Source organism: Phaeobacter sp. BS52 (assembly GCF_045040595.1).
Lineage (GTDB): Bacteria > Pseudomonadota > Alphaproteobacteria > Rhodobacterales > Rhodobacteraceae > Phaeobacter > Phaeobacter piscinae.
Map to the genome: position 1 here is coordinate 2,797,672 of NZ_CP090662.1, position 57,671 is coordinate 2,855,342.

Genomic DNA, 57,671 nt, shown 5'->3' on the forward strand with positions numbered 1-57,671 from the left:
GACCTGTGTACTGACCCGTCCAGATGCAGCGCTCAGACAAGCTGCTGATTGCACAGTTACTTTGCGCCCTGAAATACCCAAGAGCCGCTAGCTCAGCTCCGAACCGGACATCCCGCAGCTTCATCCAGATACAGCTAGGTGTATTCATGAATACGTCGAACACATTACCTGACTTTTGGTCGGCAGAGCCCGTCTTTGATGCCCAAGCGGGCATAGCAGAGGATTTGCAAAAGGCCTCTATACCGACACCTCAATCAGATGCGGCTCAAGCAGAGGCACTCCTGGGTCTTTTGCTGGACCATTCAGATTGGGATGCTGACCCCGCACGCATTCGCGCGGCACTGCCGCATGCCCGTCAGACTTTTGACGGATGGGATCTATGCGACGCCCTGGTCGCACTCAAAGTACCGTTTTCAAGAACCGAGAAGGACGCTCCGGCAGCGCCCAGTCCGTCCGACCTTGGTCTGTTTATTGCGCGTAGCGGCAGTTTCCGCCTAGCAGGCGGCCCATTTGACCCAAGCGGAATAAAACCAGGTGAATCCAAGATTTCGGTTATATCTTCTGGAGTTGCGGGGCGGCGGCCTGCTGCGGGGAGTGTTACAATTCTCTTGCAAGGACTTCGATCCCATATTTGGTCGCTGCTGTTTGCATCCTTGGCAATAAACCTCGCGGGATTGCTGACCCCAGTGTTCGTTATCCTGGTCTATAACCGTGCGATACCAGCTAAGCACGTCGAGTGTGATTTTCGTTCTGGCAAGTGGTCTATTACTCGCTTTCGCCACAGAGATTGCAATCCGCCGCATCCGAAGTCAGACCCTCGTCCGATTGGCGGCTCAACTGGAGCACCGACTGAGCCTTGCTTTGCTGAATAAACTCATGGTGTTTCCGCTGGACTCACTCACCAGCGCACCTGTGGAGCAGCAAAGGGCACGTCTGAAGCAATTCGAGGCCGTAAGAGAAGCACTGGTCGGACCTTTAGTGCAAGTCGGGTTAGACATTCCATTCGTTGTAGTTTTCGGAGCTGCCCTGTTTTTTATCGCCCCACCGGTTGGATTGGTCGCCCTGACGGCTGCGCTGGTAAAAGTGGGTCTTCTTATTGGCCTAGCTCCACAATTGCGCCGACTTGAGAAGCTATCGAATGACTCCGCCAGGGATTTACGAAAAGTCAGCGAAACCGTTGTCAATGAACGATTGCATTTGAGCCGCCTGCACAGCCAAACGCCTTGGCGGCAACGTTTTCGTCAGCGCATTTCCTTGGCTCTGGATGACGTGATGCGTCAGCAGTTCATGATAGAGCTATCCGCACATGTGTCGCAATCAATCGTCTTGATTGCCGGCATTTCCGGCGGGTTGCTTGCGACAAGAATGGCCATCCAAGGCGACCTCACCGTCGGAGGCTTTGTCGCTATCCTGGTCGTGATTTGGAGGTTCTTGGCTCCGGTTCAATCTTTGGGCCGAGCCCTGGGCCAAGCAGTTGCTGCCCGCCATAGCCTGCGGGATATCGACAGCGTGCTCACTTTGCGAGAGGAAATCCGGCGCGGGGTGGCGCCGCATCATGGTGCGAGTGTGAAACCGCCCATCGTGGTAGAGCAGGCGTCACTGCGCTTACCCGGCTCCAGAGACCTGTCTCTGTCTGGCGCAGGCTTAAAGATCAATATGGGCGAGATCACCGTACTTTCCGGGCCCAATCTGTCCGGCAAAACGATCTTGGCGGAAACTATCGCCGGATTACACGAACTGAGCGCAGGGCGCGTATTATTCGACAGTGCTGACTTGCGCCAGATCCCGGCCGACGATTTGCGCAGGGCTATTGCTTTTGCACCGCAAACCCCAGCGTTTTTCTACGGAACCATCTGGCAGAACTTTGAGCTGGCCGTGTCGGGTGTGGATCCTGCGCGGGTATTGAAAGTCCTTGATGAGGCTGGAGTTAGGGAGGAAATCCAAGCCCTGCCGGACGGAATGGACACGCGGCTGACCATCGAAGCCAGCAGCAAATTACCCTACGAGCTGAAGCAGGGCCTGTCGGTAGCAAGGGCTCTGCTGCAGCCTGGTCCTCTTCGTATATTCGATCAGCCAGCCGAAGGGCTCGATGACCGTCACGCCATGCGAATCAGGGCCGCAATCGCACGAAGACGCGCAACCTGCGCAACGCTTTTGATCTCCAATCATCCGGACGATCTTGCACTTGGCGATCACTACGTCGCATTGCACCGGGGCCGCGTGGTACTGAGTGGCAGTGGAAACAAGGGCCGCGAGAAAGTTTCCGCATATCTTCATGGCGTTCCAGGTCAACCATAACGAAGGACAGAAATGATGCAGCAAGAACCCGCTTCCGTCTGGATGCCCGCCTTGGATGACGGCCAAAAAAGGGGGCTGAACGCCGTGCAGAGACCCGTTATCAGCACCTCTCGCCTCACCGCGCGAGTGCTGATTGCAGCGCTCGCCGCCGGGCTGGTCTGGGCCGCGAATGCCGAACTTCCTGAACTTACCTACGCAAAGGGCACGATTGTGCCCACATCCTATCCGCGCCCGGTTGAACATCTGGACGGCGGGGTTCTGGCAGAAATTCTTGTGCAGGAAGGGCAGCAAGTCGTGGCTGGCGCTCCGCTCGCTCGATTATCTGAAGCCCTCATCGAAGCAGAATTTCAGAGTCTGACAGTGAGAGAAGCCGCGCTTGAGCGAAACACAGTGCGACTACAGACGGTCGTGGACGTGATTAACGGTATTCTCCCCGTGGAGGATGCGCATGCGGAGCTTGAGCATGGTCATCGCCTACTCGCACAATTGAATGCGTTCGAGGCCACACGCGGGCGCATTCAACAACGGATTTCGGAACTGGAGCGCTCGCTGGAAATCAAACGTGCACTTCACCTCAACGCGCTTCAGCAGGAAGAGACCTTTGCGATTGAGAGCGCGGCGGCGCAGACCTTGAATCAAAAAGGATTGCTCAGCCGAACGGAGATGAGCCGCTTCGACGCAAGAACTCTGGAGATTGAGGGCAATCGCTTACGAGCTCTGTCGGCGCTTGCCGACGGTGAACGCAGTCTGACAGAAGCGCGCAGGGAGGAAGAAGAGTTCGTCGCCGGTACCAGCGACCGACTGTTGGCAGAGCTTGAGACGGAGCTAGAAGATTTGGCACTGGTTCAAAGGGCACTTGCAGATAACGCTGCGCAGCGGAACCGTCTGACTGTTGTGTCGCCAGTGCCTGGGGTGGTGCAAAAAATCTACGTCAAAGGGCCAGGCGAAGTGGTCGGACCAGGCGAATTGATCGCCGAGGCCCTGCCCACTCAGGACCGGTTGATCGCCGAGGTTCAGATCCGCCCCGCCGACATCGGTCACGTCACCACCGGCGACCCTGTTGAATTAAAGTCCACAACTTTCAATGCCAAAAGATATGGCGTGCAAATTGGAGAGGTGATTGAGGTATCGCCAAATTCGCACCTAAACGACCGTGGCGAAGCTTTCTTTCGCGCCCGGATTTCTCTTGCAGAAAGAGGCGGAGCGCAGCAGCCGCTCGACGGGCGTCTCACAGCGGGGATGGAAGTCGACGCATCCATACGCACGGATGTGCGGACGGTGCTAGACTACATCGTGTCACCACTGGCTGATCCGATCCAGCGTGCGTTTCACGAGCGCTGAGCTGTGGCTGATTGCCGGACCTAAATATGGCACGGGCACTCCTGAAATCTCGCAAAGCGTCGGTGTATAATAAACCGCCTGGCCGTTTTGAGCGTTCGATCACATCCTTGCATTGTCTCGGGCGAGGGCGTGACAAAGTTATTCCACATCCTCGGGGGTGGATTGTGGCCTATTGGCCCCATGAGGGCGCAGGTAACCCCCGATCCCCGTATATCAAAAATCCGAACATCAAAAATCCAAGTCGGCGTAATGCGCAGGTGGGCTGAAGCCTGGGATCTGGTCGGCGAGGATTGAGCGGAAGGCCGGGCGCGATTTGATCTTGGCGTACCAGTCCTTGACCACGGCCGAGCGGTTCCAATCGACGTCCGAAATATAATCCAGCGACGACAGATGTGCAGCGGCCGCGAAGTCTGCCAATGTCATCTGATCTCCGGCCAGCCAGCGGCGGTGATCGAGCAACCATGCCAGATAATCCAGATGGTATTTGATTGCGCGGGCGCCCGCTTTTACGTTGCCGCTGTCGGGATAGCCCTGCCCTGTCACCTTTTTGTTGACCCGCTCATAGAGCAGTTTGGAGGTGACCTCATGGTGGAATTTATCGTCGAACCAACTGACCAAGCGGCGCACCTCATAACGGCCTTCGGGATCGCTGGGCATCAGTGACGGGTCCGGGCGTGTCTCTTCCAGATATTCGCAGATTGCCGCGCTTTCGGCCATCAGCTTACCATCGAGACGGATGACCGGCACTTTAGCGGCAGGGTTACGGCGCAGGAAATCCGCCTCTTGTTCCCAGTAACGCTCCTCGACCAGCTCAACCTCGATCCGCTTTTCGGCCAGCGACAGGCGCACTTTGCGGCAAAAGGGGGAGAGGGGCACATGATAGAGGCGGGCCATGGGACAGCGGATCTCCTGTTGCGGGTGGCTGGGGTCAGACAGCAATGCCCAAAAGCGGCAGAAGTTTCAATCCTCGAAACAGGCGGCGCGGCCATCTGCGCGAATGGTGGCCGCACCATCCATGATCTGCGCGGCGCGTTTGCGCATGAACGCGGTGGGCTTTGCAGCCGAGCGCTCCTTCGGGTTGGGCAAAACGGTGGCCAGAAGGGCGGCCTGCCTGCGGCTCAGCTCATCCGGACCAACACCGAAGTAATGCCGCGCCGCAGCCTCGGCGCCAAACACCCCCTCGCCCATTTCCGCGACATTCAGATAAACCTCAAGGATACGCCGCTTGGTCCAGACCGCCTCAACCATCGGGGTCATCAGCGTTTCCAGCGCCTTGCGGAACCAGCTGCGGCCCTGCCAGAGAAAGACATTTTTCACCACCTGCTGGGAAATGGTCGAGCCACCGCGCTGGCCGCCCTCGGCAATCGCGGCGCGGATAGCCTGCGCATCCAAGCCCCAATGTTGGCAGAAACGGGCATCCTCTGCCGCGACAACCGACCGCCCCAGCGCCGGTGCGATATGTTCGATCGGCACCCACTCACGATCAATGTCCCCAAGGCGGCGATATTCGGACCAGATCGTATGGGTGGTTGGCGGGTTGATTACCGAAAACAGAAGGATCGGCAGCAGCGTCACAACCAGAAAACCCAAAGCAGCCCGCCCCAACCAGCGCCGCAACAGGCGACGGGGAGAGAGCTTTGCGCGGACCTTGCCCTTGGCAGTTGCCTTGCTGCGGGGTTTGCCCTTGGTCGAGGATTTGCTTGCCCCGGATGATTTTGCTGCCTTCGCCATAAGGTCTCTATACGGCAGAGATCAGGCTTGCTCCAACCGGGAAATCCCTTCGCCCGCAAGAGATTGCCCAACCACAGCCTCCAGATGTGAAAAGGCCCCGGCCGCAGCAGCGGTCGGAGCCCATCCAAGGCACATGCAGAGGAGGTGGCGGGGCCTATTCCGCCGGAACGGCTGTCGCCTCAAGCGTCAGAGGCTGCGGCAGTTTGTTCAGCATTTCCTTCGGGCAGATTTGCAGGAAATTGCCCTTCTCATTGTCCCAATGCTGCAGGATTTCAGCGGCCTTGCGGCTGCCGGTTTCCTCCAGATGGCGTTCGACCAGACCTTTCAGCTGATTTTCCCAATGGGCGACAGTCACCGGACAGGTCACCAGCGACTCCATGTTCATCAGCGTCTCGGACTTGCCCTCTGGATCATAGATATAGGCCATGCCACCGGTCATACCCGCACCGAAGTTGGCACCGATAGAGCCGAGGATCACCGCGATACCGCCGGTCATGTATTCACAGCCACAGGCGCCACAGCCCTCAACCACCACGCTCGCACCGGAATTACGGACGGCAAAGCGTTCACCGGCTCGGCCTGCAGCAAACAGATAGCCATCCGTCGCACCATAAAGCACGGTGTTGCCAACGATGGTGTTTTCGCTCGCATTGAGCGGCGACGCCATCGGCGGGCGCACGACGATGGTACCGCCGGACAGACCCTTACCAACATAGTCATTGGCATCACCGGACACTTCCAGCTTCAGACCCGGTGCGGCAAAGGCACCGAGCGACTGACCAGCGGAGCCCTGCAGCTTCACCGTCAGGTGATCGGACTGCAGCGTATTGCGCATGCCGAAGTTGCGAACAATATGGCTGGAAGTGCGGGTGCCAACGGTCCGATGCGTGTTCTGCACCGCATAGGACAGCTGCATCTTCTCACCATCCTGAAGGAAGCGGGCGGCATCGCGCACAATTTCCTTGTCCAGCGTATCGGGCACCGCATTGCGGTCCTTGTCACGGTTGTAGACGATATTGGCAGAGCCATCGACGGTGATCAGCAGCGGATTCAGGTCCAGATCATCCAGATGCGCAGAGCCACGGGACACCTGGGCCAGAAGATCCGCCCGACCGATCACCTCGTCCAGAGAACGGGCACCGATGGAGGCAAGGATCTCGCGGACTTCCTGCGCATAGAAAGTGATGAGGTTCACGACCTTATCGGCATTGCCGGTGAACTTGCCACGCAGGGCTTCATCCTGGGTACAGACGCCCACCGGGCAAGTGTTGGACTGGCACTGGCGGACCATGATGCAGCCCATGGCGATCAGCGCTGCGGTGCCGATCCCGTATTCCTCGGCGCCCAGCATCGCAGCCATCACAATATCGCGCCCGGTGCGAAGGCCACCGTCGGTGCGCAACGTTACCCGCTCCCGCAAGTTGTTCATCGCCAGCACCTGATGCGCCTCTGTTAGGCCCATTTCCCACGGCAGGCCGGCGTATTTGATCGAGGTCGCAGGCGAGGCGCCAGTGCCGCCGTTGTGACCCGAGATCAGGATGATGTCGGCCTTGGCCTTGGCAACACCGGCGGCAATCGTGCCAACGCCGGAAGACGCCACCAGCTTCACCGTCACCTTGCAGCGCGGGTTGATCTGCTTCAGGTCATAGATCAGCTGCGCCAGATCCTCGATCGAGTAGATATCGTGGTGCGGCGGCGGCGAGATCAGCGTCACACCTTTGGTGGAGTGGCGCAGGCGGGCAATCAGGTCGGTGACCTTCATCCCCGGCAGCTGGCCGCCCTCACCGGGCTTGGCGCCCTGGGCCACCTTGATCTCCAGCTCTTCACACTGGTTCAGATATTCCGCAGTCACACCAAAGCGACCCGACGCCACCTGTTTGATCTTGGCAGAGGGGTTGTCGCCGTTCGGCTCCGGCACGAAATGCGCCGGATCTTCCCCACCCTCGCCCGAGTCGGATTTGGCACCGATACGGTTCATCGCCACGTTCAGGGTCTTGTGCGCCTCAGGCGACAGCGCGCCGAGGGACATGCCGGGTGTTACGAACCGCTTGCGGATCGAAGTGATTGATTCAACTTCCTCAATCGGAACGGCCTCACCCATGGGTTTGATCTGCAGCAGATCGCGCAGATGGATCGGTGGGTTCGACTGCATCTTGGCCGAATACTGCTTCCACAGCTCAAACGAAGCGCGGTTGCAGGCCATCTGCATCATATGCATGGAGGTCGCTTCCCACGCATGGGTCTCACCGGATTTGCGGGCTTTGTAGAAGCCACCGATGGGCAGAACATCCTGACCGCTCTGCCAAGCGGTGGCGTGGATCTCTTCCAGCTTGGTCTGGATGCCGGTTACGCCAATGCCCGAAATCCGGCTGGTCATGCCAGGGAAGAATTCGGCGCACATGGCGCGGCTGAGGCCCACCGCCTCAAAGTTCAGGCCGCCGCGATAGGAGGAAATCACTGAGATCCCCATCTTCGCCATGATCTTCAGAAGGCCTTGGTCGATGGCCTCGCGGTAGCGCGCGACGTTCTCGGTCAGGCTGCCGTCCAGCAGGCCACGCTCAATGCGATCGGCCAGCGAATCCTCGGCCAGATAGGCGTTGACCACAGTGGCGCCGCAGCCGATCAGCACCGCAAAGTAATGCGGGTCGATGCATTCCGCAGAGCGCACATTGAGCGAGCAGAAGGTGCGCAGCCCCTTGCGGGTCAGATGCGAATGCACGGCAGACGTTGCCAAAATCATCGGCATCGCCACCCTGCCCTCACCCGAATGCTGATCGGTCAGAACAATATGGCCGAGCACCGGAACTGACAGCCTCTTCCGCCTCGGCGCGGATCCGGGCAAGGGCCGCGTTGAGCGATCCCTGACCAGGCGCAAAGCTACAGTCGATTTCAGCCAGCGGCGCGTTGAGGTTCTGGACCAGCTCATCCCATTGGGAATTGCCGACAAAGGGGCTTTCCAGAACGATAATTTCGGTCTGAGAGCTGTCTTCGTCCAGCACGTTTTTGAGGTTCCCAAAGCGGGTTTTCAGCGACATCACGCGGTATTCGCGCAAGGAGTCGATGGGCGGGTTGGTCACCTGAGAGAAGTTTTGCCGGAAAAAGTGGCTCAGCGGGCGGTACATTTTCGACAGCACCGCAGAAGGCGTATCATCGCCCATGGAGGCCAGCGTTTCCTTGCCATCCTCAGCCATCGGCGCGAGGATCTGCTCCAGCTCTTCGATGGTGTAGCCAGCGGCAATCTGACGGCGGCGCAGCTCATCACCGGTGAACAGCGGCTTTTCGGTGGCGGTGGCCAGCGTGCTGTCCAGATCGTTGATCTTCTTCACCCAATCACCAAATGGGAGCGCGGCGGCCAGTTTGTTCTTGATTGCAGTGTCGTGGAACAGTTTGCCCTTTTTCATGTCAACGGCCAGCATCTGACCGGGACCAAGCGCGCCTTTCTCAACCACGGTGGCCTCGTCAATCGGCACCATGCCTGCCTCGGACCCAGCAATCACCAGCCCGTCCCCGGTGACCACATAGCGCATCGGGCGCAGGCCATTGCGGTCCAGCCCCGCGCAGACCCAGCGGCCATCGGTCATCGCCAGCGCGGCGGGGCCATCCCAGGGTTCCATCACGGAATTGCAGTAGGAATACATGTCACGCCAGGCCTGCGGCAGCTCAACCGCCTGCTTGGACCAGCTTTCAGGCACCATCATGGTCTTCGCCATCGGCGCAGAGCGCCCGGCACGCACCAGCACCTCAAACACCGAGTCCAGCGCCGCCGAATCCGACGAACCGCTTGCAACGATCGGTTTGATGTCCTCGGCGTAGTCCCCAAAGGTCGAAGAGGCCATGCGGATCTCGTGGCTCCTCATCCAGTTCATATTGCCCTTCAGTGTGTTGATTTCGCCGTTGTGGGCCAACATGCGGAATGGCTGGGCCAGCCACCACTGCGGGAAGGTATTAGTGGAGTAACGCTGGTGGTAGATCGCAAATGCGCTCTCGAACCGCTCATCCATCAGGTCGGGATAGAAAACGGCAACCTGTTCAGCCAGCATCATGCCCTTGTAGATGATCGACCGGCAGGACAGCGAGGCCACATAGAGCTGCCCGACCTGCGCGGCGGCGGCGGCTTTCTCGATCCGGCGACGGATCACATATAGCTCGCGCTCAAAGGTTTCCTCATCCACGCCTTTGGAATTGGAGATCAGGATCTGCTCAATTTCCGGGCGGGTCGCGTTGGCTTTTTCGCCCAGACAGGTCACATCCACCGGCACATGGCGCCAGCCATAAATGTAATAGCCCATCCGCAGGACTTCGCTTTCGACGATGGTCCGGCAGCGTTCTTGTGCTCCAAAATCAGTGCGCGGCAGAAAGACTTGGCCCACTGCCATCAACTGATCTTCGCGCGGCTCATGACCGGTGCGACGCACTTGGTCATAGAAGAACGGTGCTGGAATCTGCACGTGAATGCCGGCACCATCACCGGTCATCCCGTCCGCATCCACCGCGCCACGGTGCCAGATCGCTTTCAGCGCATCGATGCCAGCCTCAACCACCTTGCGACTGCGCTTGCCGTTGACCGAAACAACGAGGCCAACACCGCAGGAAGAATGCTCTTCTTCTTCCGCATAGAGACCATTTTCGGCCATCCACTGACGCTTTGCCTCTTCGGCGCGCACCCATTCTGCATCATATTTTGTCATGTCTTACTCCCGTTCCGGTGGGCGGCCCCAAGGGGGCGGCACCTGCCCGGTAGAATATCTGTCTTACTCGGCGGCCATGCTGCTGGCGGCAGTGTTGAAACGGCTCAGGATTGCCTCGGCGCAGTCGCGCCCATCCTTGATGGCCCAGACGACCAAGGAGGCACCACGAACGATATCACCGACCGCATAAACGCCATCCAGTTCGGTCGCGCCGGACTGGAACGCCGCCTTGACGGTGCCCCAACGGGTCACTGGCAATTCCGGCTGATCCCAGAGCGTCGGCAGAGCTTCCGGTTCAAACCCGAGCGCCTTGATCACCAGATCGGCGGGTTCGATATAGTCGGCACCTTCGATCACTTCCGGGGCCTGACGGCCAGAAGCATCAGGCTGACCCAGGCGCATTTTCTGCACCATCACGCCTGCGACCTTGCCGCCGTCATCTGTGAAGCCTTTGGGCGCCGACAGCCATTCAAACACCACGCCTTCTTCCTCGGCGTTCTGGGTTTCGCGCTGCGAACCCGGCATATTGGCACGGTCACGGCGATAGAGACATTTCACCGAGGTTGCGCCCTGGCGGATGGAAGTCCGCACGCAGTCCATCGCAGTGTCACCACCGCCAATGACGACAACGCGTTTGCCCTCGGCATTCAGTGTGCCGTTGTCGAACTCTTCGATGCTGTCGCCGAAGTTCGACGCCTTGTTGGACACGGTCAGGAAGTCGATCGCCTTCACGATGCCAGTGGCACCGGAACCGGGCATTTCCAGATCGCGGGATTTGTAGACACCGGTGGCGATGATCACCGCATCATGTTTGGCGCGGATATCATCGAACGAAATATCCTGACCGACATTGCAGTTCATCACAAACTCAACACCGCCATCCGCAAGCAGCTGATTGCGGCGCATCACCACGTCTTTTTCCAGCTTGAAACCGGGGATGCCGTAAGTCAGCAGACCACCGGCGCGGTCGTAGCGATCATAGATCGTGACCTTCACACCAGCGCTACGCAGCATGTCCGCTGCGGCCAGACCACCCGGGCCTGCGCCAATGATACCGACAGATTCGCCACGCTCATGCGCCGGTTTGATTGGCTGCACCCAACCTTTGTCCCAGGCCGTATCGGTGATATATTTCTCAACCGCACCAATGGTGACCGTGCCATGACCCGACTGCTCAATCACGCAATTGCCTTCGCATAGACGGTCCTGCGGACAAATCCGACCACAGATTTCCGGGAAAGTATTGGTGGCCTGGCTGGTCTCATACGCCTCTTGCAGGCGACCCGTGGCGGTCAGGCGCAGCCAATCCGGGATATTGTTGTGCAAGGGGCAATGCGACTGGCAGTAGGGTACACCACATTGGCTGCAGCGGCTGGCCTGTTCTTCAGCCTTGGCGGCCGCGAATTCGGCATAGATTTCATCGAAATCTTCCCTGCGATCTTCTGCGGCCCGTTTGCTGGGCATGTCGCGGTCGATCTGCACGAATTTGAGCATCGGTTGCTTGGCCACGGGGCGGACTCCATGTTGGGCTGGCTGCGATAAATGAGTGATCGGAGCGGAGCGAATTAAAAGTCAACTATACTGACCTAATATGGCAGCAGTTATGTTCTGATACTCTCTTGAGCGGAAATGTACAGTAATTTTAGGTCCACTTCGGACCAATTTGTACCAACGGTCAATAAAATCAACGGATTTACACGCCTGCTGTTCTTTGCCATCCCTGCGGGATCCCCAATCGGACGAGCATAATGCCCCTCTTTCAGCTGATCCTTATCGCCCTGATTCAGGGCATCACCGAATTCCTGCCGGTGTCTTCCTCCGGCCATCTGATCCTGCTTCCCGGACTGACAGGGCTGGACGATCAGGGGCAGGTGATCGACGTCGCCGTCCATCTGGGCACGCTGGCGGCGGTGGTGCTGTTTTTCTGGCAGGATGTGCGTGCGGGGCTGATTGGCCTGCCGCGCGCCCTGACCGGACGGATGGACACACCCGGCGCCCGGCTGGCCATGGGGTTGATCGTTGCGACCATTCCAACCGTGCTGTTCGGCGCGTTTCTGCATTTCAGCGGACTGAGTGATGCCCTGCGCTCGATGAAGGTGATTGGTTGGACGATGCTTGGCTTTGGCCTCGTCCTCTATGTGGCGGATCGCTACGGGCCAACACATAAGCAAAGCAGCGACTGGAACCTGCGCGACGCGCTGACAATGGGGTTGTGGCAGATGCTGGCCCTGATCCCCGGCACCTCTAGATCTGGTATCACCATCACTGGCGCCCGCCAGCTGGGGTACACCCGGATGGATGCAGCGCGCCTCTCCATGTTGATGTCGATCCCGACAATCATCGCTTCAGGCGTATTGCTGGGCGCTGAAGTGGCCATAGATGCAAACGCGGCGGTGATGCGGGATGCGGCCATAGCGGCGCTACTGTCGATGATTGCCGCGCTTGCGGCCCTGACCCTGATGATGCGGCTGCTGCGCTCGGTCAGCTTCACACCCTATGTCATCTATCGCGTAATTTTGGGCCTTGTATTGCTGACCATCGCTTACCAGAGCTGATCAGCCTGCGCCAAACGACGCCCAACAAAAAAGGCGCGGACCAGTGCCGCGCCCTTGCTATTTTGAACCGAACTAGGAGATCAAAGATCGTTGCGCAGGTTGCGCGCTGAATCCATCAATTCACGGTATTGACCGGAGGGGCGGAACTTCCACAGGTAATCCGGCAGAACCGACGCCAGAGAAACCGGGTGGATCCCCAGCTCATCAAAACCCTTGGCGTCCTCAGAGACCACATTATCAGCCTCAAGGTTTTTCAGCTGGTCGCGGGTCAGCATCTTGTTCTCGATCAGCTGGAAGCTCACGAACTGCATCACGTCAAAACCAAGCGCCACCAGCTTTGCGATCGGACCGGGCAGCGACAGCACCAGGCGACGACGATCAATCACCTCAAGCATCTGCTGCATCAGCGCGCCAAAGCTTTTCACCTCAGGACCGCCCAACTCATAGACGCCCGGATCCGCCTGACCAAGCACCGCCGCAACGGCAGCCTTGGCGATATCGTCGACATAGACCGGCTGGAACTTAGTATCGGCATGGGCGATCGGCAGCACCGGCGACAGACGTGTCATCGCAGCAAACCGATTGAAGAACTGATCCTCTGCACCAAAAATGATCGACGGGCGCAGAATCACCGCCTTTGGCATATGTTCCAGTACAGCCGCTTCGCCTGCGGCCTTCGACTGGGCATATGCGCTGTCGCTATCCTGATCCGCACCAATGGCAGACACATGCACCATGGCGCTGACGCCCTGGCCGACAGCGATTCGCGCGATGCGCTCAGCGCCGTCCGCCTGAACGGCATCAAATGTATTCTTGCCCAGCTCATTCAGGATGCCAACGCAGTTCACCACCGCATCCGCCCCCTGCATCACCGCGGCAACCGACGCATCATCGCGGACATTGCACAGAACAGGCTCCACCTGGCCGGGTACGCCATAGGGTTTGACATACATCGCCTCATTCGGGCGGCGTACGGCGACGCGCACACGCCAGCCCTCCTTGGCCATGCGGCGCGCGATGTAACGGCCGACAAAACCGGACCCACCATAGATCGTGACCAGTTTGGACATCTTTTGGCTCCTACATTAGCTGTTGATCCGATTTACCGCCCTGCGCCCTTTGGAACAAGGCGCAAATCGACCCATCACGGCACAACTCTCTCTGTGCCTTATCCCACGGGGCCATTAACGACTGATTTAGCTCCCTGATATAGGGTGTGTGCCAATCCCGAATACCAGTTCGTCGACTATCCACGGCAGATCGGAGGCCCGGCATCATGGTGTCAGAGGACGGCAAAAACCTGATTCACAGAAGTGTTGAAAGCGAACGTATGGAGCTGGATCACTTTGTGCGCCTGTTCTACGCGAAATTTTTTGAAATCTGCCCGGACGTGCGCGCGGTGTTCCCCGACGATATGGCGGGTCAGCACGAAAAACTGCTGACGTCGCTCACCCATATTATCGAAGCCTTGGACCATCCGGAAAAACTGTCGGCGATCCTGAAACATCAGGGAGAGCGCCATCGTGCGATCCAGATCACCGATGCACATTTTGATGGGTTCATTCACAGCTTCACCGGTGCGCTGGCAGACATCCTTGGCCCGGAATGGAGCGACGACACACATAGCGCCTGGCGCAGCTTTCTGACTGATATCGCGCTCAACATGAACTTTCTAAGAACCGCGTGACGGCCAGCGCCAGTTCGACAAACAACATACGCAGTCGCGGACAGCTGCCGCTCGCCCTGAGCGATGTGACGAGCCCCAGAAACCATGAATTTTCCGTTTGACGCCCCCGCTGCTTCTGCTTATACGCCCCTCACGACACCTGCCCAGGTGGCGGAATTGGTAGACGCGCTAGCTTCAGGTGCTAGTGTCCGTATGGACGTGGAGGTTCGAGTCCTCTCCTGGGCACCATATCCCCCGATATCACGAAATATATGATGCTGCTCTAATAGAGCACTGGGTTGGTTCACGCCCGTGATGCGTCGCCCAAGATTTCCCCGCTATTCCCGCTGATCTGGCATCGAATTCCCAGATCCGCTGCGCGGTGAATTTTCCGTTTGACGCCCATGCCGCTTCTGCTTATACGCCCCTCACGACACCTGCCCAGGTGGCGGAATTGGTAGACGCGCTAGCTTCAGGTGCTAGTGTCCGTATGGACGTGGAGGTTCGAGTCCTCTCCTGGGCACCATATCCCCGACAGTCTCATTTGCACGAACAGCATCCCATGGTGCTGGGTATTGTGTATCTCCCTATCCATTGCCCACCCTGCTCCGCCTTGACCTGACATGAGGTTCAGCCTGAGTGCAGACGCGTCGACGGATCCTACGCCCTGCAAGAGTTGAGTTTGCCCGCCGAAACCCCTATCTCGGTGCCAAACATGCCGCATCGGCAAGACAAAGGATCCTGTCACTTGGCCAATCACCTCTATCAAAACGACCTGCCCGACGGGCTCGATCTGGGGCCGGTGGTCGCGATCGACTGCGAGACGATGGGCCTCAACCCGCATCGGGATCGGCTCTGTGTTGTCCAGCTGTCGGGCGGTGACGGCAATGCCCATATGGTGCAGATCGCCAAAGGGCAGACCGCCGCACCGAATCTTTGCGCGATGCTGGAGGACCTCAAGGTTCTGAAATTGTTTCATTTTGGCCGGTTCGATATTGCCGCGATGTATCATGCCTTTGGCGCATTGGCTGCCCCGGTGTATTGTACCAAGATCGCCAGCCGCCTGGTACGCACCTATACGGATCGCCATGGGCTGAGAAACCTGACGCAGGAGCTGATCGGCGTGGATATCTCCAAACAACAGCAGATGAGCGACTGGGGTGCCGCGCAGCTGAGCGACGCACAGCTTGACTATGCCGCCTCCGACGTGCTGCACCTACATCGTTTGCGCGCCGCTCTGGACAAGCGTCTGGATCGCGAAGGCCGCAGTGAAATGGCCCAGGCCTGCTTCGATTTCCTGCCAATGCGCGCCAAGTTGGACCTCGCAGGTTGGCCCGACACAGACATCTTTGCACACTCATGAGCAGCGCAGAGACATTCCTCGCCACCGCGCGACAGGTGATCACCGACGAATCTCGCGCCCTTGATGCGCTGGCAGACGGGCTGGATGCACGCTTTGCAGAAGCGGTTGATCTGGTCTTGCAGGCCGAAGGCCGCGTTATCGTCAGCGGGATCGGCAAATCCGGCCATATCGGGCACAAGATCGCCGCCACCCTCGCATCAACCGGGACACCCGCCTATTTCGTGCATCCGGCAGAAGCCAGCCATGGCGACCTCGGCATGTTGTCAAAGGGAGATGTGGTTCTGGCGATCTCCAATTCCGGCGAAGCGCCTGAGCTGGCCAACCTTCTGTCGTTCACCCGTCGCTTCGGTATCCCGCTGATCGGGCTGTCCAGCCGTATGGACAGCACCCTGATGAAAGAGGCGGATGTGCATCTGCAAATTCCCGCCTTGGGGGAGGCCTGCGGCTTTGGCATGGTGCCGTCGATTTCAACAACGCTAACGCTGGCGATGGGCGACGCGTTGGCCATCGCCCTGATGAAGCATCGCGATTTCCGGCCTGAGAACTTCCGCGCCTTTCATCCCGGTGGCAAATTGGGCGCGCGGCTGTCAAAGGTTGACGATCTCATGCACGACGGGGCCGCGCTGCCGCTGGTCGGTGCCGACACCCCGATGTCCGATGCGCTGATCGAAATCAGCCAAAAGGGATTTGGCGTCGCAGGCGTCACAGGTGCCGATGGCACCCTGCAAGGCATTATCACCGATGGTGACCTTCGACGGCATATGGATGGGTTGCTGGACAAAACAGCGGCTGATGTGATGACCAGCGATCCGACAACGATTGCCCCCGGTTCACTGGCCGAAGAAGCCGTCGCGATCATGAATGACCGTAAGATTACCTGCCTGTTTGTTGTCGATCCGGAGGGTAACACCGCGCAGGCGGTGGGGCTGCTGCATATCCACGACTGCCTGCGCGTCGGGCTGGGCTAACGGAGACTAAGGGACGATGGACGGCTATTCCCGCCTTGTGGCCTACCTGAAGGTCCTTCTGCCGCTGATGGCGCTGGCGTTGATGTCGACCATGTTTCTGATTTCGCGCGGCGTGAACACCGATGCGGTGATCCCTTTCGCGGAGCAGGATCTGGAAGACCGCACCCGTGGTCAGCAGATCACCGCGCCATTTTTCTCAGGCACCACGGCGCAGGGTGATGAAATCATGGTAACCGCTGCCCTCGCCCGCCCAGGCGGCGCAGATGCGCTTAGCGACGGCTGTGAACCTTGAGGCGGAGATCAAGATGACTGGCGGTGGCCGTTTCCTGCTAAGTTCCGACACCGGCGCCTTGCGTCCGGATAAGGATATGGCAAACTTTCGCGGCGATGTTGAAATTCTGTCCAGCGATGGTTTGCGTGTCACCACTCAGGAATTGAATGCAGCCCTCAATGGTGTGCGCGCGGACAGCCCCGGCCCGGTTCAGGCCAGCGGTGCCATGGGGGATCTGACCGCTTAGCGCCATGCAGATCGATACAAAAACCGATAGCGGGGCGGTACATATGGTTTTCAACAAAGGGGTCAAGCTGCTATATGACCCGCAACAATCGGAAAGATAACCTGTGTTGTATCTGCGTGTTTTGATGTTCTGCCTGCCGGTCACCCTGTTTTCCACAGGGCTTTCGGCGCAATCTGCGTCCATTGCATTTGGCGCGGTCAAGGCAGACCCCTCCCAACCGGTTGAGGTCACCGCAGAAACACTGGATGTAAATCAGGCTGATGGCTCGGCGCGGTTCATCGGTGATGTGGTGATTATTCAGGGTGTAATGCGCCTGTCGGCCAATGATGTGCTGGTGATTTACAAGCAGGACGAAACCGGAAAGACCGGCGTCGAGCGGCTGGAAGCCACCGGAGATGTGATCCTGGTCAATGGCCCCGACGCTGCTGAGGCTGACAAGGCCGAATATACCATCGATTCCGGCACTGTGGTGATGACGGGCAATGTCCTGCTGAGCCAGTCAACGGGTACGTTGACCTCCAACCGTCTTGTGGTGGATCTGACCACTGGCACCGCAAGCCTGTCCGGCCGCGTCAAGACCATCCTCAACGGTGGCAGCGACTGATGGCAAAACCGGAACTGACAGTCACCAATGGCAGCTCGGGCCTGCGCATCGAGAAGCTGCGCAAATCCTACAGCAAAAAGGTGGTGATCCGCGACGTCTCCATGTCGCTGGACCGGGGCGAAGTCGTGGCCCTGCTCGGCCCCAATGGCTCGGGTAAGACCACCAGCTTCTACGCCATTGCTGGCCTCGTATTTCCAGAGGCAGGCTCGGTCACGATTGACGGGCAGAATGCCACCACCCTGCCGATGTATCGGCGCGCCCGCATGGGGATCGGTTACCTGCCGCAGGAGATGTCGATTTTTCGTGGTCTCTCGGTGGAGGACAATATCTCCTCTGTGCTGGATATCGCGGTGAAGCACGCTCACAAACGGCGCGAACGGCTTGAGGAATTGTTGTCAGATTTCTCGATTGAGCATCTGCGCCGCGCGCCGGCCCTGGCCCTGTCGGGTGGTGAGCGTCGCCGCGTTGAAATCGCCCGCTGCCTGGCTGCAGACCCAAAGTATCTGCTGCTGGATGAGCCCTTCGCCGGGGTGGATCCGATCTCTGTCGGCGACATTCGCCATCTGGTCGGCGATCTGAAAAAACGCGGTATCGGTGTGCTGATCACTGACCACAATGTCCGCGAGACTCTGGAGATCGTGGACCGGGCGTATATCCTGCACGACGGCAAGGTGCTGATGTCCGGAACCCCGGCCGAGGTGGTCGACAATGAGAACGTCCGCCGCGTCTATCTCGGTGACAATTTCCGAATTTCCTAATCGTACCAGCCGCAATCCCGGATGGGTCGCCGCTGCGTCCTATCGCCGTTTTTGCCGGGTGCCATTCTTCAACTATCTGACAACAGGTGGAAACCCGCTGCCTCCTCATATTTGGGTAACCGATTGACGCCGATTTGCATTGACTCTCCCGCCTCGTTGGCATCGAATTGAGACATGGCAAACCCGCAGTCCGATGCTGTCCTCGCTCCAGCCTTGTTACCAAGGCCCAGACGAATGCAATCGACTGTCTTGCCTAAATCCCACTTTCAAAACTGAAGCGAGAGCAGCCGGGCTTGGCCTGGACTGGGTTTTGAAGGTCTATTTGTGAAGGAGATCACATGCGTTACCAAATCAGCGGAAAACAGATCGACATTGGCGAAGCGTTGCAGTCCCATGTGCAATCGGAGCTTGGAGCGGCGGTCGCGAAATATGCTGAACGTCCGACTGACGCCAATGTCGTCTTTTCGCGGTCTGCGCATGAATATGTTTGTGAAACGACCGTGCATCTGTCCACTGGTCTGACCGCACAAGCAAAAGCGCATGCCACTGAAATTTATGCCGCATTTGAGGCCTGCTGTGAAAAAATGGAAAAACAGCTGCGCCGTTACAAGCGCCGTTTGAAGGACCATCACCGCGACCGGAGCGAGCCGGTTGAACTCTCCGGCGCTAGCTCTTATATCCTCGCCTCTGAAGACAGCCAGCACCGAGTCTGAACCAGAATCATTGCAGCCAATCATCGTCGCCGAGATGGAAACGCAAATTCCATCCCTCTCGGTTGGTGAGGCCGTGATGCAAATGGAACTGGCAGGCGCCCCGGTTCTGGTGTTTCGCAAGGAAGGCAAGGACGGCCTGAACGTCGTCTATCGTCGGGAAGACGGGAATATCGGGTGGATCGATCCGTAACCTGTCACGGCGTCTTACGTGAGTTGAGCGGAGCAATCGAAGTATGCAGATTTCTAACATCCTGAAGCCAGAGGCCGTTCGTGTCTTTGGTGCTGCATCCAGCAAAAAGCGTCTGTTTCAAGAGATTGCAGATGTTGCTCAACTCGCTTACGGGCTGCCCGCGCAACCAACGGTCGAGGCTTTGCTGGATCGCGAAAGCCTTGGCCCCACCGGGGTCGGACACGGGGTTGCCCTGCCTCATGCACGTCTGGATGGACTGGACAAGGTGGTTGGCGTGTTTCTAGTGCTGGACACTCCGCTGGAGTTTGGCGCCGTGGACCGCCAGCCAATCGACATCGCATTCGCGCTGTTTGCACCTGAAGATGCCGGTGTTGAGCATCTGAAAGCCCTGGCGCTGGTGTCGCGCACCCTGCGCGAGCAGAGTTTCTGCACGAAACTGCGGGCCAATCCGGATCCGGCAACCCTCCACACCATCCTGACCGAAGATCAGTCCGTTCAGGCAGCCTGATCCGATCTGGTCATCTGGTGGTCACGCGCCCCAGTCTCCAAATCCAAACAACAGATAATCGCGCTGATACACCGACGCGATCTGTGCCTCCAGCTCGGCATCATAAATATCTGCCAGACTGTAGGGATGATCCATCTCCGGCGCAGCAGGCAGAACACTCTCTGACCCTCCAAGCCAACGGGCCAGATCCGGCAGCGTGCTTGGCAAATCTGCTTCCCGCAGGATCAGGTCCGGCGACTGGATCGTTGCGAACCCTGCAATCGTCTGCGCCTGCGTCGCCCAAGACGCATCGGTGCGAAACCCGGTCTGGCCCGCAAGATTGGCGCCAATCACGTCAACAAACCTCGCAAAGGCCGCGCGATGCTGGTCCTGCGTGTATGACCCACCTGCGGCATCTTTCGGCAGAGGCACCTTGAACTGATTGCGCATCAGATTGCGAATCTGGCGCAGCGATCCCGGCCCGGTGTCCAGAATACGGGTGCAGAAAACATGATGCAGGCGAGCCACGGGATGGCGCAGCACGGTCAGGCTGCGAAATCCGGGATGGCCCCGCTTCCACTGGCGCAGCTGTTTCTGGTTCATCCCCGAGATCAGCGCCTCTCTGCCATCGGGTTCCTGCCCGGCCATCCAGCCGCAGACAATATCAGTTGGTCCGCCACTGACCGGCAGAAACAGCAACGGCAGCTGTTGCCCGGCGACATATTCAGGGACCGCTCAGCCCGCGCCGCGGTTCGAAATTCGGGGTACGCGACAGGTTGAACCGATCCAACCCTGCCATCGCGCGGTCCAACTCCTGCGGGTTGGCGACTTTCTCCTCAAGCGAGGCGGGGTTCTGCGGCTTGAGACTGTCATCAAGTCGATCCAACCGGGCCTCAACCCCCAGCCATTTGGCCAGACCATTGAGAACCTCCAGATCCTGCAGATCCTCATAGGCGACATAAAACGCCGTCTGCCCAGATTTCTGCAACCGGTTCAAAAGAGTAACCTGAAAGCTCTGCAGCTCTGTCACATGTCGCGCGAACTCTTCCGCATTGATCGTCGCCAACCCCGTCTTACGCCGTTTCACGTTTGTCAATTTCCACTGGCCGGTGTTCTGAGCGATCTGGTGGGAGACATAGCTGTCAGCCGGATTTCGGGTCAGGATAATCTTGGCGCAACGCGGATCATCCAGGATCTGGTCCAGCACGCGCGGATCATGGTCATGAAAATAACGAAACCCGTTCAGCCCCCCTCTGCACTGCGAAAACGGTTCAGAAACCCCAGTGCATCACCGTCACGCCGCTGCTGCGTCCACCCCAGCGTCGTCTCGCGGTTTGGGTAGCTGATAAAATGCGGGTTAAACGCCTCACCGTGGCAGGTGACTCCATCCAGCGCGTTCAGATTGGCTTCAAGAAAATTCGAGCCGGTGCGCATCTCGGCAAACACAACGAAGTAATCAAAGTTCTGTGGCATGGTTCGTTACTGTACCAGATAAGGTTTGCGCGGCGTTTTGGGCATGTTCAACGGCCCTTGTTCCGCCGGAAAATCGCCCATCAGATAGGGGTGCATCCCCTGGTTCTTGAGGTTTTGCAGAAACTGGCCAAAGCCCGCCAGATCCACCATTGTTGGCGCGGTATTCAAATGACGCTGCGCCTGCGCCCCAAATTCATCCAGAACGGTCTGTATCGGCTCCATCGGTGACTCAACAAATTCCGCCATTGACCAGATCCGCACCCGCGCCTTCACGTATTTGGAGCGGAGGATCTCAATATGTTTGGCCTCAATCTGCTGCAATCGCGCCGCCTCGCGTCGCAGGTCAGCGAAATTTCTGTTGGACCGGAACAGCGGAACCGCCCAGGCGCCGGAAATCACCGAGACCTGCGCATTGGGATCACGCGCCACCAGCCAGTTGATGGCCTGATTGTCCTGTGGCCCAAACTGAAAACACTGTCGCTCTCCACGTGTGTTCCAGATCAGATTGGTCAGAAACCCCTTCGGATGGTAGTCACGCAGCTTTGCACTGTCGCTGAGACCGCCGTTGATCAGCGTCTGGCGATCGGCAAATTCAACGCTATTGGGTGCAAACAGATGCCCGTGTACCTTGGCGCCGGTGACCTGGCTCAGCCAGTCCTCAAAATTCTCAAACAGCTCAGCAAAGCCCTGAAACATCGAATAGGGATTGCAGGTAATGCCATTTTCCAACCCGTTGGCGGGAAGACGGCTCTGCATGTAGAGCCCCGGACGCCCCCGGGTCCGACGCTCAACCGCTTTGGCAAAAATTCGGTCAATTTTGCCCGGATTGGGTTCTCTGCTCTTCATCACATCCGGCCGATCCCCCAGAAACGTCGCATAAAGCCGATCCGCATGCGGCCAGATCTTGCGTGCAACAAAACAATCGGAGCGGCGCAGCAGCTGTAGATGATCATCGTAGAAATTATGCGGTTTGCCCTGAAAATCGAACTTGGACAGGGTCAGGGACCGGCTTTCGATATTCCCGGAATAGAGCCGCGCAAGCGTCTGGTAGTAGCTCTCATCCGGGATCCAGACCTTGCGGAAATACCGGTCATATCGTGGCCGGTCCGGGTCCTCCAAAATGGCCGACAGGGTCTGCCGCGTCAGGCACCACCACTGGCTGCCCATATGCGGGACCAACCCGTCGGGGATCTTGCGCCGGATGCCCAACTTGCGTTGCAGAGAGACATATCTGTCAAAGAGATAGCGATGTTTTTTCCAGGAGAAGGGGAAGCGCAGTGTAAAACGTTCGACATCCAATCCCCCGACAATCCAAGGGACATCAGCGGTGGTGGCACTTTCGATAAAATCGGTGCGCGGTCGCGCGGCGAGGTAATCCACCAAATCGGAAACAGGCCGCAGCGGCAGACAGGAACCGGAGGCCAGAAACACATGCCGCACCGATGGGTATTTCGCGAGCAACAACTCAGAAGCAGACTGCGACGCCGCGACAATCCCCCAGGTGCCCCATTCACAGCGATGTCGCCGCGAAAACCGCACCATTGGGTCACCGGAAAACGCAGCCTTGAACGCCGCATATGTTGCCTGAGGAACCTTTTTGTCGACATGCAGAACAACGGGGCATCCCCCTGCCACCCAATGCCGGGCCACCTGTTCCGCGCGATCCAGCGCCGTGTGGACCAGCATGACGATGCCGACAGCGCTCATGCCCAATTCCCCTTGGACATCAGGCCGAGAATCTCCAATTGGCGCCAGTTGATATATTTCTCACTCCACTTGCACCACAGCTCGGGCTGATCTCCCGCAGCCTCGGCATAGGCTTTGTATTCGGCGGACCCGGCATAATGCTGCCCACGCAGCATCTCTTCCTCAGCTTTGGAGACAAACGTATGCAGAAACTTGGTGTGCAAGAGCGCGCCACTGGCCTTCTCACCGCCATCGGTCTCATAGACCTGATTTAAGCCGCGCGGCAGCAGGGCATGGGTCGAGCTGACGTAGGTATAGCGCCGATCCCATTTTACCAACGGGATCTTGTTCAAGGCTTAGCGCCTTCTTCGGCTGATCGGCAAAAAACACCCGCGCCCGTGGCCCCCCTTGTATCCAGAGGTTGCCATAGGTCGGATTGCGCTTGATCGAGTAGTTGCCGCTATCGAACCAATTGGCGATCTCAAGCGGATCCTGCCCGGCATGGTAGGGCACAGCGTCCAGCTTGCCCTTGGGGTAAACATCAATCAGCATCGCGGAGAAGCTGCGGATGGCCGAACTGTCCAGCCAGTCCGTCAGCGCGCGCAGGGGGCGGCTGTCGCAGAAAGGATAGATGAACAGCTCATCCGGATCGACCACCAGAACCCAATGGCCATGGGCATAGCGTCGTTTTAGATGGTTCATCCAGTCGATGCCGAATCCGGCGCGTTTGTAGCTCGCCATGGTATGCCAGACAGAGACATCCGGCATGCCGCGCAGATATTCACGCGCGCCGTCCACCGATCCGTTGTCGACAATAAGGAAGTGATTGACGCCCAGTTTACGGTAGTAGTCGAGGAAATAGGGCAACCGGATCTGCTCATTGCGCAGGGTGGTTACCAGCAGGATATCGCCCGGCCGGATATTATCCGTCTGGTCCTGAACCGCTGACAGCTCGCGGGACTTGCGCATGGCACGCAGGATGCGACGTTTCCGCCGCAGCCGCATGCGATAAGACTCCCAAAGGCTCAAGACTGCTTCCATCCCCGGTTGCAAAGGTGCCATCTCGGACTGTCGTCAACCCGACTGCATCACCGCCAGCGACATTCCGCACAATATGCCATGTAAGCTATTTGGAAACAATGAATTTGGGATTGACGCTGTTGTTGCGAGATCACGTCCCTGAGTGGGTCACGCATGCTCTAGGCAGGCCTCTAGGGCGGCCCGTTCCAGGCGATAGGCAACGCTGTTTTGCTCACCATCCCGTTCGCCGCGCCATTGGCAGTAGGCGGCCATGCGCCAGTGGTACCAAGGTTTCAGCGACAGGTAGCGCGCAGTGATCTCCGGATCCGGATAGGCCGCAAGGAAGGTTGCCTCCTCTGCCCCTGTCAGGGGCGCACCGCGATAAACCTGCTGCATTGCGGGCGACAGGAAAAGCGCAAGATCCTCAGCCGGGTCTCCGATCTGCGGGCATTGCCAATCGATGAGCGTCAGACACCCGCCTGAGGTCACGATATTTCCGGGTACAGGATCGCCGTGGATCAACACCCTGCGCCCTGCTGCCGGTATCTGCCTGCCGGGCTCAAGCCGGTTCAGATCACCGGCATCGCCGCAATAGGCCAGAATGGACTGGGTCTGGTCTTTGATCGCCGCACTGCCGGACACACCTGCTTAAGCAAACCCGGTATCACGGGCTGTGCATGCAACCGGCCAAGTAGTGCCGCCACCTCTGCGCTGCCCGACGACCAGGTTACGCCCGGCGAGTGCCGGTATGCCAGCCAATCATGCCCCTCAAACTGACCGGATGTCAGCAGTTCTGGCACCAAAGCTGTGCCATTCAGGGCCTGAAGCGCTGCGTATTCGCGTGCAGCATCATTGGCAAAGAGCGGGTTGGCATGACTGTCGCCATAGAGTTTCACCACAATCCCGCCCAAACGCCAGACACGGTTGGAGCGCCCCCCCAAAAGAGGCGACGGTCTGGCATCGCTCACGCCGCAGTCCGACAGATATGCCAGAAAGCGGGCGATAAAATATGGCGACAGGTTTGGCAGGTCAGGCTCCGTGGTTTTGGCTCGTGCTATCCGCGAGCCAGGTCTCCGGTGCCCTTGTGCGTCAGACTGCGGGTGCCACAGGTTCGCGCAGCGCTGTCACCGATGATGCCAAGATCGCCGAGCCGCCTTCCAGGATCAAGGCCACTTCGTTGCCACGCATCTGAGTTTCTTTCACCCGGGTGTAGGTCTCCGCAGTATCGGAGAGGACAACTTCACCGTTTTTCTGGCTCTCTAGCGTGAAGCTGTAGCTGCCTGGATCAAACGCATATCCGTCGTCATCAATACCCTGCCACTGATAAGGTTCAGCCGAAACAGGAAGGCTGAGTCTCTGCACCTCCTTGCCGGTGTCATCCTTGACCACCAGATGCACAGTATCGGCGATTTGGGCCGGGTTCGGCGAGACGGTTACCGGGTTGGCCCCGTCAAAGTAGGCGGGTGCTGCCGACCGGGTTTCCATACCGACCCAGCCGGACATGGCAGCCATGTTTGCCAAACCCAACTGCGCTTGGATCCCCTCCAGAACCTCATTGCCCTGAACCTGTTGTTCGACCATTGAGAATTGCGCCAACTGCGCCGAGTATTCTGTTGAATCAATCGGTTCCAAAGGATCCTGATACCGCGCCTGTGCGGTAAGCATCTTCAGGAAGGTCTCGAAATCAGAGGCGATCCCTGTGGTTTTCTTTGGCTCAGCCGAGGCGGCCGACGCCGCTTGCTGTTGTTGCGATGCAGACGCACCCGTTACGCTCGTCGTCATAATCTCAAATCCTCATATCAAGCCCAACCTCACCGAGGTTGAGTGATTGCGTCATCGGTTCTGCAGGAAGATCGGCCAGATCCTCATCACCAAGCCCGGCGGACCGGCCGGCTTGGGTATTGGCCTCGCCGCGGCCACCGCTTTGATTCGAGGCTTCATCTCCCGAGAACTGGAACGAAATATCCTCAAACCCCATCCGCTTAAATTCATCCGCCAGCTCATTGATATGACGCCGCATCAGGTCACCAGTTTCAGCGCGCTCAGTCTGAATCATGACACTGACGCCCGTCTCAGTGACAGAGACGCGCATATTCACATGCCCCAGCTCCTTGGGATTGAGCGCAACATCGACGTTACGCTCTCCCTTCGTTGCCAGTGCTTCGGCCATCTGATTCGCGATCAGGCGGGGCGTTTCAGGTTTATGCACAGTCCCTGGGCTTACCGTTGCTTCTGTCAGCAGCTGTGACAGGCCAGGCAACTCAAACCCGCTGCTGGCACCGGACACCGCGCTGCTGCCCACCTCCGCTGAGAGCGCCGGATCAATAGCAAGCGCAGAGGTAGATGTCGGCATAGCAGCCGTAAGAGCCCCTGCACCGAGGCCAAAACTGGCAACCGAATACGTACCCTGAGGCAGCATCGCAGCGGTCTGCGTGGGCGTGGGTGCACGCATCTGTTCAACAGCTGTGCGCCGCGCCTCTAGGTTTTCCCGCACCGGCGAAGGCGTCCCCTCCAGCGGTGTCGGAGTGGCCGTCGTGTTCGCCTGTTGCACCGGTTGAGTTTGCCCCACCACCGACGGTTTCGCAGCATCCTTCACCATCTCGGAGTGCGCTGCCGCCGTTGCTGAAGCCGCGGCGGGTTTCACCTCTGGCTGAGTGCTTGTTGCAGGATTGGAGACGGCATCGGTTTGCACGATCCGACCTCTTGGCCCGACTGGTGTAATGTTTGCCTCGGCCCCAGTTCTACGCCCATCCACAGCGACATCACGCGCCGCCGTGGCCTCAGCGGCTGCCGAATCGCTGCGCAGCCCCGGTGTTGATTGGCCTTCCGCATCTGCGACCAACTGCTGCGGGCCGCTGCCCGTTTCCGACGGCGCCTTAGCTGCGGTGCCAGGGCTTCCCATAGATCCATCGCTTTTTACCTCAGACGGCAAACCGACCTTTGCAGAGATCTCAGCAGCGGCCGCTGCATCAGTACCTGTACCCGGCGCCACAGCAGCACGATCCGGCGAACCCTCGGCAGATGAATTGACTTCACCCGCTGCCCCCGCGCCTTCAACATCTGGCTGAGGCAAAGCGGCGGACTGGCGTTCAGCTTTCTCTGCAGATGCGCCATCGCGACGACCGTTTTCAGTCGACTTTTCCGCGGTGACATCGACGTTCAGCTGCGTGGGAATCACTGGAACCTCAGGTTCTGCTGCGGCCTCCTTGGCCGCCGCCTGATCCACTGTCTCTTGCGGATCCTCGCCCATGGCCGCCTCGGCATCACCATTCTGTGTTGTCTGATTTGTCTTTTCCGACGCATCCGCAGTGGTGGCCTGCTGCTCAGCAACCTCCTCCACCTGCGCTACGTCGGTTCCTGCGTCTTCGGACGAATTTGCAGTCTCTGTCATAACCGCGTCAAAGCTTGCGCCTTTACGCGATTTTGCCGATTCGCCTTGCTGGATCTTGTCCGATCCCTGAGCGCCACCAGAGGTGGGGCTTGTAAGTGCGTTGATAAACATTGGCTTCCAGACATTCTATCTCGATGCCAGCACCATAACGCCAATCGGTTACGGCAATTTTAACCGATCATCCGCCAAAATAGAAAAAATCGAAGCAATTTCGACATCTCAGAACGAGGTATATAATGGAACCGATTGCTCAACTTCCGGCGATGCAGCGTCCCGCTGCCATCACCTCGCCACCACAAGATCCGCTGCGCAAGGCCGCACAGGAGCTTGAGGCGACCTTCCTTACAGAAATGTTGAAATCCGCCGGTCTTGGCGAAAGTCGCGAGACAATGGGCGGCGGTGCAGGCGAGGACCAGTTTTCCAGTTTCCTGGTGCGCGCGCAGGCGGAACAAATCACCAAAGCGGGCGGCGTCGGCTTGGCAGAATCACTTTATCACGCATTGAAAGAGGCACAGGACAATGACTGAACACACTCCGCAACAGCTGATCGAAGACCTGGATACCCTACTGGATGCTGAGCGCGCAGCGCTGGTGAGTGGCAATCTGCAGGAGCTGGAACCGCTGCTTGCCAAGAAGGAAGCGATCATAACAACGCTGAATATGACCGCTGACCTGGAGCGTGAAGCTCTGGAACATGTCCAGGGCAAAGTGTCTCGCAATCAGGTCCTGCTGGACAGTGCCATGGAAGGTATCCGCGCTGTCGCTGCCCGGATGGCGGAGCTGCGGCGTGTGCGCAAAGGGTTGGACGTCTACGACCAGTCTGGGCGCAAGACCCGTTTTGCGACTGGCGGCACCCCCAACCTGGAGAAACGCGCGTAACCGGCCCAATTTAGAGAAAATTCTAGCAATGGAATTTCCGGCATTAGCACTCCCTTAGCACATAGTAGGCCAATGTCACTTTGCACCTTCAAGAGAGGGTGGCGCGGAAGCCGGACGGCGGAACGCATAGTCAGAAAGACGTCAGAGAGCGCCCTTCGGGGCAGGGAAACCAGAGGTCAAAACGCCTCTAACTAAAGGAATACATGCTATGTCCAGCATTCTGACTAACAATGGCGCAATGGTTGCACTGCAGACCCTGCAGTCCGTGAACAACAGCCTTGACGACACCCAGAGCCAGATTTCGACCGGTAAGCGGATCGGTTCGGCCAAGGATAACGCTGCGGTTTGGGCGATCTCCAAAACCATGGACTCCGATATTGCCGGTTACAAATCGGTTCAGGAGTCGCTGGGCGTTGGTGAAGCAACCGTCGCCGTGGCCCTGTCCGGTGCCGAACAGATCGTTGAAACTCTGACCGAGATGAAGCAACTGGCGATTTCCGCGAACTCGGAAAACGTTGACCACGGTAAGATCCAGGACAGTATCGCCAAGAAGGCGGCGCAGATCGCGTCCATCATTGATTCTGCTGAATTCAACGGTGCGAACCTGCTTGACGACACTACCACCACAGAATTGACCGTTCTGGGCGGATTGGATCCGACGGCGGATACCATCACTGTAACTGCAATCGATTCCAGCACCCGATTGGATGCAACTGGCCTCACCGCAATCACTGATGTTGCCACAGGCTCCACCGCGTTGACCGAGATTGAGACAATGCTTGGTATTGCGATCGACGCAGCCGCTCAGCTGGGTGCAGATTCCAACCGTTTGGGCGACCAGGGCATGTTCGTATCGAAACTCTCCGACTCCCTGACAATGGGTGTCAGCACGATGACCGATACGAATATGGAAGAGTCTTCTGCGAGGCTGAAGGCGCTTCAGACTCAGCAGCAGCTGGCAGTGCAATCGCTGTCGATTGCAAACCAGGCGCCACAGACCCTGATGCAGCTGTTCCGTTAATAGCAGCTTGATCTGGGGCGCCACCGCGCGCCCCAGATCCCCTATCGCAGAGAATCTGTAGATTACATGTTAGGATAACACGTGAATGCCCTTCTAAAGGCGAAGAGCGCCTATTCGGCGGCAAAGGCCCCGACTCGAACTGCAAAGAACCTCGAATACGAAGTCATCGCCCGCGTAACCCGTCGCATGGTCGCCGCAGCCCAAAAAGGTAAGCCAGGTTTTACCGAACTTGCCGCAGCACTGACCGACAATCGCAAACTCTGGTCGATCTTTTCAGTCGAAGTTGCCAGTCCTGGAAATCCACTCCCGGACGAATTGAAAGCTCAGCTGCTCTCGCTTGGGGAATTCACCCATCAACACACCAGTAAAGTCCTGGCCCGCAAAGCGGATGTGCGACTTCTGGTGGAAATCAACACGGCCATCATGCGTGGCCTTCGCAGCGGAGCGTCCTGAATATGAGCGGATTGGTCCTGAAACTTGCCCCGAAAGAGCGGGTATTGGTGAACGGTGCAGTAATTGAAAACGGAGATCGGCGCAGTCGATTGTCCATCGTAACCCCAGATGCAAACATCCTGCGGCTGCGCGATGCCATCCACCCGGAAGAAGCAAACACTCCGGTGCGACGCGTCTGCTACGCGGCCCAGTTGGTTCTGTCTGGCGATGTCGACGGCGAGGAGGATCGCCTTCAGATGCTGCGCCGGATCGAGGAACTGAGCCAGGTGTTCACGGATCCTGACAGCCGCGCATCACTGGCAGAGGCCACCGATGCCGTCCTCTCCGACAACCATTACCGATGCTTGAAAGCGTTGCGCACGTTGCTGCCACGCGAAGATCGGCTTATGGCCGTGCGCCCCTCATGAGTTCTCAGCCGACCGTGTCTTGGAAAGGCACTGTCGGCTGAACTTATTCTGGGTAGAGATGTTCTAGCCAGAGATTTGCCGGGTAACCTGGTCTTAACTTGAACACATAGGCGGGCTTCGGTCATCTGAACGACCAACTGGCATCATACACGCAGATGGGGTCAGACCCTGCCCGTTTCGCGTTTTGCTCCGTTATGCTGGTCGTAGGCTGATAGCTCTATTGCTGGAGATATGCCCGGGCCGAACTCTCAAAGCCGCCCATGTGTCTGTCACCCGTAATGCGCAGCAGGGCTGCTGGATTATAAGCAGGTGTTTTACCCAGATGCTGAATGCCGAGGCACGATCACCGCGCCTTCTGCGTTACGATTCCATCGGTTTAACCAAAACCACCAATGCGCTCTATCTTATCCCTCATTGGGGAGGGACGTTTGGCGAAAGATGAAATCATCTAGCGCCCACTCCCCGAGCGACATCAGCGCGACGATACCCAAAAACTGAAGACTATGCGGGCCAAGCGCGCGACATGCTCTGGCCCCGTGAGATGTCCACTCACCTTCATGATGGAACTGTTCGGGAAAACGGCGCGGCCAATCTGGGGCTTCCGATTTAGAAAATACCAAGCGAGTGCTGGGTCAAACCATCTGACCCTCAGCGCGCTATCAGCGGGTTCGCCCCATCCACGAGCATAAAACAAAGACGTCTGCTCAAAACCGCAACATCGCGCATCCGTCGCTGTGAAATCCTTATAGCGATCGAAACACACCACCTGACTGAGGCCTCGCCTAGCCTGCACTAGGCTCATCTAGCGACAGCGTTGCATCAAGTTAGCGTATCGCCACGGCGCGTCGCATCATCAGCATCAGGCGATTGAAGCTGCTTTGTACCCCTTCAGGATCTGACCTGCCGAAGAACGAATCCAACTCTGGCCAGAGCTTCACAGCCTGATCCAGCGTCACATCATTACCTTCAGAATAAAGACCCGCGCGGATCATAACCTCAGATTGTTCGTAAGCGCCAAGATATTTCCGGACATCCAGAATCGCTGAATTCTCATCCGCTGTTGCGGCCGAAGGCAGGCTTCTGGAGACCGACCGCGAGACATCGACAGCCGGAAAACGTCCTCGTTCTGCAATCTCACGGTTGAGCACGATATGACCGTCCAGAACACCGCGCAGAATATCGGCGATCGGCTCATCCATATCGGAACCTGCGACAAGCACGCTGAAAATCGCGGTGATATCGCCCTGGTCAGCACTGCCAGGTCCCGCACGCTCACAAAGACCAGTAATCAGCGGTGTCACCGACGGTGGGTATCCGCGCAGGGCTAAGCGCTTCGCCAGATGAAACGGCGATCTCGCGATGTGCTTCGGCAAATCGGGTCACAGAATCTGCCAGAAACAGCACATTTTTTCCCTGATCGCGAAAATGCTCCGCCACGGCCATCGCCGACCAGGCGCAGCGCCGACGCACCAGAGCCGATTGGTCCGACGTGGCTGCGACAACAACTGCACGCTGCATCCCCTCGTCGCCCAGAACATCCTTCACGAAGTGGTTGACCTCACGTCCCCGCTCCCCGATCAGCGCGATGACGACAATATCAGCCTCCATATTCTGTGCCAATGTGGCCAAAAGCGTGGATTTCCCCACACCTGACCCGGCAAAAAGGCCGACGCGCTGCCCTTTTACAATCGGCAGAATCGTATTGAAAACGGCAAGACCGGTGGCGAGTCGTTCGCCCATCGGTCGGCGAGAGGCGGCTTTTGGCGGCGCGGCCATCAAATCCCGCGTTGCCTCACCACGCATCATCGGCCGCCCGTCCAGAGGCGCACCAAAGGGATCGATCACGCGTCCGATCCAACTGTCAGCCGGGGCGAAATCCGGCGTCGGGTGCAACAGAACGGCATCCCCGACCGCAACGCGGTCCGGCGCTGTATCTGGTAACATGCTGACCTCGCTACCAGAAATCCGCATCACCTCACCTTCTAACGGGTCACTTCCCGCCCGACGAAGGATCAACCGATCCCCAATACGTGCCTGACCATTCAACCCCGATACCGTGATTGCGCCACCTGAAATTTCCGACACGCGCCCCACGGCTGACGACAGTTTCTTGTTCGCCAAATCCTGGGTCAATGCGTTGATGGCTGAGATCATGTTCTGGTGTCTCCAACTGTTCCTGAAAACAATTTCTAAAGGAATCGGGGTTAAGCCTTGATTGAAATTGATCGAGGGAGAAGCCCCGGTGTTTAAAGAACTGAACGTCTTTAAGATTGCCTACTCAATGGCCACCCATGCAGGGAAGCGCCAGGCATTGGTGTCGCAGAACATCGCCAATGCCGATACGCCTGGCTATCATGCCAAGGACATCAAGCCTTTCAAAGAAGTCTATGCGCAGGGATCCCGTGCAGGCGACATGGTTGCCAGCCGGTCCAATCATCTGCATGGCGCCTCCGGCAACGGCATGGACTGGGCTGTCACCGCGACGCGCGGCGGCGGTGATCCCAATGACAACACGGTCTCGATCGAAGGCGAAATCCTGAAAGGGGTTGAGGTCAAGCGGCAGCATGACCGTGCATTGGCGATCTATAAATCCTCGATGAACGTGCTGCGCAGCAGCCTTGGCCGGAACTGAGGAGATTAGATCATGAGCGAATTTTCCAAATCCCTCTCCGTCTCCGCAAGCGCATTGAAAGCCCAGGCAAACCGCCTGCGTCATGTGTCGGAGAACATCTCCAACGCAGATACCCCCGGGTACCGCCGCAAGACCGTCCCCTTTGAAGCGGTGCGCGATCTGCGCTCCGATGTTGAAAAGGTAGAGGTTGGTCCTGTGCGTCTGGACCGATCCGATCTGGAGCAGGTTTTTGACCCCTCTCACCCGCTGGCTAACGAGAGCGGCCATTACGAAGGGTCGAATGTAGACCTGATGATCGAGATCGCCGATGCCCGCGAGGCACAGCGCAGCTACGAGGCCAACCTCAAGATGTTCGAACAGGGGCGGCAGATGTCGTCATCACTGATGGACCTGTTGCGCAGATAACACCGAGATTTTCTGAAACACACTGACATACCTGGAGATCCAGAATGGATATTCGCAGTCTTTCCGCCACCACCGGCTACGCCGCTGCACGCCCCGCGACCAAGGTCGATCCGGAGCACATGCCCAGCAGCGCCGAGGCCAAGATCAAGGCCAGCTTTGAAGAGTTCGTGCAAGCACCCTGCAGCAAAGCGAGCAGGTATCGGTCACCGCAATGACAGGCAACGGCGACCCCCATGCACTGGTGCAAGCACTGGCCCAGACCGAACTGGCGGTGGAAACCGCGGTGACCGTCCGCAACAAGGTGGTCGAAGCCTATCAGGAAATCCTACGGATGCCGGTGTAAGCCCATGATGAGCGAAGGGCTTTTCTACGACACTCTGCGCCAGGCCCTCTGGGCGTCTGTGATGATGTCGACACCGATTTTGCTGGTTGCGCTGGTTGTTGGCCTCGCCATCGGCCTGTTTCAGGCCCTGACATCGGTGCAGGAAATGACCCTGACGTTTGTGCCGAAGCTTACCGCTATTCTTGTCGTTTTCTGGATGACCATGGGTTTCATGACGCAGACCCTGGTTGCCTTTTTTGATGGGCACGTTGTGCCGCTGATTTCAGGAGGTCTGTAATGGGAGACACCGGTTACACCACCCTGTCCCGCCAATCGGGTCTGATGCGCGAAATGCGCGTTGTCGCAAATAACATCGCCAACTCAGCCACCACCGGATACCGGGCCGAAGGGGTGATCTTTTCCGAATTTATCCAGTCCGCTCCCGGTCAGGAATCCCTGTCGATGGGGCGGGCAAACATCCGCAACACATCAATGGCGCAGGGCGCCCTGACCCAATCTGGCGGTGATCTGGACCTTGCCATCGAAGGCGACGGGTATTTCATGGTGGAAACCCCGATGGGTGAGCGACTGACCCGGTCAGGCGCGTTTTCCACCAACGCCCAAGGTGATCTGGTCACCATGGATGGTCATCGGGTCTTGGATGCGGGGCGCGCGCCTGTGTTCATTCCGGGCGATGCCAAATCGATCAAATTCGGCGCCGACGGCACCTTGAGCGCAGACGGTCGGGCGCTCGGCCAAATCGGCATTTTCAAACCGGAAGAGAATTATCAGATGATCCGCGAAGACGGGGTCATGTTCCGCGTCGACGGCGAAATCGAAGACGCTGGCGACGCTCGCGTGCTCCAGGGTTTTCTGGAGGGGTCCAATGTCAATGCCATCTCCCAGCTGGCGCGAATGGTCGAAATTCAGCGGGCCTATGAAATGGGCCAGAGCTTTCTTGAGACCGAGGACCAGCGTGTCCGCAACGCCATCAAAAATCTGATTAAGTCGTAGGAGTAAGCCCATGCGCGCCCTGAAGATCGCCGCAACCGGAATGACCGCGCAGCAACTGCGCGTTGAGACAATTTCGAACAACCTCGCGAATATGAACACCACGGGCTATAACGCTCGGCGTGCGGAATTTGCGGATCTGCATTATCAACAGGTTACGCGGGCTAGGCACGGTAAATGCCTCCGACGGAACTGTGTTGCCCACCGGTGTTCAGGTGGGCCTTGGTGTCCGTGCTTCTGCCATCTCCATTCATCTGGCGCAGGGGGCCCTGACCCAGACCGGGAATGATCTGGACGTTGCCATCGACGGCAAAGGCTATCTTGAGGTGACGCTCCCCTCCGGACAGTCCGCCTATACCCGCGACGGGGCGCTGAAACGGTCGGCCGAAGGTCTGGTCGTCACCTCCGACGGTTTCACTGTCTCCCCGGATATCACCATTCCCAGCGATGCGCGCAATGTCTCGATCAACGCCGATGGTGAGGTCTACGCCTATTTCGACGAAACCGCCGAAGGGCAGCTGATGGGTCAGCTGACGCTGGCCGGGTTCTCCAACCCCAAAGGCCTGGAAGCCCTGGGCAGCAACCTCTTTGTGGAGACCGAAGCATCGGGTGCGGCCACTGTTGCCTCTCCCGGTGAGAATGGTCTCGGCACCCTGCGTCAGGGCTATCTGGAGGCCAGTTCGGTGGATGCCGTCCGCGAGGTCACGGAACTGATCGAAGCCCAGCGCGGCTATGAAATGAATGCCAAGGTCATCTCTGCCGTCGATCAGATGATGGGCGCAACCACGCAGGTACGCTGATGAAACGGATCCTCGCCATTGTGATGCTTTTCTGCGCTCAGCCCGCCTGGGCCGACATCCTGGTCCCGGTGCGAACCATCCGGGCCAAGGAAATCGTGACGGCCGAGGATCTGGTTCTGAAGCAGGCCGAGGTGCTGGGCGCGATCTCCGATCCGTCTTTGGTCATTGGCCAAGAAGCCCGCGTGGCGCTTTATGCAGGGCGGCCGGTGCGCCCGGGCGATGTTGGCCCAGCTTAGCCATCGTCGAGCGCAACGACCTGGTCACCATTCGGTTCAAACGTGGTGGTCTGACCATTCTGGCCGAGGGCCGTTCGCTTGGTCGCGGTGCTGATGGCGAAGCAATCCGCGTCATGAACTTATCGTCACGCACAACCATCAGCGGGCGTATCGCCGCAGATGGAACAGTTGAGGTAAACTGATGAAAAATAGAACCCTTTTGGCGAATTCGGCCCTTGCGGCTATGATCACGCTGAGCGCCTGCGGACGACTTGATCATGTTGGCAAACCACCGACATTCAGCCCCGCAAATGAATCTCCTGAACATGTTGCCATGCTGTTTCAGGGCTTGCCTGTAAACACGCAGACCCAACGCCCGGTTGATCAGGCCTCACTCTGGAGCGGTTCGCGTCAGTCTCTGCTGGGGGATCGTCGGGCAACCAAACAGGGTGACATCCTGACCGTCGTTATCGAAATCGACGAAGAGGCAGAAATCTCCAACGATACCAAGCGGTCGCGCTCCGGCTCCGAAAGTCTGGCGGTTCCGCAACTGCTCGGCCTGCCCCAGCGATTGGATCGGAAACTGCCCGAAGGGGCGTCGATGGCTGATGCCGTTGATATCGGCAGCAGCAGCAGCTCCGGCGGCAAAGGTTCTGTGAAGCGCAGCGAGAAACTGGAACTGCGGGTCGCCGCAACCGTGGTGGATGTGTTGCCAAACGGTGTACTGTCGATCAGCGGCACACAAGAGCTGCGCGTCAACTTCGAGATGCGCGAATTGTTGGTAACGGGCTACGTGCGCCCCGACGATATCAGCCGCCAGAATGAGATCACCTATGACAAGATCGCCTCCGCGCGGGTCTCATACGGTGGCCGCGGCCAAATCACCGATGTTCAACAACCCCGTTACGGCCAGCAGGTGCTGGACGTGATCCTGCCATTCTGAGGCCTGCATATGTTGTCAAAACTACTGCCCGTCATTCTGCTCCTTGTTGGGACCGCCGGTGGAATCGGCGCCGGTGTCATGCTGGCCCCGGCCCCCGCCCCGGAAGAGCACGCCGAGGACAGCGGCGAGCACGCCGAAGAAATCACCCCTGAACTGCCGGGCGAAGAAGAAGAGCAACGCGAATACATCAAGATGGCGAACCAATTCGTCGTTCCAGTTGTCGAGCGTGAACAGCTCTCCTCTCTGGTGGTGATCTCTCTCAGCCTGGAAACCAAGGCCGGGATGAACGAGAAAATCCACGCCTACGAGCCGAAGCTGCGGGATGTCTTCCTGCAGGTGCTGTTCGATCACGCCAATATGGGCGGTTTTCGCGGCGCCTTCACCCGGTCGGACATGTTGACGCCTCTGCGAACCGCTCTGCGCGAAGCTGCGCAGAAGCAACTCGGCAAGGATATTTATGATGTGCTGATCGTGGAAATGTCACGACAAGACGTCTGAAGCCCAATTCCACATCAACGAAAAAGGCCGGTTCATCTGAACCGGCCTTTTTTTGATGCCAACATGTTGCGTTAATCTCATTCCATATTCATCAGCCGGTTGTGCAGTTTTTGCGCCCTGTCCTTCTTCACCCGCTGGCGCTCCTGGATCGCCATCGTTTCTACCGCGTGCTTGCGGCCGAACGCCTTGCGCAGATTGTCCATCGCCCGCAGCTTCTGCGCGGTAATCTGCGCCAGCTCCATATTCAGTTGGCGGCGGGTGCGGCTGTGCCAGCCCTGCCACAAAAGATCCGCGCCGAGTGCTTTCATCGCGTGGTCGGAATTAGCCATGTCGCGACTGTCCTTGATCTGCTGATCCAGTTTTGCCAGCTGGCCGCGCACCCGCGCCTCAGCATCAAGAACCGGTTTCACCTTGGCATGCTCCTGCAGGTACATGGCCTCTGTCACGTCTGCCATCTGGTCCAGCATCTTCTGCTTCATCACACCATCCCCTTCGCCCGTTGACGCATTTTCTCCGCAAAGCGGATGGCAGCAGCAACAGGCGCATAATGCTCTTCGTGAATTTCCTGACCGATATCGACCGCCGCATGCAACGCGCGCGCGGTGGGCGGGTCGCTGTGGATCGGAACACCGTTCTCATTGGCAACTTCGCGAATAACGGCGGCAACCTCATCCACACCCTTGGCCACGCATATGGGGGCCTGCCCTGGCGCGCGGTCCCACTTTAGCGCCACCGCGTAGTGGGTTGGGTTGACGATCACAACATCGGCCTCGGCCACATCGGCAACCCCTTGGCCCATGGCGATTTCATGTGCCTTTTGACGGCGCGCGCCCTTCAGATGCGGATCCCCTTCCGAGTCCTTGGCTTCGTCCATGATCTCCTTGCGAGACATCATGTTCTTGCGATTGTGCTCCGCCTGCTGAAAGGCCGCATCAATCACACCGATACCAAGCGCAATGATCAGCGCCAGAATCAGGAATTCCAACGCCAGCTGCGCCATCATCATCACAACAACAAACGCCCCGGTGGCCGAGGAGGCAATCATGTCCGGCAGCCGGTAATTGAGGTAGATGCCCATGCAGACCGAATAAAGCACCAGCTTAACCGTGCTTTTGAAAAACTCAAACAGCCCCGAACGTCCGAACTTGTTCTTGGCGTTCGAAATGATCGAAATTTTTGAGAGTTTTGGTTCCAGCTTACTCGGGGCAAAGACCAGCGCGCGCTGCGCAATGATCGACAGCAGGACAGCAGCCATCGGGACGATAAATATTGGCAGGCTGGACGTGCCGACCGCCATGAATATCCCACCAACCGGCACGGTCCCCGCGCCGCCGAAGAACAAATCGGCCAAGCGGTCGGGCTGGTCCAGGAACGACATCAATATCGTCCCCAACTCTTCGACCACATCCGCGCCTGACACATAGATCGCGACAATCAAGCCAAGATAGGATGCCGCAACATTGAGGTCCGTCGACTTTGGAACCTCCCCCTTCTTACGAGCTTTCTCAAGCTTCTGCGGTGTTGGCTCATATGACTTGTCTGAATCGTCGTCGCTCATGGCATCCCCTCACCCGGATTGGCGAAAAAGCCCATGAGTGCCGTGCTCCAGATATCCAAGATCATCGGGCTGGCCACCATCAGAATTGCCAGACCTCCGAAGGTCACAACCGGGGCACCGACAAAGGCCACCATCAGCGCAGGCATTGCGCGGTTGATGACACCCAGTGTCAGGTTATAAACCATCGAGCCGATCAGGAATGGTGCGGCCAGCGAGAAGCCCATGGCAAAACTGCGCGATACCCGGTGCACCCCCCAGTCCGACAGCCCGGATGCACTGGGAAACTCACCCACCGGAAACATCATATAGCTGTAGATCATGAACTCAGCGACCCGGATGTGCAGACCCAACATCACCGCCAGCGCCAGACCAGAGATCAGCAAGACCGCACCGATGGCGGGCATGGGTTCCGCGCCGATGCCTCCCAGAACCTGCGCAAGCGAGGTCGACTGCGCGGCAATGGTCCCGGCAATCTGAATGGCATGAACAAACATGCGGATTGCCATTCCCAGTGCCAGACCGACAACCGCTTCGCTGAGTGCGAGGCTGCCATAATGCAATGGGCTGGCCGGTGGCGGAAGTATCGGCAAGGCTTAGCGCCACGATGAATGTGAACGCCAGGGAAATCGCCAGTTTGATCCGTGCCGGTACATATTTTTCGCCAAAGGCAGGCAACACAGAAACCATCGCCCCAATCCGCAGAAAAACGATGGCCCCATGCCAAAAGCTAAGCGCCCAGAAGGGCGACCAGCTCAGGTGGCAGAAAGTCCAGATTCATGCGGGAACCATACCAACGAGCGCCGGTCTGGCTTCTAGTCCAATCTCCTCAAATGACAGGACCGGGTTGAGGATGCCACGCGATTTGAGGATTGTCCGCAAATATCGACGGCGCCGGGTTGAGGTCACAACCGCTGCAAATACGCCCTGTTCCGTGGTGGTATTCAGCCGCTCACTCAGCCCTTCGGCCAGCCGGTTGAACTGTTCCGGCGGCAGCGCAATATCGACGGCACCGCCCTGGGCGTCGATCTGGTAGGTGGAGAATGTCTCCTCCCACTCAGGCGCCAGCTGGATCAGCGGAATGGTCCCATCTTCGCGTTTCATCTCACCAACCAGCTGGAACCCCAGCCGCTGGCGCACATGTTCGCAAATGATCTCAGGCTGTGGCGTGTGCAGGCGAGCCTCGGCAATGGTCTCCAGAATTAGCGGCATATTTCGGATAGAGACGCGTTCCTCCAGCAGCAGCCGCAGGACTGTGTGCAACGTGTCGATCGGAACCTTGTCCGGCACCAGTTCATCCAGCAGCTTTCGATTGGCTTCGGCGCGGAACTCATCCGTCAGTTCGGTCATCTCATTCAATAGACGGCGAAGCGATTTCAGTGTCAGCAGGCGGGGGAAGTTCTGTTTGATCACTTCCAGCAGATGCGTTGCCAAAATTTCTGGCGCCGTCACAATTGTCGCCCCTGACAGCGCTGCATCTTCCTGCGCCTTTGAGGAAATCCAGCGCGCCGGAGCACCATAGACAGGTTCGGTGACATCCGTGCCCGGCGGCAGGGCATCGTGGTTGTCCGGCATCAGGGCCAGAACCATTTCCGGATGCAGGATGCCACGCACCTGTTCGACTCCCTGAATCTTGATCACATAAGTGCCTGTCATCAGTTCCGGCTCATCCGTCAGGCGGATTTCAGGCAGGATCAGCCCGAAGGTCGTGGCAACATGCGTTCGCATGTTGGCGATACGGGCATCAAGGCCGGTCCCTGCGTCCAGCACCATGCTCACCAGATCGGGCGCAAATTCCAGGTGCAGGTCGTCCAGATCAAGAATATCGCCAAGAGCCCGGCTTTCCTTGGGCTCCATGACCTCTTCGATCTGCTCTTCCATCTCCGCTTCTTCGCGGTCCTTCAGGTTTTTGCTCATCCGGTAGGCGGTGTAGCCCAGCACAGCCGCACCAGCCATGAAAGGAAGGAAAGGCAGGCCCGGGACCAAAGCAAACAGCGCCATGAGGATGGCCACAGTGGCCAATGCCGCCGGGTGTCTGCCCAGCTGGTCAGCCAGCGCGATATCGGTGGACCCGGTGGCACCACCGCGGGCCAGCAGCAGCGCCGCGGCGATGGAAATAATCACGGACGGAATCTGCGATACCAGACCATCGCCAACCGTCAGGATCGCATAGGTTTCAAACGCGGAGACCACCGGCATTCCGTGGATCAGAACGCCCATGATCAGGCCCATGATCAGATTCAGCAAAGTGATCAGCAGACCAGCAATCGCGTCGCCCTTCACAAATTTGGACGCACCATCCAAAGAGCCAAAGAATGTCGTCTCGCGCTGTTCCGTCTCGCGACGGTCGCGCGCGGTTGCGTGATCAATGGCACCAGCGGACATGTCGCTGTCGATGGCCAGCTGCTTACCCGGCATACCATCCAGAGCGAAGCGGGCGCCAACCTCGGCCATCCGTGCGGCACCTTTGGTGATGACCATGAAGTTCACGATCAGCAGCACGCCAAACACCACGAGACCCAGGAAAACACTGCCGCCCATCACAAATTGGGCAAATCCTTCGATCACGCCCCCTGCCGCATCGGTACCGGTGTGCCCCTGACCGATGATCAGTTTTGTCGACGACACATTGAGCGACAGACGCAGCATCAGGGAGGCCAGGAGAACCGTCGGGAAAGACGAAAAATCCAGCGGACGTTCAATAAACAGCGTGATGGTGAAGATCAGAATCGCCAACCCAAAGGAGGCCGCCAGCCCGATGTCCAGCACCCAGGCGGGCATCGGCAGGATCATCATCACGATGATCGCCATCAGCGCAATTGCCAGCAGTACGGTTGGGCTGAACAGTTTTTGCATATCAATGTTTGGCACGAAAATCAGCCCTTATTTCAGTATGATGAGCGCTTGCGCCGAAGTGCCGCCGCCAGTCAATGGAACCAGAGATCCCAAGCGGGCAGCACCAGACGGTGCCCCACCCTGAGTGATCAACGGCGAAGGATTGTGAAGCATGGCGAGGGGTTGTGGGGCGGTAAACGTGGCTCGGCTGCGCTCTACTGGCAGTGCTGCGACCGTCTCTACCGGCTTTAGGTCGGCACGCACCCTGTCAAAACGCGCGGTATAGCGGTTTGCATAGGTAGGTGTGCGCGAGTGATAGGCGCCAGCAGCCTGCGACCAGTCACCAAATTCATCATGCAGTTCACGCAGAAACCGCGCCGCATATTGCGCATTTGCAAGCGGGTCGAACATCTGGTCGATCGAATCGAAAGCCTGACCATGCCATTTGAAATTGATCTGGAAACACCCGACGTCAAAGCTCCGTGCACCGCGTTTGAAGTGGGAGAAGACATAGGCGCGGGCCTCATCTTCTGTCTGAAACCACTTGCCTAGCACCTTCCATATTGACGGTCCAGGGCCAGGGCTGGAGCCCTTGTTTTCCACCGCGGCCGGTCTCCGTCCTGGTGATGGCGCGCAACACGTCCAGCGGAACGCCCTGATCACGTGCTGCCCGTCGCGCGGCAAGATCACATAGGGCCGATACCTGCGGTGAAGCCGCGTATATTGTCTGAGGAATAAGCAGCCCCAAGAGGCCAAATACTGCAACAAGCAGCACGGACCACTTCGGCAAACTGCCTGCGCAGCGGACACACCGCCGCTGTTGTCGGAAATAATAGCTCGATTTCGGCATTCTGCCTGTCCAAATGAGGATTCACCCTAGGTTCGAGCGTAAGCTGAGAGCGTTGACAAACCGTTATCACCAAACGCGCAAAGACCGCCCCGATCAGGCGGTCTTTGCAAATGCTCAGCTCAGATGCGTGGTTATTTGGATGCTACGATCCATCGTCAGAAGGATCCGCTTGCGGCGCTACCTTCTGCAACAGATCTGCGATGCCGCCACGCGTCCCCTCGCTGCTTTCAACAAGCGCCCTCGCATGGGCCAAGGGCGGCAGACCGGTGGGCTCTTTCGCCGTCTCTTCGATTTGTGTTGTCACACGCGCGACGCCACCGAACTGCTCCGTGTCATCCGCATCCATCGTGGCAAGCGTATCGCGATCCGCGGAATGCCAGAATCCGCGAGTGGCAGCATCTTTTTCTTCTTCTTCAAGCAGATACTCACCAGCTCTGGCGTATTCTCCATTGCGCCAAAGTGCCTCTGCGCGCAGCTTGTTTGCTGCAGAACCTGACAGTCCCATCAACTCAACCAAAGCGGAATGCGGCTTGTCCATCGCCAACGCTGCTTTGGCCAGGATCAGCCGACGTTTCGTGTTTCCAGGCTCCATTGCCAGCTTTTTCAGGATTGATTGAGCCTGCTGTGCAAATCCCAGATCCAGCAGGCGTTCGGCCACGATATCTGCGACTGGCGCGACCTCTGCGGTGGTACCATTGGCCGCGATAACCAGCGCATATTGCAGGAAGGTGACATCATCTGCCCGCTCTGTCAGCAAGGTTAGCAACGGTTCCAGCGCCGCAGTACGCGCGGCTGGACCATCCCGGCGGCTCAACACTTCCAGTTCATTGAAACTGTCATGAAAATCACCAGTCAACGCCAAGGCGGCAACCACTGAGCGCCTGAGGTCCGCGCCCAGCGGACTGTCGCGATTCTCGACCTCATAGGAGGCGGCCAGATCCGGCACATCAGGCGACAGCGCGCTGCGCTCAGCAAAGCTGAGGTCGATCAGTTCGATCAAGGCCCGCGGTGCGTTTTCCGTCCGTTCGGCCACTTCATCCGTTAACTCCTGGGCGACGGTTTCAACGTCGCCTTCCAGTCTGGCGATCTCGGCCTCTGCCAAATTGATTTCAGGGACATGTTCGACCCCTGTACGATCTACAGACCGCAACGCCGCGCCCGCCAGATGGGGATCACCCGCCTTTGCAAACAAGGTACTGATGCGCGGACCAACTTGTACCCGCAGATGGGGGGGCAGCTTGGCAAAGGCCTGTTGAATCGCATCCGTTTTGGCATTTTTCTTGATCGTTCCATCTGCCAAGGCCGCCCAAAGCGCCACTTCGCTATCGCAAACCTGCTGCCCCGCGAACGTGTGATTGACCTCCATCGGCTGGCCATCCAGCACAGCCCCCATGGCCGTCAGCGCCACGGCATCGTCGTGCTCCGCAGCACCAGATGGCATCATCCGCAGAATCGCCTGCGCCTCAGCACCAAATCCAAAGAAAAGATAAGCCCGCGCCAGGGTCAAAACCGCTTCCGGATCGACGTCATCAAATTCACGCACCAAATCCGCGCGCAATGGCGAAATCTGATCCGCAAACGGCTCGTCCGTGCCCCATGCATGCACCGCCAATTGTCGGCTTGGCAGGCAATGCGTTGGCTGGCCCGACGTGTCGGACCTGCGTGCAATAAGACCGGTTTCCCGATCTACAGAGGAGGTGACGGAAATCTGGTCCAGCGGATTAAGAGGGCGATCCCGGCTGCTCAGAGGATCAAGGACATGCCCATTCGGGCCGTCATGCACTTCCACACCGACCAATTCCAGCAACCCTTGATTGGTGGCACGGCTGATCTGTTGCAACAGCCGCTGTTCGGATTCGTTGACGGTTGCTGCTCTTTCGGTTTCCGACAAATCAAGCAGCATATCCGTGTCCACTTGGACCGGAACCGGTTTCGGCTCAGTGGCAGTCTCCACCGCAACGCGGGCCTCTTCAACCGGCGCGGCAGGCACCTCAGTGCGTGGGGTTCGGGTCAGGTCTAGGGGCAGTCGGATCGCTGACGGTGTATCCGCCACAGCCACAGGAAGACGCTGCGCCTGATCAGCACCGGTAGTGCTGCGGGACGTCACACCAGCAAGATCAAGTGCGGCACGCGCGTCCGCAGCTGCCCGCGCCGTAAGATTAAACCGATATCCGGTACTATTGATATTTCCGGGCAAGAGCGGCAACGGCGATCCGGCCGTCAAAGGCTGATCGGCACCGGGCGTGCCATCGGCGATATCAACCACCAGATACCCGTCCTTCTGAACGAAGGAGCTGACATCGCAGTTACACCCAAGCTGCAGCTGCAATGGTTGCCCAGGCCCTTCCTGGGAGACCGACTGCAGCCGTGTACGCGGGATCAGGTCAAAGACTCGCGAGGTGTCGAACACGACTGTGGGCGTATCGATCACCACCTGGGCTGATTGCCCAGACTGACGCAGGGACCAAGGCGCACCAGCGGGAAGCCGCATGACCAATCGGGAAAAACCGGCATGCTCCCCCGAACGGGCGACCACTGTCTGGGCATCCGCGGATGCCGCAGCCAGGGTCAATGCTGCAAAGGTCAGCGCGCGCCACATCATGCTGCGTCCTGTTTCACCGATTTCAAGGCATCTTCCAGTTCAGAAAATCCGGGGCGGATGTGGGATGGGGTGTTCTGACGCCCCACTTCGATACAGATCGCCGCTGCGTGATTGTGCAGGTTGGCCACCAGAACTTCACGTATGAGCGAATAGAAATGCGCGTCCTCTTCGACAACTGACTTCACCTTGCCTGCGAAGGGGCCGACCAGACCATAGGCCAGGAAAACACCAAGGAATGTCCCAACAAGCGCACCACCGATCAGTTTACCCAGAACTTCTGGCGGCTGGTCAATTGATCCCATGGTTTTGATGATGCCGAGAACAGCCGCAACAATGCCCAGCGCCGGAAGACCATCGGCAAGCGATTGCAGCGCATGGCTGGAGTGCAGGGCGTGGTGCAGGTTCGCCTCAATCCGCTTTTCCAGAACTTCCTCAACCTGATGCGGGTCATCATAGTTCATCGAGGCTGACCGCATGGTGTCGCTGATCAGATTTACCGCCTCTTTATCCGCGAGGATTTTGGGATAGCGGTTGAACACCGAAGAATTTTCCGGATCTTCGATATGCTGTTCAACCTCAACCGGGTTCGCCCTTGCGATCCTGATCAACGAAAAGAGCAGACACAGAAGATCGCGGTAGTCATCGGGCTTCCATTTGGGACCCTTGAACACCTTGCCGACGTCTTTCAGCGTATGTTTAACGCCGCCCATATCATTGCTGATCAGAAAGGCGCCAACACCGGCGCCACCGATCATCATGAATTCGAATGGCAGAGCTTTGATGATGATCGCAAACTTGCCACCTGCGAGGAGATATCCTCCGAACACCATGACAAAGATAACCACGATGCCTACAATACCGAGCATTAGGTCCACTCCGAATTTCGTTTGTTTCTACAAGTTTAGGCGATTCACGTTAAAAAAGCCTGAGGAGCAGCACTGCTTACTCCTTTGGAACAGACCCGTTGCGACCCGCCAGGACCACGCTGATTGTATAGGCCGCCTGCGGGCTGAGCCCTGCCATGATGCTTAGCCGCTGCCTCGGGGCGCATGCGTGCGAGGAAGCCCGCTGCAAAGGCAGGATCCATCTCCTCAAAGAGGGCAGACGATTCTTTTGGCTTCATCTGTTCATAGACCGATGTCAGCCGCGTCAGATCTGCCTCAGTAGCACCATCCGCAAGGGCGAGTGTCGATTTCAACTCTTCCTCTGCCTGCTCAAGTGCCACCAGTTTTTGCTCAATCGCATCATCTGCGATCTCCAGCGCCTTCATGCGGTCTTCGATCTCAGCCTCTCGGGCAGATAGGGCAGCTTCGCGTTCCTGAAATGCAGCCAACATGTTCTGCAATTCGGCGGACGAGGGCATCGACTGGCCATTCAACGTGCCTTTCGGCTCATCTTTCAGGGTCGATTCGTCCTGCAGGTTCGCAACCTCACGCGCGATAGCCGGACCAGCCTCCAGACCGAGGCGCACAATTGCCGATCCCATCAACAACAACGCCAGCATCATGAGAGCACCACTGCGCGTCCGTTTGATGCGCTTTGCCTTCTTCGGCTTCGCAGGGGCGGCTTTTGTCTTTGTTGTCTTAGCCATTATGCAACCCGACCCTGCGCCCGGTTATGGCGGACAAACATCAGACCTGCGGGTTTTGCAGGTTCTGGCTCCGCCGCCACTTCGGGCTCTGCGTCAGCCTCATATGCCGCAGCCAATGCATCGCTTTCTTCCGCCGCCGCAGGTGCAGCGGTCTCGGGTTTTGGCTCAGGTACAGAGGCCTCCGGCATGTCGTGCATGGAGGCCATCATCAACTCCAGCCGCTGCGCAACCGATTCGGCCCGCCCGGTCAGCTGGTCCAGCGCCTTGCTGGAGCCATCGGATACATGGCGCGCGGCCAACAGTGATTTGTTGAGATCGTCGACCTGCGCCGAAAGCACCGCAACAGCGCCGCCAACACCTTTTTCCAGATCATTAAAACGCTTCAGCCGACGCGAGAGCACCAGGCAGTAAAAGCCTGCCCCCATGGCCCCGGCCGCAAGCAGGATATCCGCAATCAGTTCCATCCCGTTCTCCTAGTTCAATACGAAGTCCATAATCAGCAGATCACGCACCCGGCCCTGGCCAGCTGCAATATTGATCCGCCGCAGCATCTGTGCGCGCAGTTTGGGCAGGGCCATCGGATCGGTCAGATCCTCCAGCTCCAGTGCCCTGAGATAACTGTTGAGAACATCGACAATCCGCGGGAGGATTTTCTCAACCTCGGCCCTGTGGGCGAGGTCAACCTCCAGCTGAGAGCGGAATCGAAGGTGCTTTAGACCACTTGCCTTGCGCAAACTGATCACAATCGGTTCCATTTCGATAAAAGCGAGATTGGCGATATCTTCCGCCGACTCACCATTGTCCACGCCTTCTGGCGCCACTTCGGTCGCATCCACCCCTTCTGGGGCTGCGCTCTGACCAAAGGGAAGAAGGCCTGACTGGACAGCGAAGAATCCCCCACCGGCTCCAACAAGTGCAAGGACAACCCCGATAATAAGGGGCAACTTGCTCTTCTTGGCCGGGGCGTCCTGTTCTGTGTCTACTACAGCGTCTGTCATGACTATCCCTAATACGTCGTGCCTCATCTTCTTAGCTGGCGGACACTAACCGAATGTTAAGGGCAATCCGGCAAAAGGGTTGCACATCGGACAGAACGCCGATGCTACGGAGGTTAATGTGCAGCAGATCAAGAATGTCTGGGCAGGTTTGGACACGCGAAAGCGCCTGATTGCCGTGGGGGCCACGGTGATCGTGATTCTCAGCGTCCTGGCGATGTCCCGTGTGGCGAATACGCCCACGATGCAATTACTATATGCCGGGCTGGAAAGCGGCTCGGCTGGGGATGTAGTGCGCGCGCTGGAACAGCGCGGCACCGAATATGAAGTGCGCGGCGGATCAATTTATGTTCCGGCTTCGGCACGCGACGAACTCCGCATGACGCTGGCGAGCGAAGGCCTGCCTGCAAACGGCGGGCGCGGTTACGAACTGCTTGATTCGCTCAGCGGGTTCGGGACGACATCGCAAATGTTTGATGCCGCCTACTGGCGCGCAAAGGAAGGGGAGTTGGCCCGTACCATCGTGGCCAGCCCGCATGTGACTCAGGCCCGGGTCCATATTGCAAATACTGGATCAAATCCGTTTCAACGCACAGCTGAACCGACTGCCTCTGTGTCGGTTGTGCCGATGGGTTCGCCTATCACGCCCGCGCAGGCCAATGCGATTCGTTTTCTGATTTCCTCAGCTGTGACTGGCTTGGCAGTGGAAAACGTGGCGGTGATTGATGCCAATGGTGCGCTGATCGGCTCACCCGAGGCTGCTGCCGCTGTCGGCGCCGGAACCGATGATCGCTCGCAATCGATTCGCGAACGGGTCATGCGGTTGGTCGAAGCGCGCGTTGGTCATGGCAATGCTGTGGTCGAGGTCAGCGTCGAAACCGTGACCGACACCGAATCTATTCGCGAGAAACGCATTGATCCCGAAAGCCGCGTCGCCATCAGTACCGATGTGGAAGAACGCGCCGATTCGTCACAAAATCAATCGGGCGAGGTGACCGTTGCATCCAATATTCCGGATGGTGATGCCGCCTCTGGCGATGGTTCCAAAGCCAGCACCAGCGCCACCCGTGAACGGGTTAACTACGAAATATCTGAGACAGAAAAAGAGATCCTTCGTGGCCCTGGCGCAATCAAACGTCTGACTGTCGCCGTTCTGCTGAATGGTGTGCCAATAACCACAGCAACCGGCGAGACGGTGATGGAACCCCGCTCGGAAGAAGAGCTCGGCGCACTCCGTGAACTGATCTCTGCTGCGGTCGGTTTCAGTGAAGAACGTGGAGACGTCATAACGCTGAAATCTATGGAAATGCCCACAGTAGAGCCTCAAGGAACCGTGGTCAGCGCCTCCGTCTTCGACAACATCTATCTGGATGCGATGTCGCTGATCCAGATGGCTGCCCTGGCGCTTGTTACTCTGATCCTCGGCCTCTTTGTTATTCGTCCCATCCTGTCGAACCAGGCCAGCGTGCCCGCACTTGGTGCACCTGAGGGCGGCGCCATGGACGAACTGCCAGCCTTGGGTGGGGGTGGGTTCATGGCCAATCCCAACCTTGGCGCGGATCTCGCACTGGATGGTGAGATCGAGAACAATGATACCGGTCAGTTTGAACCCATGGGTGGCATGGGCATGGGCACCGGTATGGGCATGGGTGACATGGGTGGAATGGGCGATATGGGTGGCTTGCCTGCCCTTGGCGGCGGTGGGGACAACCCCGTTGATCGTCTCCGCTCGATGATTGGCGAACGCCAGGAAGAAACCGTGCAGATTCTGCGCGGCTGGCTGGAAGAAAATGAGGAGAGAGCCTGATGACAATTGCCCATCTTCTTGAAGATTTTGCCATGGACACGCCGAGCGGTGCCGATTGCCGAAGTCAGTGAAGAAATGATGGAAGAAACGCGGCTGGAATCCTACGAGAAAGGATACAGCGCAGGTTGGGATGATGCGGTGACGGCCAAGGATAAGGAGAGCACGCATGTCTCTTCAGAACTGGCCAACTCGCTCGAAGATCTCAGCTTCACCTTCCATGAAGCGCAGACACAACTGCTCGAATCGCTGGACCCGATGTTCAAGGTTCTGACCAGCGCGGTCCTCCCCGACGCCATGGCTGCCAGTTTCGGCCATCATATCGTCGATCAGCTGACGGACATGGCCAAGAGTCAGGCTGATCAGGCGATCAATATTGTTGTGTCCCCCGGCGAAGGGGCAACTGTGCGCGCGCTACTGACCAAAAGTTTCACTGTGCCGGTACAGGTCCGCGAGGACGTCGTGCTGTCGCCCGGTCAGGCCTATCTCAAGGTTGGCGGCATTGAGCGGGAAATCAACAGCTCCGCCCTGATCGATTCTATTCAGGACTCTATCGAGGCCTTCTCTTTCCACATTACAGAGGACAGCAAATATGGATAAGTCTGCTGAAATGAACAGAAAATCTGGCGATGCAGGCAATCCGTTTGTGTCCGTACCGGTTGAGGTTGTCGTCTCTGTCGGTAAGGCGCGACCGTTGATTCGCGATCTTGTAAACCTTGGAGAGAACGCAATTCTGACCCTCGACAAACGGGTCGAAGATCCCGTGGATCTCTATGTTGGCGACCGCCTTGTCGCCAGAGGACAGCTGGAGGAGATGGAAGGCGAGCAGGCCGGGCAACTGGCTGTCCGACTGACCGAAATCGCGGATTTGCAAAGCGGCCTGGGATGACACGCACCGCCTTTTTTGCCGCCGTTCTGGCGGCCATGCTGGCCATCGGTCTGCCAGATGCTGTGAGCGCGCAGGATCTCAACCTCTCCTTGGGCGATGGCCAGTCGATCTCGGCTCGCTCGATTCAGCTGATCCTGCTGATCACCGTCCTCAGCCTCGCTCCGGGGCTGTTGATTATGATCACGTGCTTCCCGTTTCTTGTCACCGTATTGTCGATTCTCCGGCAGGCCATTGGTTTGCAGCAGGCACCACCGAACATGTTGATGATCAGCCTTGCGCTGTTCCTCACCTATTTCGTCATGGAACCGGTTTTCACCGAAGCCTGGACCACCGGAATCAATCCGCTGATTGAGGAGCAACTGGATGTGGAAACCGGGCTTGAGCGTGCGTTGCAGCCGTTTCGGGTGTTCATGGCCGCGCGTCTTGATCCCGATACATTCTACGCGATTGCGGATCTGCGACCCGCCACTGCGGGAATAGACCCTACCGCTGATGCCCCTTTGTCGACCTTGGTGTCGAGCTTTATGCTCTCGGAAATTGCCAGAGCCTTTCAGGTTGGTTTTCTGGTCTTCCTGCCGTTTCTGGTCATCGATCTGGTGGTCGCGGCAGTTCTGATGTCGATGGGGATGATGATGGTTCCACCAGCTGTTGTCTCGATGCCCTTCAAACTGGCGTTTTTTGTTGTCGCCGACGGCTGGAGCCTTATCGCAAGCGCCTTGGTCCGCAGTTACTTCCCCTGAAACTCACCCGTTTGCAGGAAGCCCCCTGCAAAACGCCCCGGTCACAACAGTGGCCGGGGCGTTTTGCATTGGCGCGGCAAGCCTGATCTCAACAGGTCCTCGACCTAACGCCATGCACCTCTCCCTCAGCGGCGTCCCTATCGGACGATCAATCACGCGGCCACCAAAGGGGCTACATGTGCGCCGGACTAGCAGTTGAAACGAATACTCTAAATCCAGCACGGTGATGCCCCCTGTTCATGTCAGACAAGAGGATCAGGCCAAGCTGAGATACGCTCCTGGCCGGGCATTCGATTCACCTTGTGTCATGAAGCCGGTCAGGGTCAAAAAATAGCCAGGCAACGGATGAACGTGGCGGCCCATTGCCCTAGCAAAAACCCCCGGAACGCTAAGGTCCGGGGGTATATCTGCTTGACGGTAGCTTTATGTCGACGCGCTAGCGCACCACGAATTCGGCATGTAGCGCACCAGCCGCCTTCAGGCTCTTAAGGATATCAATCATATCCCGCGGTGACACTCCCAGCGCATTGAGACCCGCCACCACCTCAGACAAAGAGGTGGTTTCCGGGACCTCTGCCAGCTGAATGCCCTCTTCCTCTTCGATCGCGGCGCCAGTGCGCGGCACAATCACCGTTTCGCCGTCGGCGAATGGATTAGGCTGCACAACCAACGGTGTTTCCTCAATCCGCAAGGTCAGATTCCCCTGCGCGACGGCAACCCGCGAGATACGCACATCGCTGCCCATCACGATGGTACCAGAGCGTTGATCGACGACCACACGTGCCTTGCGCTGAGGTTCAACCAGAATATTCTCGATCCTCCCGACAGCATGGGCGGTGGAGCGGGTATTCGTGCGCTGCACATCGATCTCAACCGTCCCTGAGTCCCGCATCAAAGCCACATTACGCCCAAATTCCGCGTTGATCGCGCGTTCGATCCGGCCAGCGGTGGTGAAATCAGGCTCTCGCAACGCAAGACGCATGGACGAGAGCGAGGACAGATCGAAGTCGATCTCACGTTCAACCCGCGCACCCGAAGGGATGACACCAGCAGTGGGAACCCCTTGTGTGACAGAGGCGCCCTCCCCCTCCGCGACGGCACCGCCTGCCAGAATGGTACCTTGGGCGACCGCATAGATCTGGCCATCTGCGGCATTCAACGGTGTCATGACCAGCGTCCCACCCAGCAGGCTCTTTGAATCGCCGATCGCGGACACTGTCACATCAACAGTGCCGCCTACGCGAGCAAACGGCGGCAGCGTGGCGGTGACGAATACCGCAGCAACATTCTTGGGCCGGAACTGTTCGCCGGTCACATTGACGCCCAGCCGTTCCAGAATATTCGACATGATCTCTTCGGTGAAAGGAGAGTTTCGCAGACCATCGCCTGTCCCGTTCAACCCTACGACCAGACCGTAGCCAACCAGATCGTTACCGCGCACACCATCGAACTCAACCAGATCTTTTAGTCTGATCGCATTGGCCTGAGCCATCGCCGGCAGCAGCAGTACAGCAAGAAGAACCCGGATGAACCGCATCATGACAGGAACCTCATCAGCGACAGCTGCGATGTGCGCGCGGTGACTGTGAACAGGCTTTCCAGTTGGAACTGCGCCTCATCCAGACGGGTGGATGTTTCATAGGGGTCAGCCTGAACAAGCTCGTTGAAGACCAGGCTGAGGCTGGTCTGGGCGGCACCATTGCGGGTCGCTGTCTCTTCAATACGGCCCTCCACAAAACCCAGATCCGACTGCATCTGGGTCAATTGGACTTGGCTTTCGCGCAACTCAATTCCTGTGCTGCGCAACATCTCGAACTTCACATCTGAGGTGAGGCTGAGCCCTGGATCATTGACCAAAGTTGCGATGGCAAGGCTTTGCAGAGTCTGTTTAAACGCATCGTCATTGGCCTTCAGAGAGACGGTGACCTCTTCTGTCGGGCCAATTTTCACCGGATCCATCAGGTCCGATGAGCCCTGATACATCACCGCATCAAACCCAAGCGGATCAGCGAACCAGTCTTTGACGGCCTGTACGATATCAGGTGCGGTGGTGAAGGGGGTAACCTCTGTCACCAGCGATGACATCAATGTGTTGAGATCGGCAAGAGGCTGAGCTTCGGTATCTTTGCCAGAAAACAGGCTGCGACCCGCGGCTTCACCATTCAGAGAGCGGATAGCTTCAGTCAGGTACACTTCGGCCTGGTTCGACAATTGCTGCGATGTTTCATCATTTGGGGACGTCGTTACAGCGAAAATATCACCGGTGAGACTGACCACATTGTCAGAGATCAACTCAATATTGTTCTGCATGGAGGACGCAAACAGCGCCGCCTCGGTGTTCGCAACCTGATAGGATTTGAGACGATCCAAGTTCCGCTCCACATCGGAGAGATAAGTTAAATCCCCTCCCAGTTTTTGCGTTAACTGCGAGGTTTTCCCTGTGCTTAGCTCCTGCGTCAGGGTCGAGATATCGTTCTTCAGACCAACCGAGCGATTGCGCAGGAACAGGTGTTGAGCCATGTCCCCATAGGAATTCATAATCATGCGTTAAATCCTCAGAAGCGTTTCCATCAGCTCATCGACCACGGAGATCATCCTGGCGTTGGCCTGATAGACTTTTTCAATCACAATAAGGTTCTGCAGTTCGGCATCGCTGTCGACGCCCTGCGCCAACTCACGCTGGTACATTTCGGTATAGGTTGCCGCTGCAAAGGCAACGTCCTGTTCGGCAGAGTTTTCGCTCTGCGCAAATCGAGACAATAGGTTCGCACTCAGCGTGCTGGCATCCAAATTTGCGGTCCCCAGGCCGACGGAGGACACCGTGCGTTTGGCGTCCAGTGCATCCGCATATCCACGCAGCAGCGTCGCATCCCCGGCATTGCCGGGCGAGGCTGCATTCAAACCATCACGCAGCCGCCAGGTTTCGGCCTGCCCCTGCATGGCGATTTTATCATTCAGCTCGATCCGGTTGGCGATACCGACTGTATTGACCGGATCAAAAAATGCTCCCTGATCGGTGAAGATACCAGGATCCGTCGCCGCCAAGGTGGGGTCCAGTGCAGGATCTTGAAAACGTTCAATAAGATCCTTTGCCATGGCGTCCAGATCTTCCTGCGCCTCGACGGTCAGGACATCTCGCACCTCGAATTGGGCAGCAAGCGTTCCGCCACGGACGGGTCCGCCGGGCCCTGTCGCGACATCAATACCATTGATCTGCAACCCAGAAAGCAAACCGTTGCCCAGCGTCATGTAAGGCAGTGTATCGGCCTTACCATCGAAACTCAGCTCAGCTGCCTGGCCGTCCAGCAGCACGGCGCCCCCTTCGGAGAACAGTGCAACTTGACCCCTGTCACGATTGACGACCTTGACCGGAATGATCTTGTTCACCTCGTCAATCAGCAGGTCTCGTTGATCCAGCAGCGATGCCGAGTCAGACCCTGTTGATTGGCTGACCGCAATTTTGGCATTCAGTTTTTGAAGCTTTTCCAGTGACTGATTGACCGTGTCGACTTGTACGTCAATTGCTCTGTCGGCAGCCGTGCGTTGATTGCGTAGACCCTCTGCCGCATCCGCAATCGACCGCACCAACTCTTCCGCTTGGATTGCCAGATCATTTAGCCGCGGTCCGGAATCGGGCCGCGAAATCACCTCGATCAGGCCGGAATCAAAATCCGTTAGTCGCTGCGTGATTGAATAGGGGTCGTCGGCGCTGCCAACCAATTCGGTCATGCGACCAAAAAAAGCGGATTTCACCTCGGCAACGCCGACTTCTGAATTGGCAGAGCGCACGCTGGATTGCAGCGCCGGATCGTTGATCCGCTGCACGTGACCGACTTTGACCCCGCTGAACCCGTCGCTGGCGCTGGTAAGCGCAAGGCTCCGGCGTGAATACCCCGGGGTCAGGACGTTCGACAGATTTTCGGAGACGACCGACGTCGAGCGACCAGCCGCCGTCAGCCCGGTCATTGCGGAGTTGAGAGCACTTGTAATGGACATGGGTCATCCAGCCTTTGCGCGAATGTAAATCAGAAGGAAGAACGCCTATCAGCGCTTGATGTTGGTGGTTTCCTGCAACATCTCATCCACTGTCTGAATGACTTTTGCGTTGGACGAATAGGCCCGCTGGGTCTGAATCATATTGGTCAGCTCACCGGCCACATCTGTTGCGGATTCCTCGCGGGCATAGCCGAGGATGTCGCCTGTCGGACCTTCACCAGCATTCCACAGGAAATAGGAGCCACTTTCACTGGACGGCATATAAGTCTGTCGGTCCATGGCGATCATGCCATTCGGGTTCGGCAGATCAACCAGCGGAACCTGATAAACCACGCGGCTGACACCGGTATCGTAGTTGGCATGCACATAGCCGAGCCTCATCAATCTCTACGCCGGTGAAGTTGCCGACCGGAGCCCCGTCCTTGGAGATCGATGCGGGGGCAAAGGTGTCCGACAATTGCGTCAACCCGTTGTCGTCACCCAGCGTGCCGATATTGATCTCCATCGGGCCACCAGCAACGTTTACAATGATTGAGCCCGTCGCCGGGTCATAGGGACCACCGGTGGTATCCGTGACTGCATTCAGGGCACCGCCAGACGTTCGGTTGTCATCGAAGGTCAATGTGTATTCCCCGATCGGGGTCGCACCGGTCGCGGTATCGGTGATGATCATGGTCCATTCGTTCGACTCACCCGTTGCCGGAACGGTGGGTACGAATTCGATCTGCAAGCTCTCGGATTTACCCAGGTTGTCGTAATATTCGATCGAAAGATTCTCACTGGTGCCCGCCGCTGTGGATTCTGTCGCTGTAGCGGGCAGGTTCACACCCAGAGACATCTCGGTCGTCGGCTCGCCGGACAATTTGTTCACATTGAACCGTACCGGCTCCAGCGCATCAGATGTGTCGCGCGCATAGGGTGGAATGGTACCATCAGATTGCGCAGGCCAGCCCATCAGGACCAGACCGGACTCAGTTGCCAGCAGGCCATCGGCGTTGGTTCTGAACGACGCCGTGGTTGTCAGCATCATCTGCGGGTTGGTGGCGCCCGTCTCAACCTCATTCATCGAGGTGACAGGCAGCATGCCACGGCCCCGTACCGCAAGATCGGTTGCGTTGCTGGTTGACACCAGCGGTCCCCGCTCGTCGATCAGACGCACATTGGTCGTCCGCACACCGCTCAGCCGAATAGGTGCCGCCAGAGGAGCTCATAACCATCGAATGGAAATCCGTCTGAACCCGCTTATAGCTAAGCAGTTGAGGAGTTCGCGATATTGTCGGAAATGGAGGCCAGTCGGCTGGCATTCGCGGTAAGCCCGGCAACGCCGGCATTAAGCGAGGAAGAAATCGTCATGGATACGCCTTTCTGCTGCATCGAATCTTTCTTGATGCAACAGCTAGCCGATTGCCCATTAACGGGCGGCTAACAGATAAAATTGTCTGATCTGTTGGCCGCCCATTTCCAGCGTTCCCGCGGTTATTTCCGCAGAAGGATGATTTCCACCCGGTTGTTTCGCGCTGACATTGGGTTGTTATCCGTCAGTTTGCGGTCTGCATGGCCGGTCACACGGTGCATCCGCTTGGAATTGGTTCCACCTGATTCGAGCATCACACGGGTGGCATCTGCCCGCGCGTGGGACAGTTCCCAAACCGGATTATTGGCCACAACAACCGCATGAGATCTGATATGCCCACCAATGGCGATGTTGTTTTCAACAACCCCTGTGACACGTGACACCATCTTCACAATATCCCGGAACAGCAACGTTGGTTCCGCGGTTCCATCTTTGAACAGCGGTGACTCCTCGGTATCGAAGAGCTCGACAACCAAACCCTCATCCGTGACGCGCGTGATGATGTGCTGAGCCATCTCGATTGAGACCATGCTTTCGCCGCCACGCCCCTTTAGCTGTTCTTCCAGGGCACGGAACTGTTCGTCGGCCGCCTCGCGATCTTTGTCCTGTTCGACACCGGAGTCGCCCTTGGCCTGCTGTGCATCAGCTGGGCTGACATCGGACGCGCCGGTCCCGTTCTGGGGTTTGATTTCCTCCGTGAACATACTGTCCCCGTTGAAAGCCCCGTTGCCGCCGCCCGAAACCCGGCTCAGCGGAATGGATGGCGAGAAGTAATCCGCCAGCCCTTTTCTTTGTTTCTCAGTCGTTGCGTTGAGCAGCCACATCAACATGAAGAACGCCATCATAGCCGTCACGAAGTCCGCATAGGCGACCTTCCAGGCTCCACCATGGTGGCCATCGCCACCACCTGACTTTTTCTTCTTGATGATAATGGGCGCCACATTTCCTTGTGCGCTCATAATCCACCACCTATTTTCACCCACTACTGGGATATCAGGCGGGGTCTTAAGCGGCCCTTAACAGATAAATTTGCTTAAGCAGTTATGCTGTCAGGCGCGCCTCAACCGAGCTTTTCACCTGCAAAATATGCGCCCATTAAAAGGGACAGGCTCCGCCACCGGGCAAAATACTCGGTGGCGGTCTCGGTGGCAGTACAGGATATCAAGAGTCCAGCAGGATGCCTTCGTATCTCTCCCGGAGTGTATTCTTCTGAACCTTGCCGGTGCCGCCCAATGGCAAGGATTCAACAAAAACCACACGGTCGGGAATCTGCCAGCTGGCGACCTTGCCCTGATAATGTGCCAACAGATCAGCCTCAGTGACATCGGCAGACCGTTTCACAGCGATCACCACAGGGCGTTCGTCCCATTTGGGGTGTTTCGCCGCAATTGCCGCCGCCTGAGCGATATCGGGGTGCGACATGG

General features: G+C 57.9%; 46 protein-coding genes, 2 tRNA genes and 13 pseudogenes (1 of these 61 running past the window's edge). 32 read left to right on the forward strand and 29 right to left on the reverse strand.

Going from position 1 to position 57,671, the window contains the following annotated elements; all coding sequences use genetic code 11:
* Nucleotides 1–23 precede the first annotated feature (23 nt).
* The 3 genes from L0Z65_RS13440 to L0Z65_RS13450 are packed head-to-tail and all read left to right on the forward strand — an operon-like array spanning nt 24 to nt 3,639.
* Complete coding sequence (locus L0Z65_RS13440; RefSeq protein ID WP_405112613.1) at nt 24–872, forward strand: hypothetical protein; 849 nt, start codon at nt 24–26, stop codon at nt 870–872.
* Complete coding sequence (locus L0Z65_RS13445; RefSeq protein ID WP_405112556.1) at nt 802–2,298, forward strand: ATP-binding cassette domain-containing protein; 1,497 nt, start codon at nt 802–804, stop codon at nt 2,296–2,298. Before L0Z65_RS13440 ends, L0Z65_RS13445 begins: the two co-directional genes overlap by 71 nt.
* A 15-nt stretch (nt 2,299–2,313) precedes the next feature.
* Complete coding sequence (locus tag L0Z65_RS13450; protein WP_405108399.1) at nt 2,314–3,639, forward strand: HlyD family type I secretion periplasmic adaptor subunit; 1,326 nt, start codon at nt 2,314–2,316, stop codon at nt 3,637–3,639.
* A gap of 228 nt (nt 3,640–3,867) precedes the next feature.
* Here L0Z65_RS13450 and L0Z65_RS13455 read toward each other — a convergent pair whose 3' ends face one another.
* The 4 genes and pseudogenes from L0Z65_RS13455 to L0Z65_RS13470 all read right to left on the reverse strand — a co-directional run bounded on the left by L0Z65_RS13455 (nt 3,868) and on the right by L0Z65_RS13470 (nt 11,567).
* Nucleotides 3,868–4,533, reverse strand: a complete 666-nt coding sequence (locus tag L0Z65_RS13455; protein ID WP_040174976.1) for a glutathione S-transferase family protein — start codon at nt 4,531–4,533, stop codon at nt 3,868–3,870.
* Between the two features lie 66 nt (nt 4,534–4,599).
* Nucleotides 4,600–5,370, reverse strand: a complete 771-nt coding sequence (gene mtgA, locus L0Z65_RS13460) for a monofunctional biosynthetic peptidoglycan transglycosylase (protein WP_040174978.1) — start codon at nt 5,368–5,370, stop codon at nt 4,600–4,602.
* Nucleotides 5,371–5,524: 154 nt separating this feature from the next.
* Nucleotides 5,525–10,058 (reverse strand): annotated as a pseudogene (gene gltB / locus L0Z65_RS13465) (glutamate synthase large subunit).
* 63 nt (nt 10,059–10,121) lie between these two features.
* Nucleotides 10,122–11,567, reverse strand: coding sequence for an NAD(P)-dependent oxidoreductase (locus tag L0Z65_RS13470; protein ID WP_405108404.1), 1,446 nt, complete (start codon nt 11,565–11,567; stop codon nt 10,122–10,124).
* A 239-nt stretch (nt 11,568–11,806) separates the two neighbouring features.
* Between L0Z65_RS13470 and L0Z65_RS13475 the strand changes: the two genes are divergently transcribed.
* Nucleotides 11,807–12,613: an undecaprenyl-diphosphate phosphatase gene (locus L0Z65_RS13475; RefSeq protein ID WP_405108406.1), complete on the forward strand. Its 807-nt coding sequence runs from the start codon at nt 11,807–11,809 to the stop codon at nt 12,611–12,613.
* 80 nt (nt 12,614–12,693) lie between these two features.
* Here the strand turns inward: L0Z65_RS13475 and L0Z65_RS13480 are convergent, their stop codons facing one another.
* A complete protein-coding gene (locus L0Z65_RS13480) occupies nt 12,694–13,683 on the reverse strand; it encodes a complex I NDUFA9 subunit family protein (protein ID WP_405108409.1) in 990 nt (329 codons plus the stop codon).
* Between the two features lie 206 nt (nt 13,684–13,889).
* On the opposite strand from L0Z65_RS13480, the gene L0Z65_RS13485 reads away from it, so the two are divergent.
* From L0Z65_RS13485 to L0Z65_RS13530, 10 genes and pseudogenes are all read left to right on the forward strand, one after another.
* Nucleotides 13,890–14,300, forward strand: a complete 411-nt coding sequence (locus tag L0Z65_RS13485; protein ID WP_096873020.1) for a globin domain-containing protein — start codon at nt 13,890–13,892, stop codon at nt 14,298–14,300.
* Between the two features lie 141 nt (nt 14,301–14,441).
* A tRNA-Leu gene (locus L0Z65_RS13490) sits at nt 14,442–14,528 on the forward strand.
* Nucleotides 14,529–14,718: 190 nt separating this feature from the next.
* A tRNA-Leu gene (locus tag L0Z65_RS13495) sits at nt 14,719–14,805 on the forward strand.
* A gap of 222 nt (nt 14,806–15,027) precedes the next feature.
* Complete coding sequence (locus tag L0Z65_RS13500; RefSeq protein WP_405108413.1) at nt 15,028–15,642, forward strand: ribonuclease D; 615 nt, start codon at nt 15,028–15,030, stop codon at nt 15,640–15,642.
* Complete coding sequence (locus L0Z65_RS13505) at nt 15,639–16,610, forward strand: SIS domain-containing protein (RefSeq protein ID WP_040174992.1); 972 nt, start codon at nt 15,639–15,641, stop codon at nt 16,608–16,610. Before L0Z65_RS13500 ends, L0Z65_RS13505 begins: the two co-directional genes overlap by 4 nt.
* A 16-nt stretch (nt 16,611–16,626) precedes the next feature.
* Nucleotides 16,627–17,228, forward strand: a pseudogene (lptC, locus tag L0Z65_RS13510) (LPS export ABC transporter periplasmic protein LptC).
* 24 nt (nt 17,229–17,252) lie between these two features.
* Nucleotides 17,253–17,732, forward strand: coding sequence for an LptA/OstA family protein (locus L0Z65_RS13515; RefSeq protein ID WP_096790346.1), 480 nt, complete (start codon nt 17,253–17,255; stop codon nt 17,730–17,732).
* Nucleotides 17,732–18,490 (forward strand): LPS export ABC transporter ATP-binding protein, encoded by a 759-nt coding sequence (gene lptB / locus L0Z65_RS13520; RefSeq protein ID WP_024098965.1) that lies wholly within the window; start codon nt 17,732–17,734, stop codon nt 18,488–18,490. The genes L0Z65_RS13515 and lptB overlap by 1 nt, the downstream gene beginning before the upstream one ends.
* Before the next feature lie 338 nt (nt 18,491–18,828).
* Nucleotides 18,829–19,393 (forward strand): annotated as a pseudogene (hpf, locus tag L0Z65_RS13525) (ribosome hibernation-promoting factor, HPF/YfiA family).
* A gap of 43 nt (nt 19,394–19,436) precedes the next feature.
* A complete protein-coding gene (locus L0Z65_RS13530; RefSeq protein ID WP_014876479.1) occupies nt 19,437–19,901 on the forward strand; it encodes a PTS sugar transporter subunit IIA in 465 nt (154 codons plus the stop codon).
* A gap of 21 nt (nt 19,902–19,922) precedes the next feature.
* On the opposite strand, the pseudogene L0Z65_RS13535 reads toward L0Z65_RS13530, so the two are convergent.
* The 7 genes and pseudogenes from L0Z65_RS13535 to L0Z65_RS13565 form a co-directional block, all read right to left on the reverse strand.
* Nucleotides 19,923–21,353: pseudogene (locus L0Z65_RS13535) on the reverse strand (nodulation protein NodH).
* A gap of 6 nt (nt 21,354–21,359) precedes the next feature.
* On the reverse strand, nt 21,360–23,060 hold the full coding sequence (locus tag L0Z65_RS13540; protein WP_405108419.1) for a beta-1,6-N-acetylglucosaminyltransferase: 1,701 nt from the start codon (nt 23,058–23,060) through the stop codon (nt 21,360–21,362).
* A pseudogene (locus L0Z65_RS13545) lies at nt 23,057–24,044 on the reverse strand (glycosyltransferase family 2 protein). The gene L0Z65_RS13540 and the pseudogene L0Z65_RS13545 overlap by 4 nt, the downstream one beginning before the upstream one ends.
* A 183-nt stretch (nt 24,045–24,227) precedes the next feature.
* Nucleotides 24,228–24,701, reverse strand: coding sequence for a phosphotransferase family protein (locus L0Z65_RS13550; protein ID WP_405108422.1), 474 nt, complete (start codon nt 24,699–24,701; stop codon nt 24,228–24,230).
* Nucleotides 24,629–25,027, reverse strand: a complete 399-nt coding sequence (locus tag L0Z65_RS13555) for a phosphotransferase (protein WP_405108425.1) — start codon at nt 25,025–25,027, stop codon at nt 24,629–24,631. Before L0Z65_RS13555 ends, L0Z65_RS13550 begins: the two co-directional genes overlap by 73 nt.
* Before the next feature lie 121 nt (nt 25,028–25,148).
* Nucleotides 25,149–25,841 (reverse strand): flagellar hook capping FlgD N-terminal domain-containing protein, encoded by a 693-nt coding sequence (locus L0Z65_RS13560; protein WP_102898101.1) that lies wholly within the window; start codon nt 25,839–25,841, stop codon nt 25,149–25,151.
* A gap of 4 nt (nt 25,842–25,845) precedes the next feature.
* The gene (locus L0Z65_RS13565; RefSeq protein WP_405108429.1) at nt 25,846–27,450 is read right to left on the reverse strand and encodes a flagellar hook-length control protein FliK; all 1,605 of its coding nucleotides are present in this window, start codon (nt 27,448–27,450) and stop codon (nt 25,846–25,848) included.
* Nucleotides 27,451–27,686: 236 nt separating this feature from the next.
* On the opposite strand from L0Z65_RS13565, the gene L0Z65_RS13570 reads away from it, so the two are divergent.
* From L0Z65_RS13570 to flbT, 5 genes are all read left to right on the forward strand, one after another.
* Nucleotides 27,687–27,977, forward strand: coding sequence for a rod-binding protein (locus L0Z65_RS13570; RefSeq protein ID WP_405108431.1), 291 nt, complete (start codon nt 27,687–27,689; stop codon nt 27,975–27,977).
* Nucleotides 27,970–28,329, forward strand: a complete 360-nt coding sequence (gene flgN, locus L0Z65_RS13575) for a flagellar export chaperone FlgN (RefSeq protein ID WP_096873014.1) — start codon at nt 27,970–27,972, stop codon at nt 28,327–28,329. The genes L0Z65_RS13570 and flgN overlap by 8 nt, the downstream gene beginning before the upstream one ends.
* Before the next feature lie 208 nt (nt 28,330–28,537).
* On the forward strand, nt 28,538–29,350 hold the full coding sequence (locus L0Z65_RS13580; protein ID WP_096873013.1) for a flagellin: 813 nt from the start codon (nt 28,538–28,540) through the stop codon (nt 29,348–29,350).
* Nucleotides 29,351–29,431: 81 nt separating this feature from the next.
* Complete coding sequence (gene flaF / locus L0Z65_RS13585) at nt 29,432–29,803, forward strand: flagellar biosynthesis regulator FlaF (protein ID WP_014876469.1); 372 nt, start codon at nt 29,432–29,434, stop codon at nt 29,801–29,803.
* A 2-nt stretch (nt 29,804–29,805) separates the two neighbouring features.
* Nucleotides 29,806–30,210, forward strand: coding sequence for a flagellar biosynthesis repressor FlbT (flbT, locus tag L0Z65_RS13590; RefSeq protein WP_014876468.1), 405 nt, complete (start codon nt 29,806–29,808; stop codon nt 30,208–30,210).
* Nucleotides 30,211–31,034: 824 nt separating this feature from the next.
* On the opposite strand, the pseudogene L0Z65_RS13595 reads toward flbT, so the two are convergent.
* Nucleotides 31,035–32,364, reverse strand: a pseudogene (locus L0Z65_RS13595) (FliI/YscN family ATPase).
* An 88-nt stretch (nt 32,365–32,452) separates the two neighbouring features.
* Here L0Z65_RS13595 and L0Z65_RS13600 point away from each other — a divergent pair.
* The 9 genes and pseudogenes from L0Z65_RS13600 to L0Z65_RS13640 all read left to right on the forward strand — a co-directional run bounded on the left by L0Z65_RS13600 (nt 32,453) and on the right by L0Z65_RS13640 (nt 37,036).
* Nucleotides 32,453–32,842: a FlgB family protein gene (locus L0Z65_RS13600; RefSeq protein ID WP_405108437.1), complete on the forward strand. Its 390-nt coding sequence runs from the start codon at nt 32,453–32,455 to the stop codon at nt 32,840–32,842.
* 12 nt (nt 32,843–32,854) lie between these two features.
* Complete coding sequence (gene flgC / locus L0Z65_RS13605; RefSeq protein ID WP_405108439.1) at nt 32,855–33,247, forward strand: flagellar basal body rod protein FlgC; 393 nt, start codon at nt 32,855–32,857, stop codon at nt 33,245–33,247.
* 44 nt (nt 33,248–33,291) lie between these two features.
* Nucleotides 33,292–33,590 (forward strand): annotated as a pseudogene (gene fliE / locus L0Z65_RS13610) (flagellar hook-basal body complex protein FliE).
* A 4-nt stretch (nt 33,591–33,594) separates the two neighbouring features.
* Nucleotides 33,595–33,867, forward strand: a complete 273-nt coding sequence (locus L0Z65_RS13615; protein WP_014876463.1) for a flagellar biosynthetic protein FliQ — start codon at nt 33,595–33,597, stop codon at nt 33,865–33,867.
* On the forward strand, nt 33,867–34,583 hold the full coding sequence (locus L0Z65_RS13620; protein WP_096873010.1) for a flagellar hook-basal body complex protein: 717 nt from the start codon (nt 33,867–33,869) through the stop codon (nt 34,581–34,583). Before L0Z65_RS13615 ends, L0Z65_RS13620 begins: the two co-directional genes overlap by 1 nt.
* 10 nt (nt 34,584–34,593) lie before the next feature.
* Nucleotides 34,594–35,380 (forward strand): annotated as a pseudogene (gene flgG / locus L0Z65_RS13625) (flagellar basal-body rod protein FlgG).
* Nucleotides 35,380–35,798, forward strand: a pseudogene (gene flgA / locus L0Z65_RS13630) (flagellar basal body P-ring formation chaperone FlgA). Before flgG ends, flgA begins: the two co-directional pseudogenes overlap by 1 nt.
* Nucleotides 35,798–36,538 carry a flagellar basal body L-ring protein FlgH gene (gene flgH / locus L0Z65_RS13635; RefSeq protein WP_024098950.1) on the forward strand — a complete coding sequence of 247 codons (741 nt, stop codon included), beginning with the start codon at nt 35,798–35,800 and terminating at the stop codon, nt 36,536–36,538. The pseudogene flgA and the gene flgH overlap by 1 nt, the downstream one beginning before the upstream one ends.
* Nucleotides 36,539–36,547: 9 nt before the next feature.
* Nucleotides 36,548–37,036: a flagellar basal body-associated FliL family protein gene (locus tag L0Z65_RS13640; RefSeq protein WP_024098949.1), complete on the forward strand. Its 489-nt coding sequence runs from the start codon at nt 36,548–36,550 to the stop codon at nt 37,034–37,036.
* Nucleotides 37,037–37,113: 77 nt separating this feature from the next.
* Here L0Z65_RS13640 and L0Z65_RS13645 read toward each other — a convergent pair whose 3' ends face one another.
* The 10 genes and pseudogenes from L0Z65_RS13645 to fliL form a co-directional block, all read right to left on the reverse strand.
* Complete coding sequence (locus L0Z65_RS13645) at nt 37,114–37,515, reverse strand: hypothetical protein (protein ID WP_096873007.1); 402 nt, start codon at nt 37,513–37,515, stop codon at nt 37,114–37,116.
* The gene (gene flhB / locus L0Z65_RS13650; protein WP_096873006.1) at nt 37,515–38,594 is read right to left on the reverse strand and encodes a flagellar type III secretion system protein FlhB; all 1,080 of its coding nucleotides are present in this window, start codon (nt 38,592–38,594) and stop codon (nt 37,515–37,517) included. Before flhB ends, L0Z65_RS13645 begins: the two co-directional genes overlap by 1 nt.
* Nucleotides 38,591–39,372: pseudogene (locus L0Z65_RS13655) on the reverse strand (flagellar biosynthetic protein FliR). The gene flhB and the pseudogene L0Z65_RS13655 overlap by 4 nt, the downstream one beginning before the upstream one ends.
* Nucleotides 39,369–41,447: a flagellar biosynthesis protein FlhA gene (flhA, locus tag L0Z65_RS13660; RefSeq protein ID WP_405112559.1), complete on the reverse strand. Its 2,079-nt coding sequence runs from the start codon at nt 41,445–41,447 to the stop codon at nt 39,369–39,371. The pseudogene L0Z65_RS13655 and the gene flhA overlap by 4 nt, the downstream one beginning before the upstream one ends.
* A gap of 27 nt (nt 41,448–41,474) precedes the next feature.
* Nucleotides 41,475–42,216: pseudogene (locus tag L0Z65_RS13665) on the reverse strand (transglycosylase SLT domain-containing protein).
* Nucleotides 42,217–42,418: 202 nt separating this feature from the next.
* On the reverse strand, nt 42,419–44,875 hold the full coding sequence (locus L0Z65_RS13670) for a hypothetical protein (protein ID WP_405112562.1): 2,457 nt from the start codon (nt 44,873–44,875) through the stop codon (nt 42,419–42,421).
* Nucleotides 44,875–45,744, reverse strand: a complete 870-nt coding sequence (gene motA, locus L0Z65_RS13675; RefSeq protein ID WP_024098942.1) for a flagellar motor stator protein MotA — start codon at nt 45,742–45,744, stop codon at nt 44,875–44,877. Before motA ends, L0Z65_RS13670 begins: the two co-directional genes overlap by 1 nt.
* Before the next feature lie 76 nt (nt 45,745–45,820).
* Nucleotides 45,821–46,469, reverse strand: a pseudogene (locus L0Z65_RS13680) (MotE family protein).
* Nucleotides 46,469–46,933 (reverse strand): hypothetical protein, encoded by a 465-nt coding sequence (locus L0Z65_RS13685; RefSeq protein ID WP_118069327.1) that lies wholly within the window; start codon nt 46,931–46,933, stop codon nt 46,469–46,471. Before L0Z65_RS13685 ends, L0Z65_RS13680 begins: the two are co-directional and overlap by 1 nt.
* Nucleotides 46,934–46,942: 9 nt before the next feature.
* On the reverse strand, nt 46,943–47,467 hold the full coding sequence (gene fliL / locus L0Z65_RS13690) for a flagellar basal body-associated protein FliL (protein ID WP_040175042.1): 525 nt from the start codon (nt 47,465–47,467) through the stop codon (nt 46,943–46,945).
* A gap of 118 nt (nt 47,468–47,585) precedes the next feature.
* Here fliL and fliF point away from each other — a divergent pair, with 118 nt between their 5' ends.
* Genes fliF through fliP form a run of 4 tightly spaced genes read left to right on the forward strand, consistent with a single transcriptional unit; the run spans nt 47,586 to nt 50,897 of the window.
* A complete protein-coding gene (fliF, locus tag L0Z65_RS13695) occupies nt 47,586–49,271 on the forward strand; it encodes a flagellar basal-body MS-ring/collar protein FliF (RefSeq protein WP_405108447.1) in 1,686 nt (561 codons plus the stop codon).
* Nucleotides 49,272–49,319: 48 nt separating this feature from the next.
* The gene (locus L0Z65_RS13700) at nt 49,320–49,868 is read left to right on the forward strand and encodes an ABC transporter ATP-binding protein (protein ID WP_405108450.1); all 549 of its coding nucleotides are present in this window, start codon (nt 49,320–49,322) and stop codon (nt 49,866–49,868) included.
* Nucleotides 49,861–50,157: a FliM/FliN family flagellar motor C-terminal domain-containing protein gene (locus L0Z65_RS13705; RefSeq protein WP_014876445.1), complete on the forward strand. Its 297-nt coding sequence runs from the start codon at nt 49,861–49,863 to the stop codon at nt 50,155–50,157. The genes L0Z65_RS13700 and L0Z65_RS13705 overlap by 8 nt, the downstream gene beginning before the upstream one ends.
* Nucleotides 50,154–50,897, forward strand: a complete 744-nt coding sequence (gene fliP, locus L0Z65_RS13710) for a flagellar type III secretion system pore protein FliP (RefSeq protein WP_096707765.1) — start codon at nt 50,154–50,156, stop codon at nt 50,895–50,897. Before L0Z65_RS13705 ends, fliP begins: the two co-directional genes overlap by 4 nt.
* Before the next feature lie 436 nt (nt 50,898–51,333).
* Here fliP and L0Z65_RS13715 read toward each other — a convergent pair whose 3' ends face one another.
* From L0Z65_RS13715 to L0Z65_RS13740, 6 genes and pseudogenes are all read right to left on the reverse strand, one after another.
* Entirely contained in the window at nt 51,334–52,437 is a 1,104-nt protein-coding gene (locus L0Z65_RS13715; RefSeq protein WP_024098934.1) for a flagellar basal body P-ring protein FlgI, read from the reverse strand.
* Complete coding sequence (locus L0Z65_RS13720) at nt 52,434–53,441, reverse strand: flagellin (protein ID WP_102898090.1); 1,008 nt, start codon at nt 53,439–53,441, stop codon at nt 52,434–52,436. The genes L0Z65_RS13715 and L0Z65_RS13720 overlap by 4 nt, the downstream gene beginning before the upstream one ends.
* Before the next feature lie 3 nt (nt 53,442–53,444).
* Nucleotides 53,445–54,893, reverse strand: coding sequence for a flagellar hook-associated protein FlgK (flgK, locus tag L0Z65_RS13725; protein WP_405108455.1), 1,449 nt, complete (start codon nt 54,891–54,893; stop codon nt 53,445–53,447).
* A gap of 48 nt (nt 54,894–54,941) precedes the next feature.
* Nucleotides 54,942–56,246, reverse strand: a pseudogene (locus tag L0Z65_RS13730) (flagellar hook protein FlgE).
* A 123-nt stretch (nt 56,247–56,369) separates the two neighbouring features.
* Nucleotides 56,370–57,206, reverse strand: coding sequence for a flagellar motor protein MotB (locus L0Z65_RS13735; RefSeq protein ID WP_405108458.1), 837 nt, complete (start codon nt 57,204–57,206; stop codon nt 56,370–56,372).
* Nucleotides 57,207–57,408: 202 nt separating this feature from the next.
* Nucleotides 57,409–57,671, reverse strand: partial view of a long-chain-fatty-acid--CoA ligase gene (locus L0Z65_RS13740; RefSeq protein ID WP_405108461.1) — the end only. Its footprint extends 1,357 nt past the window's final position; the window shows 263 of its 1,620 coding nt (coding positions 1,358–1,620); its start codon lies off the right edge, out of view — the gene reads right to left on this strand; it ends in the stop codon at nt 57,409–57,411.

What these genes read in the sequence shown, in the direction of transcription:
- L0Z65_RS13440 (WP_405112613.1), top strand. Translation starts at nt 24, where the DNA reads ATGCAGCGCTCAGACAAGCTGCTGATTGCACAGTTACTTTGCGCCCTG.
- L0Z65_RS13450 (WP_405108399.1), top strand. Translation starts at nt 2,314, where the DNA reads ATGCAGCAAGAACCCGCTTCCGTCTGGATGCCCGCCTTGGATGACGGC.
- L0Z65_RS13455 (WP_040174976.1), bottom strand. Translation starts at nt 4,533, where the DNA reads ATGGCCCGCCTCTATCATGTGCCCCTCTCCCCCTTTTGCCGCAAAGTG.
- mtgA (WP_040174978.1), bottom strand. Translation starts at nt 5,370, where the DNA reads ATGGCGAAGGCAGCAAAATCATCCGGGGCAAGCAAATCCTCGACCAAG.
- L0Z65_RS13475 (WP_405108406.1), top strand. Translation starts at nt 11,807, where the DNA reads ATGCCCCTCTTTCAGCTGATCCTTATCGCCCTGATTCAGGGCATCACC.
- L0Z65_RS13480 (WP_405108409.1), bottom strand. Translation starts at nt 13,683, where the DNA reads ATGTCCAAACTGGTCACGATCTATGGTGGGTCCGGTTTTGTCGGCCGT.
- L0Z65_RS13485 (WP_096873020.1), top strand. Translation starts at nt 13,890, where the DNA reads ATGGTGTCAGAGGACGGCAAAAACCTGATTCACAGAAGTGTTGAAAGC.
- L0Z65_RS13505 (WP_040174992.1), top strand. Translation starts at nt 15,639, where the DNA reads ATGAGCAGCGCAGAGACATTCCTCGCCACCGCGCGACAGGTGATCACC.
- L0Z65_RS13515 (WP_096790346.1), top strand. Translation starts at nt 17,253, where the DNA reads ATGTTCTGCCTGCCGGTCACCCTGTTTTCCACAGGGCTTTCGGCGCAA.
- lptB (WP_024098965.1), top strand. Translation starts at nt 17,732, where the DNA reads ATGGCAAAACCGGAACTGACAGTCACCAATGGCAGCTCGGGCCTGCGC.
- L0Z65_RS13530 (WP_014876479.1), top strand. Translation starts at nt 19,437, where the DNA reads ATGCAGATTTCTAACATCCTGAAGCCAGAGGCCGTTCGTGTCTTTGGT.
- L0Z65_RS13540 (WP_405108419.1), bottom strand. Translation starts at nt 23,060, where the DNA reads ATGAGCGCTGTCGGCATCGTCATGCTGGTCCACACGGCGCTGGATCGC.
- L0Z65_RS13560 (WP_102898101.1), bottom strand. Translation starts at nt 25,841, where the DNA reads ATGACGACGAGCGTAACGGGTGCGTCTGCATCGCAACAACAGCAAGCG.
- L0Z65_RS13565 (WP_405108429.1), bottom strand. Translation starts at nt 27,450, where the DNA reads ATGACAGAGACTGCAAATTCGTCCGAAGACGCAGGAACCGACGTAGCG.
- L0Z65_RS13570 (WP_405108431.1), top strand. Translation starts at nt 27,687, where the DNA reads ATGGAACCGATTGCTCAACTTCCGGCGATGCAGCGTCCCGCTGCCATC.
- flgN (WP_096873014.1), top strand. Translation starts at nt 27,970, where the DNA reads ATGACTGAACACACTCCGCAACAGCTGATCGAAGACCTGGATACCCTA.
- L0Z65_RS13580 (WP_096873013.1), top strand. Translation starts at nt 28,538, where the DNA reads ATGTCCAGCATTCTGACTAACAATGGCGCAATGGTTGCACTGCAGACC.
- flbT (WP_014876468.1), top strand. Translation starts at nt 29,806, where the DNA reads ATGAGCGGATTGGTCCTGAAACTTGCCCCGAAAGAGCGGGTATTGGTG.
- flgC (WP_405108439.1), top strand. Translation starts at nt 32,855, where the DNA reads ATGAGCGAATTTTCCAAATCCCTCTCCGTCTCCGCAAGCGCATTGAAA.
- L0Z65_RS13615 (WP_014876463.1), top strand. Translation starts at nt 33,595, where the DNA reads ATGATGAGCGAAGGGCTTTTCTACGACACTCTGCGCCAGGCCCTCTGG.
- L0Z65_RS13620 (WP_096873010.1), top strand. Translation starts at nt 33,867, where the DNA reads ATGGGAGACACCGGTTACACCACCCTGTCCCGCCAATCGGGTCTGATG.
- flgH (WP_024098950.1), top strand. Translation starts at nt 35,798, where the DNA reads ATGAAAAATAGAACCCTTTTGGCGAATTCGGCCCTTGCGGCTATGATC.
- L0Z65_RS13640 (WP_024098949.1), top strand. Translation starts at nt 36,548, where the DNA reads ATGTTGTCAAAACTACTGCCCGTCATTCTGCTCCTTGTTGGGACCGCC.
- L0Z65_RS13645 (WP_096873007.1), bottom strand. Translation starts at nt 37,515, where the DNA reads ATGAAGCAGAAGATGCTGGACCAGATGGCAGACGTGACAGAGGCCATG.
- flhB (WP_096873006.1), bottom strand. Translation starts at nt 38,594, where the DNA reads ATGAGCGACGACGATTCAGACAAGTCATATGAGCCAACACCGCAGAAG.
- flhA (WP_405112559.1), bottom strand. Translation starts at nt 41,447, where the DNA reads ATGCAAAAACTGTTCAGCCCAACCGTACTGCTGGCAATTGCGCTGATG.
- L0Z65_RS13670 (WP_405112562.1), bottom strand. Translation starts at nt 44,875, where the DNA reads ATGTGGCGCGCGCTGACCTTTGCAGCATTGACCCTGGCTGCGGCATCC.
- motA (WP_024098942.1), bottom strand. Translation starts at nt 45,744, where the DNA reads ATGCTCGGTATTGTAGGCATCGTGGTTATCTTTGTCATGGTGTTCGGA.
- L0Z65_RS13685 (WP_118069327.1), bottom strand. Translation starts at nt 46,933, where the DNA reads ATGGAACTGATTGCGGATATCCTGCTTGCGGCCGGGGCCATGGGGGCA.
- fliL (WP_040175042.1), bottom strand. Translation starts at nt 47,467, where the DNA reads ATGACAGACGCTGTAGTAGACACAGAACAGGACGCCCCGGCCAAGAAG.
- L0Z65_RS13705 (WP_014876445.1), top strand. Translation starts at nt 49,861, where the DNA reads ATGGATAAGTCTGCTGAAATGAACAGAAAATCTGGCGATGCAGGCAAT.
- fliP (WP_096707765.1), top strand. Translation starts at nt 50,154, where the DNA reads ATGACACGCACCGCCTTTTTTGCCGCCGTTCTGGCGGCCATGCTGGCC.
- L0Z65_RS13715 (WP_024098934.1), bottom strand. Translation starts at nt 52,437, where the DNA reads ATGATGCGGTTCATCCGGGTTCTTCTTGCTGTACTGCTGCTGCCGGCG.
- L0Z65_RS13720 (WP_102898090.1), bottom strand. Translation starts at nt 53,441, where the DNA reads ATGATTATGAATTCCTATGGGGACATGGCTCAACACCTGTTCCTGCGC.
- flgK (WP_405108455.1), bottom strand. Translation starts at nt 54,893, where the DNA reads ATGTCCATTACAAGTGCTCTCAACTCCGCAATGACCGGGCTGACGGCG.
- L0Z65_RS13735 (WP_405108458.1), bottom strand. Translation starts at nt 57,206, where the DNA reads ATGAGCGCACAAGGAAATGTGGCGCCCATTATCATCAAGAAGAAAAAG.